Annotated in this window: 48 protein-coding genes and 1 tRNA gene; 22 read left to right on the top strand and 27 right to left on the bottom strand. The window is 38.2% G+C overall.

Annotated features, from left to right (window positions below; all coding sequences use genetic code 11):
* The first annotated feature begins 93 nt into the window (after window positions 1-93).
* The 3 genes from ychF (at window position 94) to pheT (ending at window position 5,267) form a co-directional block, all read left to right on the top strand.
* Window positions 94-1,188: a redox-regulated ATPase YchF gene (ychF, locus tag IQ215_RS11030; RefSeq protein ID WP_193801369.1), complete on the top strand. Its 1,095-nt coding sequence runs from the start codon at window positions 94-96 to the stop codon at window positions 1,186-1,188.
* A gap of 960 nt (window positions 1,189-2,148) precedes the next feature.
* Window positions 2,149-2,454 carry a hypothetical protein gene (locus tag IQ215_RS11025; protein WP_193801368.1) on the top strand — a complete coding sequence of 102 codons (306 nt, stop codon included), beginning with the start codon at window positions 2,149-2,151 and terminating at the stop codon, window positions 2,452-2,454.
* A gap of 380 nt (window positions 2,455-2,834) precedes the next feature.
* Window positions 2,835-5,267, top strand: a complete 2,433-nt coding sequence (pheT, locus tag IQ215_RS11020; protein WP_193801367.1) for a phenylalanine--tRNA ligase subunit beta — start codon at window positions 2,835-2,837, stop codon at window positions 5,265-5,267.
* A 287-nt stretch (window positions 5,268-5,554) separates the two neighbouring features.
* Here pheT and bchI read toward each other — a convergent pair whose 3' ends face one another.
* Window positions 5,555-6,628: a magnesium chelatase ATPase subunit I gene (gene bchI, locus IQ215_RS11015; RefSeq protein ID WP_193801366.1), complete on the bottom strand. Its 1,074-nt coding sequence runs from the start codon at window positions 6,626-6,628 to the stop codon at window positions 5,555-5,557.
* 277 nt (window positions 6,629-6,905) lie between these two features.
* On the opposite strand from bchI, the gene psbV reads away from it, so the two are divergent.
* The gene (gene psbV / locus IQ215_RS11010) at window positions 6,906-7,394 is read left to right on the top strand and encodes a photosystem II cytochrome c-550 (RefSeq protein ID WP_193801365.1); all 489 of its coding nucleotides are present in this window, start codon (window positions 6,906-6,908) and stop codon (window positions 7,392-7,394) included.
* A gap of 100 nt (window positions 7,395-7,494) precedes the next feature.
* Here psbV and ilvC read toward each other — a convergent pair whose 3' ends face one another.
* From ilvC to IQ215_RS10995, 3 genes are all read right to left on the bottom strand, one after another.
* Window positions 7,495-8,487, bottom strand: coding sequence for a ketol-acid reductoisomerase (gene ilvC / locus IQ215_RS11005; protein WP_193801364.1), 993 nt, complete (start codon window positions 8,485-8,487; stop codon window positions 7,495-7,497).
* A gap of 77 nt (window positions 8,488-8,564) precedes the next feature.
* A complete protein-coding gene (locus IQ215_RS11000) occupies window positions 8,565-9,521 on the bottom strand; it encodes a PRC-barrel domain-containing protein (RefSeq protein ID WP_193801363.1) in 957 nt (318 codons plus the stop codon).
* Window positions 9,522-9,708: 187 nt separating this feature from the next.
* A complete protein-coding gene (locus IQ215_RS10995) occupies window positions 9,709-11,058 on the bottom strand; it encodes a cation:proton antiporter (protein WP_193801362.1) in 1,350 nt (449 codons plus the stop codon).
* A 184-nt stretch (window positions 11,059-11,242) separates the two neighbouring features.
* Between IQ215_RS10995 and IQ215_RS10990 the strand changes: the two genes are divergently transcribed.
* The gene (locus tag IQ215_RS10990; protein ID WP_193801361.1) at window positions 11,243-11,650 is read left to right on the top strand and encodes a hypothetical protein; all 408 of its coding nucleotides are present in this window, start codon (window positions 11,243-11,245) and stop codon (window positions 11,648-11,650) included.
* An 11-nt stretch (window positions 11,651-11,661) separates the two neighbouring features.
* On the opposite strand, the gene IQ215_RS10985 is transcribed toward IQ215_RS10990, so the two are convergent.
* The gene (locus IQ215_RS10985) at window positions 11,662-11,940 is read right to left on the bottom strand and encodes a 4a-hydroxytetrahydrobiopterin dehydratase (protein ID WP_193801360.1); all 279 of its coding nucleotides are present in this window, start codon (window positions 11,938-11,940) and stop codon (window positions 11,662-11,664) included.
* Between the two features lie 205 nt (window positions 11,941-12,145).
* On the opposite strand from IQ215_RS10985, the gene IQ215_RS10980 reads away from it, so the two are divergent.
* Entirely contained in the window at window positions 12,146-12,322 is a 177-nt protein-coding gene (locus IQ215_RS10980) for a hypothetical protein (protein ID WP_193801359.1), read from the top strand.
* Window positions 12,323-12,599: 277 nt separating this feature from the next.
* Window positions 12,600-13,658, top strand: a complete 1,059-nt coding sequence (locus tag IQ215_RS10975) for a DUF3326 domain-containing protein (RefSeq protein WP_193801358.1) — start codon at window positions 12,600-12,602, stop codon at window positions 13,656-13,658.
* 296 nt (window positions 13,659-13,954) lie between these two features.
* Here IQ215_RS10975 and IQ215_RS10970 read toward each other — a convergent pair whose 3' ends face one another.
* Window positions 13,955-14,191 carry a NifU family protein gene (locus tag IQ215_RS10970; RefSeq protein WP_193801357.1) on the bottom strand — a complete coding sequence of 79 codons (237 nt, stop codon included), beginning with the start codon at window positions 14,189-14,191 and terminating at the stop codon, window positions 13,955-13,957.
* Window positions 14,192-14,287: 96 nt separating this feature from the next.
* Window positions 14,288-14,374: transfer RNA gene (locus IQ215_RS10965), tRNA-Ser, on the bottom strand.
* 168 nt (window positions 14,375-14,542) lie between these two features.
* Here IQ215_RS10965 and IQ215_RS10960 point away from each other — a divergent pair.
* Window positions 14,543-15,814, top strand: coding sequence for a serpin family protein (locus IQ215_RS10960; protein ID WP_193801356.1), 1,272 nt, complete (start codon window positions 14,543-14,545; stop codon window positions 15,812-15,814).
* Here IQ215_RS10960 and wecB read toward each other — a convergent pair whose 3' ends face one another.
* On the bottom strand, window positions 15,815-16,930 hold the full coding sequence (wecB, locus tag IQ215_RS10955) for a non-hydrolyzing UDP-N-acetylglucosamine 2-epimerase (RefSeq protein ID WP_193801355.1): 1,116 nt from the start codon (window positions 16,928-16,930) through the stop codon (window positions 15,815-15,817).
* A 367-nt stretch (window positions 16,931-17,297) separates the two neighbouring features.
* On the bottom strand, window positions 17,298-20,117 hold the full coding sequence (gene secA / locus IQ215_RS10950) for a preprotein translocase subunit SecA (protein WP_193801354.1): 2,820 nt from the start codon (window positions 20,115-20,117) through the stop codon (window positions 17,298-17,300).
* 210 nt (window positions 20,118-20,327) lie between these two features.
* Between secA and sixA the strand changes: the two genes are divergently transcribed.
* The 4 genes from sixA (at window position 20,328) to IQ215_RS10930 (ending at window position 23,277) form a co-directional block, all read left to right on the top strand.
* On the top strand, window positions 20,328-20,834 hold the full coding sequence (sixA, locus tag IQ215_RS10945; RefSeq protein ID WP_193801353.1) for a phosphohistidine phosphatase SixA: 507 nt from the start codon (window positions 20,328-20,330) through the stop codon (window positions 20,832-20,834).
* A 133-nt stretch (window positions 20,835-20,967) separates the two neighbouring features.
* Window positions 20,968-22,113, top strand: a complete 1,146-nt coding sequence (locus IQ215_RS10940) for a citrate synthase (protein ID WP_193801352.1) — start codon at window positions 20,968-20,970, stop codon at window positions 22,111-22,113.
* A gap of 498 nt (window positions 22,114-22,611) precedes the next feature.
* The gene (locus tag IQ215_RS10935; RefSeq protein WP_193801351.1) at window positions 22,612-23,007 is read left to right on the top strand and encodes a Fur family transcriptional regulator; all 396 of its coding nucleotides are present in this window, start codon (window positions 22,612-22,614) and stop codon (window positions 23,005-23,007) included.
* A 99-nt stretch (window positions 23,008-23,106) separates the two neighbouring features.
* Complete coding sequence (locus IQ215_RS10930; RefSeq protein WP_193801350.1) at window positions 23,107-23,277, top strand: metallothionein; 171 nt, start codon at window positions 23,107-23,109, stop codon at window positions 23,275-23,277.
* 241 nt (window positions 23,278-23,518) lie between these two features.
* On the opposite strand, the gene purU is transcribed toward IQ215_RS10930, so the two are convergent.
* Window positions 23,519-24,385 (bottom strand): formyltetrahydrofolate deformylase, encoded by an 867-nt coding sequence (purU, locus tag IQ215_RS10925; RefSeq protein WP_193801349.1) that lies wholly within the window; start codon window positions 24,383-24,385, stop codon window positions 23,519-23,521.
* A gap of 241 nt (window positions 24,386-24,626) precedes the next feature.
* Here purU and IQ215_RS10920 point away from each other — a divergent pair, with 241 nt between their 5' ends.
* Entirely contained in the window at window positions 24,627-24,992 is a 366-nt protein-coding gene (locus IQ215_RS10920) for a hypothetical protein (RefSeq protein ID WP_193801348.1), read from the top strand.
* Between the two features lie 15 nt (window positions 24,993-25,007).
* Here the strand turns inward: IQ215_RS10920 and IQ215_RS10915 are convergent, their stop codons facing one another.
* The 6 genes from IQ215_RS10915 to IQ215_RS10890 all read right to left on the bottom strand — a co-directional run bounded on the left by IQ215_RS10915 (window position 25,008) and on the right by IQ215_RS10890 (window position 31,184).
* Window positions 25,008-25,742: a DevA family ABC transporter ATP-binding protein gene (locus tag IQ215_RS10915; RefSeq protein ID WP_193801347.1), complete on the bottom strand. Its 735-nt coding sequence runs from the start codon at window positions 25,740-25,742 to the stop codon at window positions 25,008-25,010.
* A 129-nt stretch (window positions 25,743-25,871) separates the two neighbouring features.
* Window positions 25,872-27,023 carry an ABC transporter permease DevC gene (gene devC, locus IQ215_RS10910; RefSeq protein ID WP_193801346.1) on the bottom strand — a complete coding sequence of 384 codons (1,152 nt, stop codon included), beginning with the start codon at window positions 27,021-27,023 and terminating at the stop codon, window positions 25,872-25,874.
* Window positions 27,020-28,321, bottom strand: a complete 1,302-nt coding sequence (locus IQ215_RS10905; RefSeq protein WP_193801345.1) for an HlyD family efflux transporter periplasmic adaptor subunit — start codon at window positions 28,319-28,321, stop codon at window positions 27,020-27,022. The genes devC and IQ215_RS10905 overlap by 4 nt, the downstream gene beginning before the upstream one ends.
* A gap of 44 nt (window positions 28,322-28,365) precedes the next feature.
* Window positions 28,366-28,644, bottom strand: coding sequence for a hypothetical protein (locus IQ215_RS10900; protein ID WP_193801344.1), 279 nt, complete (start codon window positions 28,642-28,644; stop codon window positions 28,366-28,368).
* A gap of 76 nt (window positions 28,645-28,720) precedes the next feature.
* Window positions 28,721-29,644, bottom strand: coding sequence for an Hpt domain-containing protein (locus IQ215_RS10895; RefSeq protein ID WP_193801343.1), 924 nt, complete (start codon window positions 29,642-29,644; stop codon window positions 28,721-28,723).
* Window positions 29,645-29,663: 19 nt separating this feature from the next.
* A complete protein-coding gene (locus IQ215_RS10890) occupies window positions 29,664-31,184 on the bottom strand; it encodes a hypothetical protein (RefSeq protein ID WP_193801342.1) in 1,521 nt (506 codons plus the stop codon).
* Window positions 31,185-31,259: 75 nt separating this feature from the next.
* On the opposite strand from IQ215_RS10890, the gene IQ215_RS10885 reads away from it, so the two are divergent.
* From IQ215_RS10885 to bchM, 3 genes are all read left to right on the top strand, one after another.
* Window positions 31,260-31,439 (top strand): hypothetical protein, encoded by a 180-nt coding sequence (locus IQ215_RS10885; protein ID WP_193801341.1) that lies wholly within the window; start codon window positions 31,260-31,262, stop codon window positions 31,437-31,439.
* Window positions 31,436-33,511: an AAA family ATPase gene (locus IQ215_RS10880; protein WP_193801340.1), complete on the top strand. Its 2,076-nt coding sequence runs from the start codon at window positions 31,436-31,438 to the stop codon at window positions 33,509-33,511. Before IQ215_RS10885 ends, IQ215_RS10880 begins: the two co-directional genes overlap by 4 nt.
* Before the next feature lie 89 nt (window positions 33,512-33,600).
* Complete coding sequence (bchM, locus tag IQ215_RS10875; RefSeq protein WP_193801339.1) at window positions 33,601-34,299, top strand: magnesium protoporphyrin IX methyltransferase; 699 nt, start codon at window positions 33,601-33,603, stop codon at window positions 34,297-34,299.
* Between the two features lie 307 nt (window positions 34,300-34,606).
* On the opposite strand, the gene IQ215_RS10870 is transcribed toward bchM, so the two are convergent.
* The 3 genes from IQ215_RS10870 to IQ215_RS10860 form a co-directional block, all read right to left on the bottom strand.
* Entirely contained in the window at window positions 34,607-35,074 is a 468-nt protein-coding gene (locus tag IQ215_RS10870) for a phosphoribosyltransferase (RefSeq protein WP_193801338.1), read from the bottom strand.
* A 3-nt stretch (window positions 35,075-35,077) separates the two neighbouring features.
* Window positions 35,078-37,087, bottom strand: a complete 2,010-nt coding sequence (locus IQ215_RS10865; protein WP_193801337.1) for an RNB domain-containing ribonuclease — start codon at window positions 37,085-37,087, stop codon at window positions 35,078-35,080.
* 101 nt (window positions 37,088-37,188) lie between these two features.
* Window positions 37,189-38,142: a PhoH family protein gene (locus IQ215_RS10860; protein ID WP_193801336.1), complete on the bottom strand. Its 954-nt coding sequence runs from the start codon at window positions 38,140-38,142 to the stop codon at window positions 37,189-37,191.
* A gap of 410 nt (window positions 38,143-38,552) precedes the next feature.
* On the opposite strand from IQ215_RS10860, the gene crtH reads away from it, so the two are divergent.
* Window positions 38,553-40,043, top strand: a complete 1,491-nt coding sequence (gene crtH / locus IQ215_RS10855) for a carotenoid isomerase (RefSeq protein ID WP_193801335.1) — start codon at window positions 38,553-38,555, stop codon at window positions 40,041-40,043.
* Window positions 40,044-40,164: 121 nt separating this feature from the next.
* Here crtH and IQ215_RS10850 read toward each other — a convergent pair whose 3' ends face one another.
* The 3 genes from IQ215_RS10850 to IQ215_RS10840 form a co-directional block, all read right to left on the bottom strand.
* Window positions 40,165-40,665 carry a DUF427 domain-containing protein gene (locus tag IQ215_RS10850; RefSeq protein WP_193801334.1) on the bottom strand — a complete coding sequence of 167 codons (501 nt, stop codon included), beginning with the start codon at window positions 40,663-40,665 and terminating at the stop codon, window positions 40,165-40,167.
* Window positions 40,666-40,736: 71 nt separating this feature from the next.
* Window positions 40,737-41,060 carry a phasin family protein gene (locus tag IQ215_RS10845; RefSeq protein ID WP_193801333.1) on the bottom strand — a complete coding sequence of 108 codons (324 nt, stop codon included), beginning with the start codon at window positions 41,058-41,060 and terminating at the stop codon, window positions 40,737-40,739.
* A gap of 135 nt (window positions 41,061-41,195) precedes the next feature.
* Complete coding sequence (locus tag IQ215_RS10840) at window positions 41,196-41,621, bottom strand: thiol-disulfide oxidoreductase DCC family protein (protein ID WP_193801332.1); 426 nt, start codon at window positions 41,619-41,621, stop codon at window positions 41,196-41,198.
* 72 nt (window positions 41,622-41,693) lie between these two features.
* Here IQ215_RS10840 and IQ215_RS10835 point away from each other — a divergent pair, with 72 nt between their 5' ends.
* From IQ215_RS10835 to IQ215_RS10815, 5 genes are all read left to right on the top strand, one after another.
* Window positions 41,694-42,389, top strand: a complete 696-nt coding sequence (locus IQ215_RS10835) for a GDSL-type esterase/lipase family protein (RefSeq protein ID WP_193801331.1) — start codon at window positions 41,694-41,696, stop codon at window positions 42,387-42,389.
* Between the two features lie 105 nt (window positions 42,390-42,494).
* The gene (locus IQ215_RS10830) at window positions 42,495-43,571 is read left to right on the top strand and encodes a Gfo/Idh/MocA family protein (protein WP_193801330.1); all 1,077 of its coding nucleotides are present in this window, start codon (window positions 42,495-42,497) and stop codon (window positions 43,569-43,571) included.
* A 493-nt stretch (window positions 43,572-44,064) separates the two neighbouring features.
* Window positions 44,065-44,412 carry a phage holin family protein gene (locus IQ215_RS10825; RefSeq protein ID WP_193801329.1) on the top strand — a complete coding sequence of 116 codons (348 nt, stop codon included), beginning with the start codon at window positions 44,065-44,067 and terminating at the stop codon, window positions 44,410-44,412.
* Between the two features lie 214 nt (window positions 44,413-44,626).
* Window positions 44,627-46,327, top strand: coding sequence for an AarF/UbiB family protein (locus IQ215_RS10820; protein WP_193801328.1), 1,701 nt, complete (start codon window positions 44,627-44,629; stop codon window positions 46,325-46,327).
* A 244-nt stretch (window positions 46,328-46,571) separates the two neighbouring features.
* Window positions 46,572-47,990 carry a DUF2808 domain-containing protein gene (locus IQ215_RS10815; RefSeq protein ID WP_193801327.1) on the top strand — a complete coding sequence of 473 codons (1,419 nt, stop codon included), beginning with the start codon at window positions 46,572-46,574 and terminating at the stop codon, window positions 47,988-47,990.
* A gap of 337 nt (window positions 47,991-48,327) precedes the next feature.
* Here the strand turns inward: IQ215_RS10815 and tyrS are convergent, their stop codons facing one another.
* The 5 genes from tyrS to mazG form a co-directional block, all read right to left on the bottom strand.
* Window positions 48,328-49,542, bottom strand: coding sequence for a tyrosine--tRNA ligase (gene tyrS, locus IQ215_RS10810; protein ID WP_193801326.1), 1,215 nt, complete (start codon window positions 49,540-49,542; stop codon window positions 48,328-48,330).
* Window positions 49,543-49,633: 91 nt separating this feature from the next.
* Complete coding sequence (locus IQ215_RS10805) at window positions 49,634-50,509, bottom strand: M56 family metallopeptidase (RefSeq protein ID WP_193801325.1); 876 nt, start codon at window positions 50,507-50,509, stop codon at window positions 49,634-49,636.
* Window positions 50,510-50,935 (bottom strand): BlaI/MecI/CopY family transcriptional regulator, encoded by a 426-nt coding sequence (locus IQ215_RS10800; RefSeq protein ID WP_193801324.1) that lies wholly within the window; start codon window positions 50,933-50,935, stop codon window positions 50,510-50,512.
* A 62-nt stretch (window positions 50,936-50,997) separates the two neighbouring features.
* Window positions 50,998-52,077, bottom strand: a complete 1,080-nt coding sequence (gene rseP / locus IQ215_RS10795; RefSeq protein WP_193801323.1) for an RIP metalloprotease RseP — start codon at window positions 52,075-52,077, stop codon at window positions 50,998-51,000.
* 41 nt (window positions 52,078-52,118) lie between these two features.
* Window positions 52,119-52,925 carry a nucleoside triphosphate pyrophosphohydrolase gene (gene mazG, locus IQ215_RS10790; RefSeq protein ID WP_193801322.1) on the bottom strand — a complete coding sequence of 269 codons (807 nt, stop codon included), beginning with the start codon at window positions 52,923-52,925 and terminating at the stop codon, window positions 52,119-52,121.
* Window positions 52,926-53,000 lie beyond the last annotated feature (75 nt).

Raw genomic sequence — 53,000 nt, 5'->3', positions numbered from 1 at the left:
CCCCATCACCCTCACTCCCCATCACCCCATTTAGTTGATTTATTCATCGCCCTTAGCAGATAATGAAGTATTGACCAGTAAAAGAAAAAATATATGTTAAGAGCAGGAATCGTCGGACTCCCCAACGTAGGAAAATCCACCTTATTTAATGCCGTAGTAGCCAATGCCAAAGCCGATGCGGCAAACTTCCCCTTTTGTACCATTGAGCCCAATGTGGGGGTTGTAGCCGTGCCTGATGAGCGTTTGGAGGTATTGGCAAAAATATCTAATTCCGCTAAAGTTGTACCTACTCGTATCGAATTTGTGGACATTGCAGGATTAGTTAAGGGCGCTAGTAAAGGAGAGGGGTTAGGAAATCAATTCCTTGCTAATATTAGGGAAGTAGATGCCATTATCCACGTAGTCAGATGTTTTGACAGTGATGATATTATCCATGTTTCTGGGTCAGTAGATCCAGTGCGTGATATGGAGGTTATCAATTTAGAATTATCCCTAGCTGATTTAACTCAAGTCGAGCGCCGTGTGGAAAGACTTAAAAAACAAGCCAAAAGCAACAATAAAGAAGCTGTGGCGGAAATGGAAGTTTTAGAAAAAATATTACCCATCCTCAATGAAGGTAAAGCCGTTAGGGAAGTAGATTTAACTCCCGAAGATGAAGAAATTATCAAGCCCCTAGGTTTATTAACCTCAAAACCCGTTATCTATGCCGCTAATGTTAGTGATGAAGATTTAGCCACGGGTAACCAATGGGTAGAGGGTGTAAAAGCAGAAGCTACCAAACAAAATGCGATGGTTGTCATCGTTTCTGCGCAAGTTGAATCGGAATTAGTGGAGTTAGGGGCAGAAGAAAAGGCAGAATTTTTAGAATCCTTAGGCGTAGAGGAAGGCGGTTTACAGTCTTTGATTAGAGCTACTTATGAATTGTTAGGATTACGCACTTATCTCACCACTGGGGAAACGGAAACTAGGGCATGGACTATTATTGCTGGTATGAAAGCCCCCCAAGCGGCAGGGGTAATCCATTCTGACTTTGAAAGGGGTTTTATTCGTGCGGAAACCGTTGCTTATAATGATTTGGTGAGTTGTGGTAGTATGGGCGCTGCAAAGGAAAAGGGTTTGGTTAGGGCTGAGGGTAAGGAGTATGTAGTTCAAGAGGGGGATGTTTTATTGTTCCGTTTTAATGTTTAATTTTCTCTGTTAATCGATTTTTTTCAGATCTTTAAATATTATATTTTTGGATTATTAATAAGTTTTTTTGGATAATTAATAAGGGCGCTGTCATAGGGATATGTAAAAAACACGTCCTTATTTTTATACTATTTATACTGTTAGTAATAATAATTGTTTTGTTAGTCATACTAAATCTGATTGACCAGGATTACAATTATAAGGTATCCAATGACTTTAATGGCTAATATTTAATCGTTATATTAACAATGCAATTTTTACTTTTTTTTACTAATCTGCTATTAATTATTATTTTTTAATACTCGATAGTTGTTTTTTATTTTATATTTTTTGCTTCTTATTTTTATTTCTTTATAAGTCAATATTATTAATAAATAATTCTAACTTTTTCTTTTTGACTAACATAATGGTGCTAATCTATTTTTACAATAATATATATCTGCTTTAGTTGAATTTTAGATACATTCAATATTTTATCAATTACCTAATGTCTGATCATCTAAGACTTTATAATCAAGTTTATTACTAAAACATTGTTTTATTGTTAAAATAAATAAGTGCCAAGAGAAATACATCTTTTATTATAATTTTTAATATTTTTTACTGACTGTTGAAAATAAGTTTGATCATAAATTGTTGAGGAAAAAATACCGAAAACCAATAAAATAGTATAAGTTATTTCTTGTTCTATCTTTTTAACACATCAAATTATTTTTTTAGTAAAGTATATTATAATCTTTTAAAAGCTAAAATTATTACTTTATCGTCATCTATTTATTTTAGAACAGAAACAAAACGTTCAGAGTAGCCCTACTAATATAAAAAAAACTTATTTAAGGCGTAAATAATAAATAAACCTAATGCTATCTCCAAAAAATAAAAATTAATCTCTAACATATTGATAATTAAAAATATATAAGTCATAATATCTTTTACAACATTAAGACTAGGTTAAGAATTATGAAAAACAATCGTCTTTGGACATTATTAATGATTTTATTATTAGGTGGAACTTCTTTATCTCTTACCGCCTGCGGTGGTGAAGCAGAAGTTACTCCCCCTGTAGAGGAAGAAACCATCGAAGAAGGTACTGGAGTAGAGGAAGAAACCATCGAAGAAGGTACTGAAGTAGAGGAAGAAACCATCGAAGAAGGTACTGAAGTAGAGGAAGAAACCACCGAAGAAGGTACTGAAGTAGAAGGAGAAACCACCGAAGAAGGTACTGAAGTAGAGGGAGAAACCACCGAAGAAGGTGGACAACAATAATAATATCTGACGTATCAACTATAGATTAACGTCTAATTTTTGGTGTCAGGAGTTAGGGTAGAAGGAAAAGTTTATTACAGCAAGATAAATTTAATTACCTTTTACCCAAACTTTTTTGTAATAGTCAATCTTATTTTATTTAATAACTTACTAATTGTGGCGTAGTCGAATCATTCCCTATTTCCCACTTCCATGGGAAATTATATCTAAAATCAGCAATGCTGTCATCTTCATTTCAAAGACATACCATTCAAGAAGGATTTTAGTCATAAGTATTGTTCATTACTAATTTTTTCCCCTTTGCAGACAACTTGTTTAACACCTCCAAAGTAGTTAATAATAGGAGATTAGGTTATTACAAAAAATTTATATTTTAAACAATGCGCATATCCTTTAAGTGGTTACAAGAATTCGTCGATATTAATATTTCTCCCCAAGAGTTAGCCAAAACCCTTACTATTGCTGGATTTGAAGTAGAAGATATAGAAGATAGACGCACTTGGGCTGATGGTGTGGTTGTCGGTAGAGTTTTAGAGTGCGATCGCCACCCAAACGCTGATAAACTGAGTCTATGTAAAATCGACATTGGCGAAGAAACCCCCTCCCAAATCGTCTGCGGTGCGCCCAACATCAGAAAAGATATATTTGTACCCATTGCCACCCTTGGTACATATTTACCCAACGTAGATTTAAAAATCAAACCAGCCAAACTCAGAGGCGTAGAAAGCAAAGGCATGGTTTGCTCATTAGCCGAACTCGGATTAAGCAAAGAAAGCGAAGGAATCAAAATCCTCGAAGGAGACTTAAGCATCGGGCAAGACGTGCGCCCCCTTTTGGGCTTAGATGATGTCATCCTCGATATTACCGCCACCGCCAACCGTGCCGATGCCCTCAGTATGGTAGGCATTGCCAGAGAAGTAGCCGCCCTCACAGGAGGAGAGTTAAAACTACCCACCACCGAAATTATTACCCCCAACAATCAAACTGATAACCTCACCCTAGACATCAAAGAAACCTCCGCCTGTCCTGCCTATATTGGTACAATTATCGAAAACGTTAAAATTGCCCCTTCTCCCCAATGGTTGCAATGGAGACTAGAAGCATCGGGAGTGCGCCCCATCAACAACGTAGTTGACGTAACTAACTACATCCTCCTTGAATGGGGGCAACCCTTACACGCCTTTGACAGGAAAAAACTAACTCAGATAACCAACAGCCAAACCCTAAATATTGGGGTGCGCTTTGCCCAAGAAAACGAAACCCTCACCACCCTAGACGGGCAAGAAAGACAACTAAAAGAGCAAAATCTACTCATCACCGCCAACAATCATCCCATCGCCCTAGGGGGAGTCATGGGGGGAGAAGAAAGCGAAGTAGATGATAATACCCAGAATATCATCCTAGAAGCCGCCCTTTTTGAACCTGTGCCAATCCGTAGAAGTGCCAGAAGTCAATCCATCCGCACCGAAGCCTCCACCCGTTACGAAAGGGGAGTTAACCAAGTGCAACTAGAAAAAGCCCTTAACCATGCCGTAACCCTTATTACTGATTTAGCCCAAGGTAACGTTACCGCCCAAGTTACTGCGGATAATCGTCGGGGAGAATTTACCAACACAATCCAACTCAGACTCAACCGTTTACACCAAGTATTAGGGAAAGTGATTGATGGGGAAGGATTAACCGATGTTGCCCCCCAAGACGTGGAAAGAATTTTAACCGACTTAGGTTGTCAGTTGAAAGTAGAAACAGAAAACCCTTTAACTTGGGTTGTCACCGTGCCACCTTACCGATACCGTGACTTGGAAAGGGAAATCGATTTAATTGAAGAAGTTGCCAGATTATATGGTTATGATCGTTTTACCGATACCTTACCCCCCCAATCTCAAGTGGGTTACTTATCCTCCGAGGTAACCATTCAGCGTCAAATTAGTTCGGCATTGCGTGGTTTAGGCTTAACGGAATTGGTGCAATATTCCCTCGTTAGCCCTGAAAAAGCCCAAATCAAAATCGCTAATCCTCTTTTCAGTGAATATTCTGCTCTCCGTAGCAATTTAATTGATGGTTTAATCAATGCCTTTGAATACAACCAAGCCCAAGGAAATGGTCATTTAAATGGTTTTGAAATTGGACGAGTTTTTTGGCTAGAAGGTGATAAAAGATGTGAAGGTGATGCCCTAGGGGGTATCCTCGGTGGTGATTTATATAGGGATGGTATTTGGGTAAATAGTGGTAAACCGCAACCCATGTCATGGTATGAAGCCAAGGGCGTTTTAGAGAGTTTATTTAGCAGTCTCAAAGCACCGATTACCTATCAGGCAGAATCCGATGATGAGCGTTTGCACCCAGGGCGCACCGCAGGTTTATGGTTACATAAAACTAAAATTGGGGTATTTGGGCAACTTCATCCCCAGTTAAGGCAGGAAAGAGATTTGCCTGAGAGTGTTTATGTGTTTGAGTTGAAACTTGCTCCTTTGATGGATTATATCAGCCAAAGATATTTACAGATTCCCACTTTCAAGGCTTATTCTACTTATCCCAATGTAGAGCGTGATTTGGCTTTCTTTGCACCCATGGATTTAACGGTGGCGGAAATTACCAACGCTATGCGCAAGGCGGGGGGTAAAACCTTAGTGGATGTGAAGTTATTTGATGAGTATAAAGGGGAAAATGTACCTGATGGTAAGCGTAGTTTGGCTTTTAGTTTAATTTATAATTCCCCTGATGGTACTTTGAAGGATACGGATGTTGATCCTATTCATAACAAAGTTAGAGATAAGTTAGCGAAGCAATTTCCTGTGGAGTTACGCAGTTAGTTTTCTTTTGAGAAGGAAAGTCATATCAAGTCCGCCAAATTAGCAGATTAATATCTTAGTTCAATTTATTGAACGAACTACCATTAGCCGTGTAATGAATTACACGGTGGGGCAACTGCTAAAATACAATCTATTTACAAGGAATTTTCCGAACTTGATGTCATTGGTTTCGTTGCTTTAATTTTCCCCAAAAATTTAAGGTGGGCATTGCCCACCCTACCAATTATTCATTATTGAAAATGATTTTTTGTCTCCTCCATGGAAAGTTGAGGAGATTTTTTTATGGTTTATTCCACATCTAAACCGAAAACACGATCAACGGCTTTTTCTACCTTATAGCCTGAATCAATGGATTCTAAGGGATCTTTACGTAAACGGTGACGCAGACACAGGGGCATTACTCGGCGGATGTCATCCACGGTTACTTCGGTACGTCCTTCAAAAGCCGCGATCGCCTTTGCCGCCCTATTAGTAACAATGTCTCCCCGTAAACCATCTACATCTAAATCAGAACAAATTTCCGATACTTTTACCCGAATTTCATAATCAATGGTGATTTGAGGTAATAAATTTTGAGCATCAACCAACTTTTGTTGTAAAGCCTTTTGTTGCTCATCATAGTTTGCCAAAAAGCCTTGAGGGTCTTGATCAAATTCTGCTCTTTGTTCTACAATTTGCACACGGAGATCAGGATCTTTGACGGTACGAATTTCGGCGTGCATCCCAAAACGATCTAATAATTGGGGACGTAATTCCCCTTCTTCGGGATTTCCAGAACCTACCAACACAAAACGGGCAGGGTGACGAATGGAAATACCTTCCCTTTCTACGGTATTCCAACCACTAGCGGCGGAGTCAAGCAACACATCCACAAGGTGATCATCGAGTAGGTTTACCTCATCTACGTAGAGAATACCACGGTTAGCTTTAGCTAAGAGTCCTGGTTCAAAGGCTTTTACCCCTTCAGAAAGAGCTTTTTCAATGTCAATAGTACCACAGACACGATCTTCGGTTGCTCCTAGGGGTAAGTCAATCATGGGAACTTTTTTTTGAACGGTGTCAATGTGTTCATTATTTTCCACTTTTTCCCTCAATTCTTCCCCCATCATTTCCATATCATTAGGATCTGAGTTGAAGGGATCTCCTGCTACCACAGAGATTTCAGGTAAAAGGTCGGCTAATGCCCTGATGGTGGTGGATTTGCCTGTACCCCGATCGCCCATAATCATGACCCCACCAATTTTAGGATCGATAACATTGAGCAATAAAGCCAATTTCATCTGCTCTTGTCCAACAATGGCAGTAAAAGGAAATACTAATCTACGATTTTTTTTAGGGGGGGCTTGTAAGGTGGTTGTCATAGGTGTTTAAATTTATTGAGATATTCTAATTTTTTATGTATGTAATTAAGGATAACCTTTTTATAGTATGTGTTTCTTAGATCACCGTCAAGAAAATAACAATTAAGATCAAAAAATTTGCCCCTTGAAAGCAACGGTTGTTAAAAACTAGAAAAAACCTATATATTAACAAAAGTTTACAATAAAGGGCAAAATAAGAACCTATTTTAAGGGAAAATAGGTAACGTATAATCTTTTAAATCCCAAGAAAATACAAAAAAATATTAGTTTGCCAATTATGAAAAGATTTTTTTTAATAATTCTAGCTGGGATGTTTTTAATGTGGCAGTCTTTCACTGGCACGGCAAATGCACTCAGTTTAAGCGAAGAACTTCGCACCGTTCCTTTAAATGATCAAGGAGATTTTATTACCCTCAGTAACCAAGAAGCCCAATTAGGTTCTAAATTATTTGTAGCCAGTTGTACTCAGTGTCATATTCAAGGTAAAACCAAAACTAACCCCAACGTTGGTTTAAGCATCGAAGCTCTTTCCAATGCTATTCCTGCTAGGGATAACGTTTTAGCCCTTGTGGACTACATGAAATATCCCACCACCTATGACGGTGAAGATGATCTTTCCCTCTTACACATGAATACCGAAAGATCTGATATTTGGTCAGAAATGAGAAACTATACCGATGACGACCTAGAGGCGATCGCAGGTTACATCTTAATTCAAACCCAAGCAGATCCAAAATGGGGTAAACGTACCTTAATCGAACCGTAATTCTCCCATCAGTTTTACTCTTTTAGGCTTTCCAGGGGCTATGTGCCCCCTTTTTTATCAAAAAAAATCCCCTCACCTATCAGGAGAGGGGGAAGATTAATTATTTTTTCAACCAACTAAACATAGCTCGTAAATCCTTACCAACTTCTTCGATAGGTTGTTCGGCTTCCTGACGACGCATCGCCGTAAATCCTGGTTTACCGGCCTGATTCTCCAATACAAACTCACGGGCAAACTGTCCAGATTGAATCTCACTAAGAATTTTTTTCATTTCCGCACGGGTTGCATCAGTCACCACACGAGGACCACGGGTATAATCTCCATACTCAGCAGTATTAGAAATACTACTACGCATAGAAGCCAAACCACCCTCCACAATTAAATCAACAATTAACTTAACTTCGTGTAAACACTCAAAATAAGCAATTTCAGGTTGATAACCCGCCGAAACCAAAGTTTCAAAACCTGCCTTGATTAACTCAGACAAACCACCACATAAAACCGCCTGTTCACCGAATAAATCAGTTTCAGTTTCTTCCCTGAAGCTAGTTTCCAAAATACCCGCACGAGTGCCACCAATTCCCTTCGCATAGGCCATGGCTAAATCACGAGCCTTACCACTAGCATCCTGATATACCGCAAACAAAGCCGGTACTCCCTGACCTTGTTCATAGGTACGTCTGACAAGGTGTCCAGGACCTTTAGGCGCAATCATTACCACATCCACATCCGCAGGGGGAACAATTTGACCAAAATGGATATTAAAACCATGGGCAAAAGAAAGAACATTACCCGCACTTAAATTAGGCGCGATTTCATTTTCGTATATGGTGCGCTGGACCTCATCAGGCAACAAAATCATGATCCAATCCGCCATCGAAGAAGCCTCAGCAACGCTATAAACCTTTAAACCTTCCGCCTCAGCTTTAGCAGTGGATTTACTACCTTCATATAAGCCCACAACAACATTAACACCACTTTCCTTTAAATTAAGAGCGTGGGCATGACCCTGAGAACCATAACCGATAATAGCAACAGTTTTATTAGCAAATAAATCTAAGTTAGCATCATTATCATAATACATTTGAGCCATTATAGAAGTACCTCAATATAAAATTAAAATTTAGTAAGCAATCTTATATCATAGCCTATTAACTGCGATTTATTGATTTAATACTCCTCCTCATATTCAGGCATCTTCTGTTTTTGAGGAATATTAACCTTTTGGGGACGATAATCATCCTCATCATCCCAAACATCCTCCTCCATCAACTCAGCATTATAACTATCCACCTGACTCGTAGAAGGTTCATAACGACTAGGGGAAGGTCTTTCTAATCTATCTTCTCCCCAATTATCCCCTTCAAACTCCTCCTCATATAAAGGGGCAGAACGTTGACGACGCACGGGAGGATTTACAGGGGCAACTTCTTCCCACTTATCATCTTCCCAATTATCTTCGCGTACAGGAGGTTGACTTTTAATGGGAGGAGCTACAGGCCGCACAGGCATTCCCGTTGGTAACTGATTTTCTGGGGGAGTAGTAGGGGCATAATACATATCATCATCATCCTTTTCCCAAGGAGGACGACCAATACCCAAACGTTCTAAAACTCCTACGGTAATTTGTGTAATACGTTCTTCCGCCCCTTCAAAAACAATAATACGATTAGGCCCACTACTAACTATTTCATCAACGGATAATTCATAGGTGCTAATTAATTGATCAGGAATTTGGGGATAACCTAAAGTAGCTATAGTTAAAGAGTCAACCTCCCCCGTTTCTTGGTTAAACTGAAAATCTCGCACTTTTCCTAACGGTTCACCAGTTTCCGTTACTACCTCACAGTTAATTAGAGGACTATAAAGTTCTATATCAATATCTTCGATCGCATCTTCACTCTCTACCAACACCACATCTCCCGTTTGAGAGACACTATCAATATACATATACTTAGGAATGCCAGATAATGCCAACATATTATCCCGCAAACCAAAAGCAACCACCTCACGGCGATCAACATCTACTAAAACTTCCTTGATTACTCCTAGTCTTTTACCCGTGCTTCGAGTAATTACCTGAGTATTTAAAAACTCATTGCGTAAACGACTTTGTTCACTTGCCATAATAATTTATATATAGAATACGAACTAAATTTATCTTAAAAACCCTTACTCACTGCTAGTGCTATGATAATAACTCAAAATTAACAAAATAGCAGAAAACAAAAGATAAAAGAAACTTAGGGCAGTTTTGAGGCTAAAAATTAACCATCCTTCCCTAAGTAACCTTATCTTTATATTGTAAAAGATCTTAATTCGCTTCTGATTCTATAACCTTTTCAGGTTCATCCTTAAATACCGCCTTGAGTAGAGGAGGAGCAACAAAAGTAGTAGCAATTACCATCACAATAATAGCCGCCTCAGTGGCAGGAGACAAAGCACCACTAGCAGAACCTACCCCCGCAAACACTAAACCCACTTCTCCCCTAGGTACCATACCTACCCCAATAGCAAGTTTATTAATCTCCGGTTTACCCCACACCGTAAAACCAGTAATCACCTTACCGACAATGGCAACAATGATCAAAAATGAAGCGATAATTAAACCCTCACGATTACTAGGAATAGCAGGATTTAAAACCCCCAAATCAGTTCTTGCACCCACACACACAAAGAAAATTGGTACAAACAAATCCGCCACGGGAATAATTTGTTCCTCTAATTCCTTTCTCTTTTCTGTCTCAGCCAATACTAACCCCGCAGCAAAAGCGCCTAAAATTCCTTCTAATTGAATGATATTTGCCACATAGGCCAAGACAAAGGCGAAAATTATCCCCGTAACTAAAACCTGTCCTCTAGTTTTCATTTGATTAACCAAACTCACTAGGAAAGGAGAAATTAATCTACCAATTAAAATAGTGCCGATAAGAAAAGCACCAGCACTAACAATAAGGATAATAATTTGACTAACTTGAACTTCCCCAGTTTTAACCAGACTACCCACCACCGCTAAAACGATAATGCCCAAAATATCATCTAACACTGCCGCACCAATGATAATTTGTCCTTCGGTGGAACTTAATTTACCCAACTCGGCTAATACCTTCGCTGTAATCCCAATACTCGTGGCAGTCAGGGCAGCCCCTGCAAATACTGAAGGAATTACGGGTAAACCAAAAAGAAACACTAAACCAGCCGTTCCCATCACAAAGGGAGCAACTACCCCCACCACAGCAACAATGGCGGCCGAAGGGCCTACTCTAATTAATTCTTTTAAATCTGATTCCAAGCCGATTTCAAATAAGAGAATGATTACCCCTAGTTCTGCTAAAACAGAGATAACTTCACTCATGCTCTCAAATACTAATTCTGTTCCCCCGGGGGTTAAATTAGCGGTGGATTGAAGAAATTGAATAATCAGAGAATCGGTGGCTTCCATGCCTCCTTCGGGAAAGACGAGAAATTTGAGGGCGGAAATCCCAATGACAACCCCTCCCACTAATTCTCCTAGTACGGCGGGAAGATTTATTCTCGAACAAATTTCGCCACCTACTTTACTAGCAAAATAGATGATGACTAAACTTAGTAAAACTCCTGCTAAAACCAAGGATGGTTCTGCGGTTTCTGTTTCTGTTGCAAAAATAGGATAAAACCAAGACATAAATTTTTATACTTTCACCCGCAAAAATTTTTACTTTATATTCTCTTTAGAATATCACAAGGAGTTTCCATTTATTTTTATCTATGGGTGTTTAATATTTCTAATATGTCATATATACTAAGGTTTTTAATTCAATTTTTACTAAATCAATTATGATTAATTATGACACTTATTATCTGTTGCAATGAAATATTTTAGTTTATTAATCACTTCATTTTTGTTGATTTTTCCTTCTGCTTCGGTGAGGGCAAATGAGGATGTAACCACTACTATCAATGCTGAAGATGTAGGTTATTTGATGGGGGGTTATATGTGTAAGTCTTTGTTGACTACGGGAAGTATGGATGATCCTGAAATGTTGGAACAGTTTGCCCTAGAGGCGACGGAAAAATATGATGGGGAGGAGTCCGAGGAGTTTTTATCTTTGATGGTGGGTTTAATGTTGACGGAGAATATTGGGGATGATGCCGACAGTTTGGAGTTGATGAGGGGGGCTTTTAAGCATATCATTAATGATGATGATTGTTTTCAGGCTTTTTTAAGGCAGTCTGAGGGCATCGGAGGGGAAGAAGATTCTGAATTGACGGAGTAATTGAAAGTCTCTTAGGTGAATATTTGGTTGATTTTTTGGGCTAGGTCAAAGTCTTTCTCTGTGATACCCCCTTGGTCATGGCTGGTAAGGTTTATGGTGACTTTGTTATAGGATATTGATATATCTGGATGGTGTCCTGCGGATTCTGCGGGGGCTACTAATTGGTTGACAAAGTCGATCGCCTTTAGAAAGTCATCAAATTGGAAAGTTTTGACTAAGTTTTTTCCTTCTACGTTCCAATCTTGGAAATTCTCTAGTTTTTGTTGGATTTGTTGTTGGTTCAATAACATATTGTTTTCTAGTGTTTTGTTTGTTTGATCTTAGCTCATTTTTTTTTGCTTTCTTTTCGGTAATTCCCCCAAGGTGATGGGATTGCTCATGGAAGATGTTATTTTTATAAGATAAGCTAAAGCCTTTTAGACTAAAGATTTTTGGGTAGAATTTGGTTAATATAATGCTATGGTTAGACTAGAAAATTTACCTATTTAATAGATTATGACTACTCATTTTATTACTGCAGAAGTTGATTTAAAAGAGAATCCTTTGACCTTTAAAAAGGAGGTAGAGACAAAGTTAAATGAGGAGGGCAATCCGTTACGTTGGGCGGTGACTAAAGTGGATAAGGAAGGGGAAAAAGCCCATGTGGAAGCCATTGTCACTAAAGGGAAATAAAAATTAAATGGTGGCAGAGGTGTTAGGGTTAAACCATTGATAACTAAGGTTTGCTGAATAGGCAATAAACATGAAAAAGCCCTAATTAGTTATTTTGGCGTTGCTGATTTGTTATTTAAGGGAACAGGGAACGGGGAATAGGCAACAGTGATAATGTTTTGGTAAATGTTTAGTGTAATTCAATTATATTTCATACCATAACCCGTGCAATGCCGTAATTTTGTTTGTTATTTCTTTTCTTTTTATTGAATTTTAATCAATTTTTGATACTGGTTATATGCTCTACAAGAAACCTTATTGTGCTGTGTTAATTGTACCCACGGGGGTGGGTGCTTCCATTGGTGGTTATGCGGGGGATGCTTTACCTGTGGCGAGGGCTATGGGAGAAGTGTGCGATCGCCTCATCACCCATCCTAATGTGATGAATGGAGCAAGTTTATATTGGGCAAAGGAAAATATTGATTATGTGGAAGGTTATGCCCTTGATAAGTTTGCTGGGGGGGAATGGGGTTTAAAATCGGTGCATCAAAATAAAATTGGTGTAATTTTTGATCAAAATATCGAACCGGAGTTATATTATCGTCATCTCCAAGCCATGGATGGCTTACGGGCAACGGTGGGGGTTAATGTCAGAGATTATATCGTCACCGATGCCCCCCTGAATGTGCAGTTAAGAATCGCTGATAGTGGAGCTAGTTGGGGTACTATTGGTAATCCTGATAGTTTATTGAGGGCAGGACAAAAATTAGTGGCACAGGGCATAAGTGCGATCGCCGTGGTAGCCAGATTTCCTGATGATAGTGATTCCCAAGCCCTCAACGATTATCGTCATGGTAGCGGTGTAGATGCGCTCGCTGGGGCTGAAGCTGTTATTTCCCATTTGTTGGTGAGGGAATTTCAAATCCCTTGCGCCCATGCCCCCGCCCTTTCTCCTTTACCTTTAGATACCAATATTTCACCACGGGCTGCCGCCGAAGAATTGGGATATACTTTTTTACCCTGTGTTTTAGTGGGTTTAAACAAAGCACCCCAATTTACTCAAGATAGAAATAGCCACAGTTTATGGGCCGATGACATAGATGCTTTAATAATTCCCCACCATGCCTGTGGGGGTAGTGCTACCCTAAGTTTTGCCCATTCCCATACCAAAATCATCGTCGTCGAAGATAACGAAACCATCATAAAAGTACCGCCCGAACCCCTTGCTATCAAACCTATTCGGGTTAAATCATACCTGGAGGCGATCGGTGTTATGGTTGCCCACAAAGCAGGAATTCACTTTCAAGGATTAACCTCCGATACCGCTCATAATTGGTGTTATATCGAGTCCCTTTGATCACTTACAAATTAGAGTGAGGTTTCAGGTGCTAGGGACGTAGCATGGTACACCAGTACAGGTTGCAGGAGATGGGGAGTATGGGAGATGAGGAGTATGGGGGATGGGGAGTAAGAGTAAAATAGTTCAATTATTCATTGTCAATTGTCAATTGTCAATTATTCACGCCTTTACAAGACTATAAATCTTATCCCAAACTTAGATTATTTATAACAAATTTTCCGAACCTGAAATTATAAATAACCAAAAGAAAAATACTCTCATCCACTAAGACAAGAGTACGAAAATGAGTAAAACTATAAAACTTGTTCCACTTCGGCTATTTCAGGAATGTATTCCCTTAAACGACGTTCAATACCCATTCTTAAAGTCATGGCAGAGCTAGGGCAAGAACCACAAGCCCCTTGTAGTCTTAGTTTTACCGTTGGACCATCAATTTCTACCAACTCAACATTACCACCATCGGCCATTAAGTAGGGACGTAAATCATCTAAAACTTGTTCGACATTTTCATTGGTCAAAGCTAAAGCCATAAATATCTCCTTTGATAAAATTAGAGCCAATACATATCATGATAACCAATTTACCAATGGCGGACTTAATCCAAAGTCTATTGAGCCATAAACAAACGGAGAGGGGGGGATTCGAACCCCCGAAGGGTGTTACCCCTTAACAATTTTCGAGACTGTCGCATTCAACCACTCTGCCACCTCTCCATGTCCAATGGTCAATTATAACAAATACTGTGGTTATTGGGAACTAAATCTATAATTAATTAGTCTAAGTTAAAGTGGTTATTATAGGATCTAATTAGATTATTAAAATTATTTTAGTTTTCAACTATTAACCCCTATTATAAATAATAATTGACTACAAAAAATCAAATGCTAAATAATAATCAAAGCAAAATATTCTTGGCAACTCTTTTACTATTAACAGCTAGTTTTGTTGCTATTAATCCTAGTTTAGATAAAATTTTTACCACTAACAATGCGGTATATGCCGAAAAAGATAATTCTGAGATGAGTAATTCTGAAACTAATTTGTTAGATGAGAGAATAGTTAATGCTAATCGTGACTTTGCTTTTAAGTTATTTTCTGCGGTGAGGATGGAAGACGAAGATGAGAATATTTTTATTTCTGCCCCTAGTGTTTCTATTGCTTTAAATTTGTTAAATAATGGTGCAAATGCTGAAACCAGAGAGGAAATCAGACGAGTTTTAGAGTTAGAAAATATTATTCTTCCTGAAATTAATAGACAGTATAAAACTTTACAAGATTTATTACAAAATAACCAAGAAAGTACCCTTTCTATTAACAATTCTCTTTGGATTCGTGAGGGTTTTCCCATTAAACCCAATTTTTTGAGCCAAAATAGGGAATATTATCAAAGTGAAGTATCAGCCTTAGATTTTGATAGCCCTGATGCGGTGGATATTATTAATAAATGGGTGAGTGATGCCACTGAGGAAAAAATTACTACTATTGTCGATTCTATTTCCCCTGAAGATGTTTTATTTTTGATTAATGCTATTTATTTTAAGGGTGAATGGCAACAAGCCTTTAATCCCGAATTAACCCAAGAGATGAATTTTACCCAGTCTAATGGGGAGGTTATCCAACATCCTTTGATGAGTCGGGAGGGTAGTTTTGCTTATTTGGAAAATGATGATGTAGAAATGATTCGTTTGCCCTATGGGGAGTCTGAAAAATTGGCTATGTATGTGGTTTTACCTCAAGAGGATTCTAGTTTGGATGGGGTGATGGAAAATTTAAACGGGGAAATATGGCAGGAATGGACTGCTAATTTGCGTCGTCAAGACGGTACGATTCGTTTGCCAAGATTTAGTATAGAATATGATATTTCTTTAAATAATGTTTTACAGAAGTTGGGTATCAATAAGGCTTTTACTAATCAGGCTGATTTTAGTAATTTAACTGATGAACCTATATTAATTGATCAAGTAAAACATAAAACTTTTATTGATGTTAATGAGGAAGGCACGGAAGCAGCCGCAGTTACTTCTATTGGTATTCGGGTTACTTCTTTACCTCTTGATAATTTTGAAATGGTGGTAAATCGTCCTTTCTTTTATGCAATTCAGGATGAGGAAACAGGCACTATTTTATTTATGGGTAATGTCAACAGTCTATAGTTAGACAATTCCTAAGTAATTTTTGACTATGTTTAAGATGCGATCGCACGCCTTCCCATCCCCAAAAGGATTAATAGCCCCTGCCATCTCATCATAACTACTTTGATTGGTCAATAATTCTTGGGCAGATTGAAAAATTATTTCTGCATCAGTGCCGATTAATTTTGCCGTTCCTGCAGTAATAGCCTCTGGTCTTTCCGTTGTTTCTCGTAAAACTAAGATAGGTTTTCCTAAACTGGGAGCTTCTTCTTGTAAACCTCCAGAATCAGTTAAAAGGAAAAAACTGCGCTTAATTGCTCCTACTAATTCTTGGTAATCTAAAGGCTCGGTTAAAAATACCCTTTCATGGTTATCAAAAGCCTGTTTGATGGGATTTCTTACCGTGGGATTACGATGGAGGGGAAGCAGGATCGCCACATCAGGAAATTGATCTAAAATTAACTGCATCCCTTTAATAATGTCCTGTAAAGGTTCACCCCAATTTTCTCGGCGATGGACAGTCATTAACAATACCCTATATTGATCCCAGTTTAGCCCCTCCACATCACAGGGAGGATTTTTGTCAGCCACCGATAACAAAGCATCTATTACCGTGTTACCTGTGTGGTGAATTTCCCCCGTTACCCCCGAATTTTTTAAGTTTTCCACCGCTAGGGTAGTGGGTGCAAAATGGAGTTGGGTAATTTGAGAAATTAGACGACGATTGGCTTCTTCAGGAAAAGGATTATAAATATTATTGGTGCGTAATCCGGCTTCCACATGGCCCACAGGAATTTGTTGATAAAATGAAGCAAGGGCAGCCGCAAAGGCGGTGGTAGTATCCCCTTGGGCGATAACTAATTGAGGTTTAATTTTTTGAAATATTTTTTCTAACCCTTGTAAACTACGACAGGTAATATCGCTGAGGGTTTGATTAGGTTGCATGATGTCTAAGTCTTCATCGGCGGTTAAACCAAAAATGTCCATTACCTGAGCAACCATTTCCCGATGTTGCCCTGTCAAAATCACTTTGGTATCAAATTCTGGGCTATTTTGAAAGGTTTGAATAACGGGTGCGAGTTTGATGGCTTCTGGGCGTGTGCCAAGGGTGATACAAATAGTTTTTTGGGCGGACATTTTAATATCTTATTTTTATCTTTCCAGTAAAATCATATTATATTCAGTTTGAGTCATCCCTAGTTACAAATTATTCAATCAGTTATGGCAAATTTATCTTTATCCACCGTGTAATGAATTACACGGCTAAGGGTTTATCGTTCAATAAATTGAACTAAGGTATATTTTGACTCAGGAATTTCATACAAAGTACAGTTTTTGTAAATTCTGATACCTAACACCTGATAGCTAACACCTTGACAAAATTATTAATTTTATCCTGAACTCAAGTTAGGAATTATATCTGGTGTATCACCCTATAAATTCGGTTTTACCCCTAAATCCCCCAATAATGGGGGACTTTTATCAAGAAATTAGGGCAAAGCCATTATACTGCTTGGGGTTGGGCTTGGGGTTGGAACTGGAAGAGAGAATAAACGACATTACGGCGAATATCGATCATCATTTCCAAGAACATTTCGTAACCCTCTTGTTTGTATTCAATGAGGGGATCTTTTTGTCCATAACCCCGTAAGCCAACGGCTTCGCGTAATCCATCCATGTTTTGTAGGTGTTCACGCCAGAGGGTGTCGATTTGTTGGAGGATAAAGAATCTTTCGGCTTGACGCATTAACCCCGGTTGGAGTTTTTCGATCTGATTTTCTTTGATGTCGTAGGCTTTATGAACTTCTTCTCTTAAAAAGGTTTTCATCTCGGTGGATGTCATATCTTCTAAGTCTTTGACGGTGACATCTTGGAGGAGGTAGATAAACTCTTTGGCTTTGTCCACGAGCGCCTCCAGGTTCCATTCATCGGGGGGTAAGTCGGGATTGACGTAGGCATCAACAATTTCATCCATGGTTTTCTCGGCATACTGGATAACTTGATCTTTCAAATCTTCTCCTTCTAAAACTCGACGACGTTCAGCATAAATCGCCCGTCTTTGGTTGTTCATCACTTCGTCATACTCAAAAACGCTCTTACGGGCATCGTAATAGAAGGTTTCCACCTTTTTCTGGGCGCCTTCAAGGGAACGGGTGAGCATTCCAGACTCGATGGGCATATCTTCCTCTACCCTAAAGGCATTCATGAGTCCAGCCACGCGATCGCCCCCAAAAATCCGCAATAAATTGTCCTCTAAGCTCAAAAAGAAGCGAGTAGAACCGGGATCTCCTTGTCTTCCTGCCCTTCCTCTCAATTGGTTATCGATACGGCGGGATTCGTGTCTTTCTGTACCAATTACGTGTAAACCTCCTGCTTCGATTACCTCGTCATGTTCTTTGCCTGTAAGGTTTTCATATTCACCACGGATGCTATTATATACTTCCCGTAGTTGGATTAAAACGGGATCTTCAATGGGTGCTTTTTCCGCCGCGATCGCAATTTTTTCTTCAGCATCCAATTCTGACAATCCTTGGAAACCGTAACTATCCACCGCCAACTTCACCACTTCTTTTAACTGCGTTTCGGTTTCAGAAGATAACTCACAGGGGAAAATATCAGAAGTGGCCTTCCAAGTTTTGGGTTTTTTACCATTGCCATTGCCGTTAAAACCTTGCCCTTTGGCTTTTTTACCCATATCAATCCCCGCCACACTAAATTTTAATTGATCATCTTCAGGACGAACAATTTGGGGCATGAAATACTCCCGAATTTTCAGCCTTGCCATGTAGTCAGAGTTACCACCGAGGATAATATCTGTACCACGCCCCGCCATGTTGGTGGCAATGGTTACAGCCCCTTTTCTTCCTGCCTGAGCCACAATTTCCGATTCCCTTTCCACGTTTTCAGGACGGGCATTAAGCAGGTTATGGGGAATCTTTTTCTCCGCCAAAAGGGTTGATAATAATTCCGATTTCTCTACGCTAGTAGTACCGACTAATACAGGGCGCCCCGTTTCGTGCATCTCCGCACATTCTTCTGCTACCGCTTTCCATTTAGCGATTTCGTTTTTATACACCACATCGGGCAAATCATTACGATCATTAGGGCGGTTGGTGGGTACGATGGTTACTTGTAGGTTATAAACTTTCTCAAATTCTGTCTCCTCGGTTTTGGCTGTACCCGTCATCCCCGATAGTTTTTCGTACAACAAAAAGAAATTTTGATAGGTAATACTGGCGAGGGTTTGGGTTTCCCGTTGAATTTCTACTTTTTCCTTGGCTTCCACGGCTTGGTGTAAACCATCGCTCCATCTCCTTCCTGCCAATACCCTACCTGTAAATTCATCCACGATTACCACCTCATCGTTACGCACCATGTAGTTAACATCACGGGTGAATAATTCTTTGGCTTTGATGGCATTGAAAACGTAGTGCGCCCAAGGATTTTCTTGATCATACAAGTCTGTTACTCCCAAAAGTTCCTCTGCCTGGGCAAAACCTTCATCGGTTAGTAACACATTACGGGCTTTTTCGTCCACTTCGTAATGGCCGCCATCTCCTTCTTCCTCTTGTTTCGTAAGCATCTGGGCTATCTGGGCAGCCTGTTGATATTTTTCTATGGGGCGATCAACTTGTCCTGAAATGATTAGCGGTGTACGGGCTTCATCCACTAAAATCGAATCTACCTCGTCAATGATACAGTAATGGGGCGATCGTTGTACCACTTCTTCAATGGAAGTCGCCATGTTATCCCGCAAATAATCAAAACCCAATTCGCTATTAGTAGCATAGGTAATATCTGCCAAATAATTTTTGCGGCGCTCCACCGAAGTCATACCGCTTTGAATTAAACCTACTTCTAAACCCAAAAAGCGGTGAATTTGCCCCATCCATTCGGCATCACGACGAGCCAAATAGTCGTTAACCGTCACCACATGAACCCCTTTCCCCGTCAATCCATTAAGATAAGCCGGTAAAGTCGCCACTAGGGTTTTACCTTCCCCTGTTTTCATCTCAGCAATTTGCCCAGTGTGTAAGACAATACCCCCTAAAAGTTGCACATCATAATGGCGCATACCCAAAACCCTTACCCCAGCTTCTCTTACTAGGGCAAAGGCTTCCACCAAAATCTCATCCAATATATCATCTCTTTCTTCCTTAGTTTTTGTCTTGGCAAACATCTCTTTAAAAGATGCCGTTTTTGCCCTCATTTCATCATCAGATAATTTTTTAAAATCTTCCTCTAATAGATTAATCTCGGCAATCAGAGGTTGTAACTTTTTTAGTTTTCTTGCGTTAGGATCACCAAATAACTTTTTAAACATAGTCTAATTTATATAATTGCTTTTATCTATTTAATATATTTTTTAATCATATCATTTTGAGGAAAAGAACCCATGTACCTTAATTAGGGTTTGCAGCAAAAAGTGAAGGCGGGTAATAGACAATGGGCAGTTAACAAACTATCACCTGCAACCTGAAATCCGAAACCTGAAACCTAACCATATTGACAACCATTATCCAAAACTAAGGTTATGAAAATATATTTTGTTCGCCATGGTATCGCCCAAGAAAGAATCGCAGGGGAAGATAATCCCGAAAGGGCATTAACCCCCAAAGGCATCGCCAAAACCCACCAAGTAGCCCAAAAATTGAAACAAGTTGAAAACTGCTGTAACCTGATTATTACTAGCCCCTATGTTCGAGCTAAACAAACCGCCGAAATTCTCTATGAACATAAAATTGCTCCAAAAATAGAAGAACGTAACTATCTAATGCCCGATGGAGACATTCAACCATGGCTTCATAGCCTACAAAACTCAAGCTATAGTAAAGATGATAAATTAATCCTGGTAGGTCATCAACCAGATCTCGGAAACTGGGCAGAAACACTGATATGGGGAAAAAGTGCAAAAAAAATCACCTTGAAAAAAGCAGGAATAATCGGTATCAATATTTTCGATATTTATAATCCTCTTGGTAATGGTGAAATATTTTTACTCATTTCCCCCAAGTGGTTGTTAACAACAATTGACAGTTGACAGGGGAAGGTTAACAATGGAATTTAATGAAAGTCCCAGATACTCTAACAGTCGTTTAGTATCTCCTATGACTTATAAGAAACTAAAAATCAGTTATTTTCACTTAATATATTTATTTGTATAAGGTATAAAAATGGCACAACCAGCTTGTGAGTATAAACCAGGTTTAGAAGGAGTACCCGTAGCCCAATCTAGTATCAGTTACGTTGATGGGAAGGAAGGTATCTTAAAGTATAGAGGCATCAATATTGAAGAATTAGCCACTAAAAGTACCTTTTTGGAAACGGCATTTTTATTAATTTGGGGCAGACTACCTAGTAAACAGGAATTAGATGATTTTCAAGAGGATATAAATAACCACCGTAGAATTAAATATCATATTCGAGATATGATGAAGTGTTTTCCTGAAAGTGGTCATCCCATGGATGCTCTACAAACTTCGGCGGCAGCCCTTGGGCTTTTTTATTCTCGTCGAGCTTTGGATAAGGAGGAATATATTAGAGATGCGGTGGTAAGAATTTTGGCAAAAATTCCCACTATGGTGGCGGCTTTTTCTCAAATGCGTCGGGGGAATGATTCTGTTAAGCCTAATGATGATCTTAATTATTCTGCCAATTTCCTTTATATGCTCACGGAAAAAGAGCCAGAACCGTTAGAAGCTCGTATTTTTGATGTGTGTTTAATGCTTCATGCAGAACATACGATGAATGCTTCTACTTTCTCTGCTATGGTAACAGCTTCTACTTTAACTGATCCTTATGCGGTGGTGGCTTCTGCTGTGGGTACTTTGGCCGGTCCTCTCCATGGGGGGGCGAATGAGGAGGTATTGACCATGTTAGAGGAAATTGGTTCTATCGAAAATGTACGACCCTACATTGAAGATTGTATTGAAAACAAAAAGAAAATTATGGGCTTTGGTCATCGAGTCTATAAGGTGAAAGATCCCCGTGCTAGAATTCTACAACAGTTAGCGGAAAGACTTTTTGAGCTTACGGGTCATGATGAATATTATGATATTGCCCTAGAGGTTGAAAGGGTTGTGGCGGAAAAGCTAGGACACAAGGGTATTTATGCAAATGTGGACTTTTATTCTGGTTTGGTATATCGCAAGTTGGGCATTAAACCTGATTTGTTTACTCCAATGTTTGCCATTTCCCGTGTGGCTGGTTGGTTGGCTCACTGGCGCGAACAGTTGGCTGTCAATCGCATTTTCCGACCTACTCAAATTTATGTAGGACAAAAAGATGGGGTTTATGTTCCTATAGAAGAGCGCTCATAAAATAATCAATCAAAAAGCCCTCGGATATTCCAAGGGCTTTTTAAGTTAGGGATTCCCTATAGGGTTTCACTGTAACTGCTGGATGAAACTTTTAAATAACTCTCGTAAATGTACCAATGACCAAATCAGAATTATATTTTAAAGAATAGCTCCAGAACTCAGATCAGTTTGCCCAGCTAGAGAACCCAAAGTTTTACTACTATCAACCATGGGCATCACCTCCTTTCTTCCTGAACGGTTAAACTCTAAAAGGTTTATTTGTTAATAATCTAACATAGGGATTTTTATTATGTCAAGTTTTTTTGCTTTATAATTTTGCGGGGACGGGATAAGAAGATTTTTTAAGGGCGATCGCACCAAATATCATTAAAAGATCTAAAGTTGTTGTACCATTGCCATAGATTGTGGATGTATCATCGATTCATTCTATCCATTGTCTTGATAAAATAAGATATATAATCCTTTATCATCAATTATCATTAATTTTCCCTCCATATAATGCGACCAACTAAAAATCAACAACTTATCCTCGATTTACTTCAAAAAATAAAAGGAGAAATTAGCGCCCAACAAATACACTTCAAATTAAGGGAAAAAGGCTCTAGCACTGGTTTAGCAACGGTATATCGTAGCCTAAAAGCTCTACATCAAGATGGCTTAATTCAAGAGCGAATCTCCTCCACTGGTGAATCTCTCTACAGCGTTATCAAACGTGAACATCATCCCCATCATCTTAACTGTGTTTCCTGCGGTGAGTCCATTCCCTTAGATGATTGCCCTGTGGATGAACAACTACATCAATGGTGTGCTTCACAAAAATTTACAGTTTATTATCATACCTTAGAGTTTTTTGGTCTTTGTAATGAGTGTCAACAACAATATACCGAAAAATAAAATCATTATTAATTTTTTTATAATCAATACCTGAACACCTGTTCATGTGTTAACATATAAACATAAATCAAATTCTAACTGTATTTAGGAGAAAAAAATATGACTACCGTAACGCAAATGAAGTGTGCTTGTCCCTCTTGTTTATGTATCGTTAATTTGAGTGATGCAGTGCAAAAAAATGATCACTATTATTGTTGTCAGGCTTGTGCTGATGGTCATCCTAGTGGTAGTAGTGGTTGTGGACATACTGGGTGTGGATGTCATAAATAACCTGGAGTTTGGGATAAAATTTATAGTCTTGTAAAGGGGTGAATAATTGACAATTGACAATTGACAATGAATAATTGAACTATTTTACTCTTACTCCCCATTTCCCATACTCCCCATCCCCTGTAACCTGTACGGACGTGCCATGGTACGTCCCCTACCATACTGGCAAATCCCGAACTGAGGTCAAAAATAATAATTGAAAATGGATAATTCTTCGTAATATTCTCAATATCCTTGACTTCTATCCGAAAACCACGGTTTTGTTACCATATACTAATACCCTTTGTTGGAGATGTAACCTGACGGCACGGGAAAGGACTATTTTTTCTAAGTCTTTTCCTTTTCTAATTAAATCAGGAACGGTGTCACGGTGACTAATTCTTACCACGTCTTGTTCGATGATAGGCCCTGCGTCTAAATCTTGGGTCACATAATGCCCTGTGGCACCGATAATTTTAACTCCCCTAGAGTATGCTTGGTGATAGGGTTTTGCCCCTACGAAGGCAGGTAAAAAGGAATGGTGAATATTGATAATATTGGGTATTTGTTGGATAAACTGGGGGCTTAATACTTGCATATATTTTGCCAATATCACTAAGTCGATATGGGCTTTTTTGAGTATTTCAATTTCTTTGGCTTCTTGTTCGGTTTTATTTTCTTTAGTGATGGGAATATAGTGATAGGGGATGTCGAATTGTTGGGCTACGGGGGCTAAGTCTTGATGGTTACTAATGATTAATCCTACCTCGGCTTTTAGTTCTTTGGCTTTGATGCGCCATAATAGGTCATAGAGACAATGATCTTGTTTGCTTACCCAAATGGCAAGGCGAGGAATGTTTTCGGAAAAGTGTAGTTGCCATGTGGCTTTGAGGGGAAGGGCGATCGCACCAAAGGCGGCATCAATTAAATCCTTAGGTAAATTAAAACCCTCCAATTGCCATTCAATGCGAGAGAGAAATAAACCCGCTTCTAAATCCGTGTGGTGATCTGCATGAATAATATTACCACCATTAGAATATATAAAGTTAGCTATCTTTGCTACTAAACCCTGTTGATCTGGGCAAGATACTAATAATGTTGCGGTTTCTTTGCTCGGAGATTTCCCCATAGTTAATAGTTTCTTTTCTGTTTGTTAAGTATTAAGATGGTTATTGTTAAACAAGTTTATAAGTCTTTACACTAAAAATGTGTTTATGTCAAGATATTTAATCTTATTTTAAGATTCTTGTCAATTTGGTGAAATTTATAGTTTGAGGGCTTAACCTAAAAATAGTAATTTAAATAGCAATAATTTTACTATTGTAAATTATCCATTAACCATTCACCGACTCCATCAGGAGTGATAGATTATGAATATGTGGTTATCTTTCTTTTTCTCTTTATTACTAACCAGTTTAGTGAGTTTTGCCACTCCCATCATTGTATGCGTATTAATTTTAGTATTCTTTTACCTCATGGCATATATCCCAGCCCTTGGGTTTTTGGCAGAAAAAGGTTATGAACATACTTGGAACTTTTTTACCATTTTTGGTGATGGCTCTGGTAGTATGGGTATTCTTACCATTGGTGCTACCTGTGCGGTGGTAGGGTTTTTATTTGAGGCCCTTAATTTTTATCGTTATCAAACTTTAGTACATCAACCCCTCCCCTCATGGTTATTACCTCAAAATGTTCCTGATTTTCTTTCCCATAAGGGCATGAAAGGAAAACGTTAATTAAAAAGTTTCTAACTAATCCTTAATGTCCAAAACTCCGTCTTCTAGCTCAATAATTCTTTCAGCCACATCTAAGATGCGATCGTCATGGGTTACTATTAAAATAGTACAACCTTGTTCTTTCGCTAACTTTTGCATAATTTCCACCACATCACGGCCAGATTTACTGTCAAGGGCTGCCGTGGGTTCGTCTGCTAATACCATTTTGGGGTGAGATACTAATGCCCTGGCAATGGCTACCCTCTGCTTTTGCCCCCCTGATAAATTTTCAGGATAATAGTCAATGTGAGAACCTAAACCCACTGCTTCTAACATTTCAATGGATTTTTTTTTGCCTTCTTCGGAAGAGAATTGAGGGTGTAAATCCATAGACATTTGTACATTTTGCCTAGCAGTTAAAGACTTTAATAAGTTATGGGCTTGGAAAATATAACCGATGTTTTTTCTAGTTTCAATTAAAAGATTATCCCCCGCACCGACTAACTCTTTGCCAAATACTTTTAGGCTACCATGGGTAGCACTACGCAAAGCACCCATTAAGGTTAAAAGGGTGGTTTTTCCTGAACCAGAAGGCCCTTTCATAATTACAACTTCCCCTTTTTCGAGGGTCAAATTAATATCAAAAAGAATTTGTTTAGTTAATTTATTATTTGTATAATAAAAGTCTAGATTTTTAATTTCGACTACTTTATTATCTTCCTGATTTTTTATTTTTTTTTCGGTGTTTAATTCGGCTTTTGAAGTTAACATATTTTTATTTTTGTTTCATAGAATAAGATTTTTTATGCTTAATAGTAAAAAACTTGGGCTTTGAGAAGCCATTATATTCACAACAAGTCTAATTAAGAATCATTATTTTATTTCCTATCTTTTTTAATCTTAAAATATATCCGCAGGATCAGCTGACTTTAACTTATTAACGGCGATCGCCCCTGACACAAAACACATACCCAATGTTAGAATATAAACCTGAGAAGCAAGGGAAACCGTCATGTAAATAGGTAAACCCGTTGCCCCTGCTGCCGCATTGTAAAGAAGGGCAGAAACCCCAATCCCGGGGATAAAACCCACACAAGCAAGGATAAAAGCCTGTTGAAACACCAGACGCAACAAATAATTATTAGTGTAACCCATGGCCTTAAGGGTAGCATATTCAGGAAGATGATCCGCCACATCAGTATATAAAATTTGATAAACAATAACGATACCCACAATCAAACCCATCAGCGCCCCAAGGTTGAAAATAAAGCCAATGGCGGTGCTATTTTCCCAGTATTCTCTTTCATAGGCGACAAATTCTTCACGGGATAAAACTACCACATCCCCTTGATCAAACTTTTGTTTTAAAGTGTTAATTACAGCCTGATAATTTACTCCTTCTTCTAAGCGAATTACCCCCATATCAATTAAATTTTTATCTCGATCAGGAAAAATTCTTAAGAAGTTTAAATCACTGGTAATTAAATTACCATCCGCACCAAAACTAGAACCAATGGAAAACAACCCCCCAACAGAAACTTCCCTTTCATTTATTTCGGTGGTGACACTTTTTCCCTCATTAAACCATTGGGGAATAGGTCCAAATTCTGGTCTTGATTTATCATCAAATAAAACCACATCAGATAATTTTAATTGATTTAAATTTTCTTGTACTTCAGGGAGTTTAAAAAGCTGTTCTTTAGGATTAAAACCGATTACCATTATTTGTCTTGTGGATTGATTTTGAGGATTTTTCCAGATACCAAAACCAATATTTACATAGTTAATAGATTTTACTCCTTCCAATCCTAGGGCTTGTTGTAGCCTACGGGAAGAAAAACTTTTCATAGAAATTAGGGCATCTGATTGAGGACTTAATAAAAAAACATCTCCCTCTATTTGTTCATGGACAGTAACTGCACTTTTTAACAAAGCACTTTTAAAACCTAACTGCATAAACATCAAAAGATCTGCAAAACTAATACCTGCGATCGCAATTAATAATCTAATAGTTTCCCTACTTAATTGTAACCAAGCTAGAGGTATTTTCATAATAAAATTTGTACAAATACTTGTGAATAAATAAGACCATTTATAATATCATTATATTCAGGATTAACCGCTATTTTTACTTCCACAACCCTCGCATCAATACTGGCAGCCGGATCAGTTTCCAAGACATCTTTCTTGCCAATTTTGCTACTAATTTCCACCACATTTCCCCTGATAGTGTCAGTAAAAGTATTATTTTCACTTTCAATAGTTGCTTCTTGCCCCAACTTTACCCTGGTAATATCAGTTTCATAAACCTCCGCCACCACCAACATTTGTTCAGTGTTAGCCATTTCTACCACCCCCTGGGCATTGTCAATGTTTTCTCCCTCCCTCGCCTTTATCTCAATGATTTGTCCATTGATGGGGGCTTTGATTTGGGTTAACTCTAGCTCAATTTCCGCCTGATTAACCCCCGCAAGGGCGCGGTTAACCTCCGCCTCAGAGGCCGCCACATCTACCCCTCTAACTTCCCTAATTTCCTCTAGTCGGGCTTGGGCTTCGTTTATCTGTTGAGTTAGGGTGCGAATATTTTGGGTTGCCACCGCTTCTAATTCACTAATTTGAGCATTGAGGGTATCAACGGTTTTTTGGTAAGTAGCTTCCGATTCTTGAAAACGTTTTTGGGCAGCTTGAAAAGTTAATTCCCTAGTTTCAAATTCCGATTGAGAAACCACCCCATCCCTAACTAAATCTTGATAGCGCCGTAATTCGTTTTGGGCATTATTTAACTCCGCCTCGAGTCTTTCCACCGTAGCTTGTCTTTCTACTCTCTCGGAGGTAATTTGCGCCCTCAGACGACTAATACGGGCGTTATCTACCTCCCTTTGGGTAGCAATTTGGGCTTGTAATCTTTCGATGGTTGCTTTTTGGGCGTTAATTTCTCCTTCCTTTGCCCCTGCCCTAACGATGGCAAGATTTGCCCTGGCTACTTCTAAATCTTTTCTTGCCCTTTCCAATTCCGCCTGTTTAGTATCGTAGTCGGTGGTGGTGGCGATAACCTCTCCCCTGCCCACAAAATCTCCTTGGGATACCAATAGGGTTCTAACTTTCGCTCCAGCCATGCTAGGAGAGGCTGCAACGGTGATAACTTCCCCTTCGGGTTCAATTCGCCCCAAAGCACTCACTGCCTCAATGGTAGCCGTGGGAGGGGGTGTAGATTCTTGCCCTTGGGTTTGAGAGTTTGTCCTTTGCATGACATAAATGGCACTCCCCCCTAGGGTTATTACTCCTAGGATGGCGGATAGGATTATCCATTTTTTACCATTATCGGCGAAGACTGAGGTGCGATCGCTCATTATTTTTTGTCAGTAATGATTAATGTATGTAACATATCTTCATCTTACCAGTTTTCCTCAACCCTAAAATCAGGACAATCCCTCGCTAACTCCGTATTAGCAATATTAGGTTGAATAGTACACTTTAAGCGATAATCATTGGTAAAATACTGACAATGGGTGCAAGGAATTTCGTGCATTTCCCGACTACGCTTCACTGCCTCCCTTAGCCCTCGAAAAATACTACCACCCAATAAAAATATAAACACCCAAGCCCCCACAAAATATAGGGGCTTCAAATAGATATAGTAATCTTCCAAAAAACGGGTAATAATTGGTAACATAAGCTCCATTGAAATTTATTCATTAACCAGAAAACGATTTTATTTCGAGCTTCTTACCCACAAAAGATACTTTCCATTAGCCGGTGGTTTGTAACAAATTGACTAAACGGGAAATTTGCTCCCGATTAAACACCTGAGAAAGAGTATCTGCCGCAGTTTCTGGATCTAATGTTAGCAAAATCTGGGGCATTTTGGATTGGGCAAGTTGCTCTAAACCTTGAGATGGTGCAATTTCTGAGCCTTTTCCTACCTCCAAACAATCCCCCGCCAACTTAATTTCCTTAATCACCACAGGTGCAAGAAGACGATAGGAATGTTTGGGATTACCAATGGCTTTTTGAGCCGATTTTAAAAGATTTTTCCAGCCATTCTCCTCAGGGGCAAGGTTAATCAACTTATCACAAATCCCCTCTAACTGTTGACGATTATCTGGGGTTGACTCCTGCTTAAAAATTACTAACATTCTTTGTAACAACTGTCTTACTTCACCAACAATGTCATCTTTAGGCACAGCAATCAAGGAAGGAGTAGAAGCCCTAACCGATTCGGAGGTAACTTTAGGCGCTTTAGGAATATCCCCATCTACTAATTGTAAGAGATAATTTTGCAATTCCACAAAATGGGGTTCGGCCGCTTGTAAAATTCCCTCCCCTTCTTCATCTTTTAAGCCAAAGGGCCCTTGCAACCGTTCTAGTAAATCTTGTAGAATATCGTATGCTTTCAGGAAAAGACTTTCTAAGGTTTGATCAGGTTCAACGGTTTTATCTTTAATTACTTTAAAAGCATCTTCAAGACGGTGGGCGGTGGTTTGAATACTGGTAAAACCTAACATTGCTGCCCCCCCTTTAATGGAGTGTGCCGCCCTAAATAATTCGTTAACGCTTTCCTCATCTTCGATAACTGAGGATAAATCTAAAATCCCTTTTTCTATGGTTTCTAAATGTTCTTTAGCTTCTTCGATAAAGTAGCCGACGATTTTATCGTTATTACCACCATCCACAGCGTTCTACCTCACAATATCAACTAGGATCTTCATCTACAATCATAGCTAATTCTGAACTTTTTTCTATACTAGGTAGCTTTAATAATATACCAATGGTTAGCCAGTAATAAATATTAACAGGATCTACAACTAGGGGATAATAATATGGATTATAACTGATAAATAAAATAAATATCCATAAACATAGAGCTGCTTTTTTGATGTTTTTCTCCTCTATTTTTTCATAGGCTCTATAGGTGAAAATAACAATGATTGTCACGAAGGTATAAAAAGATATGAGTCCTAAAAATCCTGTTTCATAAAGCAATTGAGCTGGAAATATTTCTATTAATTTGATACTGCCAAATCTTCTACTTGCACTGAGGGTAACTCCTACTCCGTTACCAAAAATGCTATTTTGATTTTCCAAAACAGTGGCAAAGGTATCAATAAAAAAGTTGGTGGGGGGGGATACTCTCCAGCGCCCCATAAAATTATTAATGGCACTTTGGACAAAACCTAGATTTAAACTTAATATAATTATTGATGTAATTATTCCTATTTTAGTTAATATTTTTTTTCTTTTATTTTCGATAATTAGTTGTAAAATTATTAAAAATAAAGGTACTAATAGTAAAGCTATTCTTTGTCCTGAAATAATACTAACAATTATTAATAAAAAACAAGTAAACCAACTAAGATAATTCCAAACTTTTTCCTCTAAAATGATAGTCGCCACGGTGGCAAAAAAGATGCTTGAAATTAAAAACCAACCCCATTGCCAAGGGGCAACGAATGTGCCTGGCAAACGAATTAAATTCCAATCGGGGTAATACAGTAAAGCACCTCCAATTAAACATCTTGCTTGTAAACTGGTGCGATTAAAGGTGGGGGCGGGTAAATCGACACTGCCGATACAAAGTCCTGCGGTGAGGGCATAATATTGGAATAGGGTTAAAAGACAGCAGATGATAATTAAAATTATTTGTAGTTGAATTATTTTACGAAGATGAATTTTGCTTTTAATTAGATAATATCCACATAGGATTAAGGGTATATATCCTAACCATATTTTTAAGCCAATAATACCCACTAATATGGGGTTTCCTTGTTCTCCTTGTAAGTGATTAGGTACATTGATAAAGAGGAAGTGTAATAGTGTGACTAAGCAAAAGGCTATCGTTGCCCAAATTATGGCACGATATTTTTGATAGTTTTCTTGATAATCTTCTTTTTTGTAGCTTAAGATAATGGCTATCAGGGCGGGGAGATAAAATACGTCGATGATAACTTGCAGGATGGCATATTGAGAGGTGAAGCGGATATAGGCACCATCAATGGTATAGGTATTGGGGATTAAGTAGGTTATGGTGCCTCCGAAACATAGATATATTAATAGTAGAGATAGACTAGTTTGAGGGTATTTGTAGAGGTATGCCCCTGTTGCTACTAAGAGGATTCCTGCCATTAAACCTTTTATTCCTGATAATACATATAATAATAGGGGAAAGGCGATCGCACTTAGACCTAAAATAACGAAAGGAAGATATTTTTTCATAACATATTACTTTTATTGTTAATAATATATTTAACGATAATTTCTTTGTATAAAGGCAATATATAATATAACATTATGCTCGAAAGTAACCTTATTAACTTAGAACAAATTAATCAACCAATTCAAGAAGCTAAACCAGAAGTTCAAAAAATCATTGAACAGGTTTTAGTTTTAGAAAGAGAAAGATTATACAATAAAAATAAACACCATATTAATGATGATATAGTAAAAATAATCAAGCAAAATATTCAATGAAATTAATATCCTTACAACTTAATAACTTTAGACAGTTTTATGGAGAAACCCCCATAATTAACTTTAGTGGAGGAGAAAAACACACTACCATTATTCATGGTAATAACGGAGCTGGTAAAACAACTTTATTAAATGCTTTTACATGGGTATTGTATGATAAATTCACCCCCGCTTTTTCCTCACCACAGTTATTAATAAATAAAAGGGCAATTAATGAAGTAAGTAAGGGCGTAAATGTAGAATGTTCAGTAATAATAGTCTTTGATCATAATTATGTCTCCTATCAAGTAAAAAGAAGATGTTTTGCTTGTTTAAATAGTCAGAATAAAATTGAAAATAGTCCATCTACTCTATCAATGATGATTAGGGGTGATGACGGTACATGGAAATATCCCCACGAAAAACCAGAAGATATTATCGAGAATATTTTACCCAGTAGTTTACATCAATATTTCTTTTTTGATGGAGAACAAATAGAACATATTTTTCGTTCTGGAGAAAGAAAAAAAATAGCCGAAGATACGAAGGAATTAATTGGAGTAAAACTTTTAGAAAGAGCTATTGTTCATCTAAAAAATGCCAGAAAAACCCTACAAAGTGAACTTTCATTGTTAGGAGATATAGAAGTAAAAACAAATATTATTAAAAAAAATAAATTAGAACAAGAAATAGAAGATAAAGAAAAGCAAAATAACTTAATTATTTATCGTTTAAAAAAACTAGAAGAGGATAAACAAAAAATTTCCCAACAACTATTGGAAATGAGTGGGATAAAAAACTTAGAAACATTAAGAAATCAATTATTAAAAGACGCTAAAGATTATCGTCATCAATTAATAAATCATCGTCAAAAAATCAAAAAGATTCTTTCTCGTCAAGGTTATTTAATTTATCTTCTAGGGGCGATCGCACCCTTCCATGATATAGTAGATAAACTAAGGGAAAAAGGACAACTTCCCAGCGGAATTAAAAAAGAATTCGTTAACCATCTATTAGAACAAAAACGCTGTATTTGTGGCACAGAATTAATGGAAGGAAATCAACCCCATGAACAAGTAAAAACATGGATGAATAAAGCAGGGGTTGCCAAAATAGAAGAAGAAGCCATTCGCTTAGATGCCCAAATAAAAGCCATTGAATCTCAGCCAGACAAAATATACCAAGAAATAGACCAATATCAATATCAAATTGCCCAATATCGAGAAAAACTAAGCCACATAGAAAATGAAATCGATAAAATAAACCAACAACTAAGAGAATATCCCGACAAAAATATTCAATCAGCCCAACAAGAATTAGACAACATAGAACAACATATCCGAAAACTAACCCTCAATCAAGGAGAAACAAACCTACAAATAGAAACCATCACCGAAGAAATTAAAAACCTCGAAAAAACTATCAAAAAACAAGAAATCAAAGCCCAAAAATATCAACTAACCCAACAAAGAATCAACGCCACCGAAGAATCAATCCAATGTCTAGAAGAAGTAAAAATCAGACTAGAAAATCAATTTCGCCTCGCCCTCCAAAAAAGACTACAACAAATATTTAACTCCATCTCCTTCACCCCTTACCAACCACAACTCAACCAAAACTATGAATTAAACCTCATCGAAAACACCTCAGGCATCCCCCTTGACGTAGCCGCCTCCACAGGAGAAAATCAAATCCTAAGTCTTTCCTTTATCGGTGCTATCATCGACATGGTAAAACAATGGTCAAAAGAAAATAGTATCGTCAAACCCTCAGCCCATCAATTTCCCATTATCATGGATTCCCCCTTCGGTAGCCTAGACGAAATCTACCGCACCCAAGTAGCTAAAGCCATTCCCCAATTAGCTAATCAACTGGTGGTATTAGTCACCAAAACCCAATGGAGAATAGAAGTAGAAAAACAGATGGATAAATATATTAACCGTCAATACGTATTAGTATATCGTTCACCCAAACAAGATAGCCAAGAAGACTATATCACCATTAATGGAAAATCATATCCCCTAGTTACCCAAAGTGACAATCAATTTGAATATACCGAAATCATCGAAGTATTACCCACCGTGACAACTTAAAGAAAATTCTGGTAAATTAAAGGATTGTATCCGCAATCATGACGATTAAAAACAATCCCTAGGGAAAATAACAAAACTCAGAAATTACCATGACAACCACCATAAAAAACAAAATTGACGATAAAAAAGTTGTCAAAGAATACTTTAACGCCACAGGATTTGAGCGTTGGCGCAACATCTATGGCAATGGTACAGTAAATAAAGTACAATTAGACATTCGCCAAGGACATCAACAAACCATTGATAAAGTAGTAAAGTGGTTACAAGATGATGGCAATCTATCCCAAATATCTATCTGTGATGCAGGATGTGGAGTTGGTAGTTTAACCATTCCCCTTGCCCAAGAAGGTGCCACCGTCTTCGCCAGTGATATATCTGGAAAAATGGTAGGGGAAGCTGCTGAAAAAATCAAACAGGTGATGACAAATCCCCGTAACGTTAGATTAGCAGTGCAGGATTTAGAATCTATTCGAGGGGAATATGATACTGTTATTTGTTTAGATGTCTTAATTCACTATCCCACCGAAGATGCCGCCCAAATGATTAGTCACCTTGCCTCTTTGGCAAAATCTCGACTAATTTTGAGTTTTGCACCTAAAACCCCCTTTTTAACTATCTTAAAGAAAATTGGTGAGTTTTTTCCAGGCCCTAGTAAAACCACAAGGGCTTATCAACATAAGGAAGAAGATATTATTAAAATTCTTGGGGATAATGGTTTTAAAATTAAGCGTCAAGAAATGACTAGCACCAGTTTTTATTATTCTCGTCTTTTAGAAGCCGTCAGGTAATTTAGGTATTAAGTGTTAGGTTTTGTAATGAGACAAAATTGATAATCGAGAATTAATCTTCAATTTTTCAACAAAAGTAAACCCGAATATCTTATTTTCCGTTGCTTTTTCTTGATAAGTTTAGTGTTAACAACTCCACTGCCTACACTGTTAACCTTATAATATTAAGTCCCCTTGATTATTTGCAAATTAGAGTGAGGTTGCAGGTGGCAGGTTAGAGTTTATTAATTGTCAATTGTCCATTTTTTACACGGTGAGGCAACTACGAAGATACAATCTATCTATAACGAATTATCGGAACTTGATATTAACTCTCGTTTTCAAAAGGTTGCACAATCCAAAAATCCGCAGGAGTAACGCTATGATAATAATCAGGTTTAAACCTAGCGTGGGATTTTTGCCAAATTACTGCCGTATCTACTTCTACCCTATGTTCTTTAATTAGCTTGTGTTTAATGGTTTCCATGGTAATACCACTATCGACCAAATCATCCACTAACAAAATTTTACCACAGGGTTTTTGCACCCAGGAAAACTCCCCCATGGTTAAGGTTTCCTGAGCATTATCATCAGAATAACTCTTAGCCACAATCACCCCCAAAGGTAAGTGAAGACGACGGGAAAGATAATCTCCTAGATAATATCCCCCTCGTATAATGGCGATCGCCTGAGTATAATCTTGATTACGCTCCATGATAGCTTGAGCCACTGTTTCACAATAACCCCAAAACTCTGACCAAGAGCAAACTAATTGTTGAGCCTGATTAGTTTCCATAATTTATGTGGGGATAACAACCTCCCTAAAGCGGATTTCGTCTCGATGGGGATCGCAATAAGCCACTTCTAACATGAAAGTTTCCCCTAGTTTTATGGGGCGATCGCACTTATAAGGAAACTCTAAACCTATATCCTCAAAAAGAATCAGAGCCAAACGATCATCTTCCCGTAACCAGCGTAACATCAAAACCTCCCACATCTCATCAGAATGTTGCTTCAAATATTGTAAAGTCCAATAACGGTTAGTTTGTCTCTCCACCAACACCGCCTCGGAAGAAGTAGAAGTAACATTGAACAAAATCGATTGCATTTCATCCCTCCCAAAAGGTAACTCATCCCCCCGTAAATGAGCCTTAATCTGAAAATGAGCCAACAAATCCGTATAACGACGAATGGGAGATGTTACCTGAGTATAAGCACTCAAACCCAAACTAGCATGACGAATGGGAGATAAACCCGTTTCACTTTTGGGCATACAACGACGGATAGCAGACGAGCGCACCGGGCCTGCGGGAAGCAAGATTAACTCCTCTTGGGGTGGTAACTCAGGCTGGGGTTGTCCACGAAAAGGCACAGGAATATTATGCTCCTGACAAAAACGCCCGGCCACTTCCCCTGTGAGAATCATCATTTCTGCCACCAAGGAACGAGAATAAGAATCATCTAGTAACTCAATACTAACATCCTCCTCCCCCTTAACCTTAATCACTGCCTCAGGCATGGAAATCATTACCGAACCATTATCCTTGCGCCATTGCGATCGCAACTTAGAAGCATGGGCCAACTGTTTAACCTCTGGTTCAGCTTGTATATCCAGATGTAACATTTCATCCACATCATGATAAGTTAAGCGGTAAGTAGGCTTGATATAGGTAGAATGTATTTCATAGTCCTGAATGCCCCCTTGCTCATCAAGAGTCACCCCAAAACTAAGAGCCGGGCAAATTTGACCCTGAACTAAACTCATGGGGCCTGTGGCCAACACAGGGGGAAACATCGGAATCATTCCCGTGGGTAAATATAAACTGGTACTACGTTTACGGGCTTCTAAATCCAACTCATCATGGGGGGTAATTAAACGGGTGGGATCGGCAATATGAATCCAATAACGTAAACTACCATCATCAAGGGTTTCCACACTCAAACCATCATCAATTTCCTTGGTACTTTCATCATCGATGGTATATACCTTGTGATGGGTTAAATCTAAACGAGGTTGGGGATCGGGAATTTCTATTCCTTTAGAAAGGTTATAGATAATCGATTGAGCCATTTCTGCTACCTCTAAAGGAAAATTATTTGGATAGGAGCTGCGGCGCAAAAATAAGTTTTCATGCTCACTCCACAATTTCAAATCAATCAATAACTGCCATGCTTCTTGGACAGTTTTAGAGCGACCAATATTTTCTAAAATTTCTTGGACTTGTTTGGGGGGGTTATCGGGTTGTAATACCCATCTTTCTACAAAATCTAGTTTAACTAAGTCATTATCTGTCCAGCTTATCTCCTCCCCTGCTAGGGCTTGGTTTAACCGTGTAAAAAATTCTTCTTTTTCTTTTCTTTTTTGGGTTTCAATGTCAATTTGATGCTTTATTTCTTCTACCTGAGTAGCTGAACGAGGTTCATAAATATCCCCTTTCTTTTTAAAATATATTTTATCTTCCGATAGTAATAAGTAAGATGCGTAACAAAGGAGGGGAGTTTCTTCGGAAAAAATTAACCCCGCTAATTCTGCAGGGGTGATGGGGGTTGATTCTTCCATTAACAATTCCCATGCTATCTCAAGGCTAGAAGGATCTAAGTATTTTTCTACTTCTTGACTAAATTTTTCTATGTCTGATGATTTGAAGGTTTCTCCTTCTACAAGATAATCAATTTTTTGAGGTCTAATCTTATGATTTGTTCCATTTTTATCTATGGCAATCCAATCTTTTTTTCCTTCTGGTTTTTCGATTACTGCTAAGCGGCGATCGCCATTAACCTTGAATTCTACTAGCGTTCCTTTTTCCACCCTGAACCCTTCTTACTATGATTTGATAAGCAACATAATCAAGTTTAAGATTATTACGCCCATGTGTAAAGTCAACAAATATTGGCGTTGCTGATTTTCTTCTAAAAATGTCTTTCATAGGCCGCCACAATTTTTTGAACCAAGGGATGACGAATTACATCGGCTTGGGTAAGGTTACAAAAACCAATTCCTTCCACATCTTGCAAAATTTTAGAAGCGACAATTAACCCAGACTGTTGTTGATTCGGTAAATCAGTTTGAGTTATATCCCCCGTTACCACCATTTTAGACCCAAAACCAAGGCGAGTTAAGACCATTTTTAACTGGGCTGGGGTGGTGTTTTGTGCCTCATCCACAATTACAAAGGCATTACTTAAGGTTCTACCCCTCATGTAAGCGATGGGGGCTACTTCTATTTTTCCTTTTTCAATTAATTCAGGAATTTTGATCGGCTCAATGAATTGATATAAAGCATCATACAAAGGACGTAAAAAAGGGTCAACTTTTTGTTGTAAATCCCCCGGCAAAAAGCCCAATTTCTCCCCTGCTTCCACCGCAGGACGAGTTAAGATTAATCTTTCACATTCATCATTTAATAGGGCTTGGACGGCTAAAACTGCCGCTAAAAATGTTTTTCCTGTACCCGCAGGCCCAATACCAAAGGTAATATCATATTTTTGGATAGTTTGAATATATTGTCTTTGTTTAAAGGTTTTGGCACGAATTGACTCACCGCTTCTGGTACGGGCTAATACTTCTTTTTGGATTCGCTCATATTCTTCCATTTTGTGAGTATCCAGGGCATGGAATACTACTAATATGTCTGATTCGGTGATCGGTTTTGCCTCTAACCACAAGGCTTCTAGGGCTTTTACAATTTCTATACTTCTAGCTACGGGTTTGGCTTTTCCGTAAATGGCTACGTCTTGCCCCTGCAATGATAGGTTTGCCCCCGTCATTTTAGCTATGTATTTTAGGTTTTCTTCTTGTTTACCCGCAAGGGCGATCGCACTTTCAACACTAGGAAGGGAAATAGTTTGAGAATCTTCTGACATTGAATAATGAATAATTGATTAAGAATTTATTACACTTTAACATCTCATTTTACTATTATTCTTTATTCCCCCACTCCCCCATAACCCAAAGAAACTTTTAAACATAAAAAATCTTGGACTACATCTATTTTTTTATTTTTATGGGATCATTTTATGACATACTTATTAGATAATAGAAATCTGTGAATTTTTAGGCATAAACAAAAAGATTTGCATTATATTATATTACTTTGAATCTTCTCCCATAAAAGGCAAAAAGTCAAGAAAAAAAAGAAAATTTACCAATAATTTGTAACACCTTGTTCATCAGACAGTAATAATGAGGTGAAAAAATCAGTATGGACAGTTTAGAATTGATAATGTAACAAAAATGTAAAAATTAACTGTCAACTGTCAGCTAAAATCGGAATATGAGTAAATACGATGTCATAGTAATCGGCTCAGGTATTGGTGGCCTAGTAACCGCTACTCAATTAGCCGCCAAAGGAATAAAAGTATTAGTTTTAGAACGTTACCTTATCCCGGGGGGCAGTGCAGGGTATTTTGAAAGGGAAGGTTATCGCTTTGATGTGGGTGCTTCAATGATTTTTGGTTTCGGTACAGAAGGTACTACCAATCTGTTAACCCGTGCCTTGGATGCAGTGGATATGAAGATGGAAACCTATGCAGATCCAGTACAAATACACTATCATCTACCCGATAACTTAGATCTCAAAGTTCACCGAGACTATGACAAGTATTTACAAGAATTATACGCCCGTTTTCCCGATGAGGAAGAGGGCATCAAAAAGTTTTATGATGAATGTTGGAAGGTGTTTAATTGTCTTAACACCATGGAGTTATTATCCCTTGAAGAAGTACGTTATTTAACGAGGGTATTTTTCCAGCATCCTCTTGCTTGTTTGGGTTTGGTAAAATATTTACCCCTTAATGTGGGCGATATTGCCCGTAAATATATCAAAAATCCTGAGTTGTTGAAGTTTATTGATATGGAGTGTTATTGTTGGTCGGTAGTACCTGCTGATAAAACTCCCATGATTAATGCTGGGATGGTATTTTCTGATCGTCATTATGGTGGTATTAATTATCCTAAAGGGGGAGTGGGACAAATTGCCCTCAAATTAGTGGAAGGTTTAGAAAATCATGGGGGCGAAATTCATTACGGGGCAAGAGTTACAGAGATTGTCACCCAAGGCAACTGTGCGATCGCCGTTAGACTAGCCGACGGTACCGAATATCAAGCCGATAGAATAGTATCCAATGCCACCCGTTGGGATACCTTTGAAAAATTAATAGAAAAAGAAAAACCAGCCAAAGAAAAAAGATGGGAAAACAACTATAAACAATCCCCCAGTTTCCTCAGTCTCCATTTAGGGGTTGATGCTAAAGTGTTGCCCCCCAACACAGAATGCCATCATATCATCCTCGAAAATTGGTCAAACCTAGAAGCCGAACAAGGTACAATATTTGTATCCATTCCCACCCTTCTCGATCCCAGTTTAGCCCCCGAAGGTTATCATATTATTCATACCTTTACCCCCAGTTACATCGACTACTGGAAAGGGTTATCAGGGCAACAATATGAGTACAAAAAAGAGGAAGCAGCAGGAAGATTAATTGAGCGTTTAGAAAAAATATTCCCAGGTTTAGACGTAGGTTTAGATTATATGGAAATAGGTACTCCTCGTACCCATCGACGCTTCTTAAATCGAGATAATGGCACCTATGGCCCTATTCCCCGTCGCAAACTAAAAGGTTTATTATCCATGCCCTTTAACCGCACAGCCGTTAAAAATTTATATTGTGTGGGGGATAGTACATTCCCCGGGCAGGGTTTAAATGCGGTAGCTTTTTCTGGGTTTAGTTGCGCCCACCGCATTGCCGTTGATTTAGGCTATTAAAAAAGGCTGTGGTTTTCCCCAAATCCCATAATTTTTGGGAATTATACTATTTATTTTTTGTGGGAAAAAGGTGGGCAATGTCCACCTAAATAATTATCCATTCTCAATTATCAATTAATAACTACCATCCCCAACTACCTGACTCACCCTTAAAAGGACCGACAATATTAGAGGTAATCCAACCACCGTAAAAGTTACCAGGTTGGGGGGTAACTTTTTCTCCGTCAACATAACATCCATCCATGGGAAAGGCATAAAAAGCCACATAATTGGCTATTTCCTTAAATGCTTCCGTGGGCTGGGAATAATACCATGCCACTTTTGGTAATATTTTATCTTCTACTTCGAGGGTGTAATATTGTGCTACGCCTTTCCATTCACAAAAAGACTGCCCAGAGGCGGGGATTAAATATTCCATTTTAATGTCAGCGGGGGGCAGATAATAAACGGGGGGATGGCTAGTTTCTAAAACACGGTAAGCGCTTTTGGTATCGGCAATTTTGACACCATTGCATATTATTTGTATGGGGGATTTAACGGCTTCTAGTTTTGGGGGGCGAGGATAATCCCATACGGATTCTTGCCCGGGTTGAGGGGTTATTTTCTCTATTTTTTTAAACATATTTATTGATTGTTTGAAGAAAATTTGTCATCTTGCTTTTAACAAAGATGATTCAAATTTAATAAGATTATTTAGCGCCAAGATTTATTTTCTAAATCTCTAATTTGACGCTCAAGACGATCAATTCTTCCTCTTAATTCATCCATTTCAGACTGCCTAGGTACGCCTAAATCTTGTAACATATTACGTAATTGACGCTCCATTTGAGATTGAAAATTGCCTGATTCTGACTGCATTTGTTGCATTAAATCATCGACAATACCCTTAGCTTGATCAGAGTTTATCTTACCATCCTTGACCCATTGATCGCTTACTTCTTTGATTTTTTCTGCGGCCAAAGAAGTTGTGCCAACACCAATCATCAGTAGTTGTTTTAGCCAATCGTTATTATCCATAGTTTTAAGTAACAGTTAGGTTTATTATTCTTCAATTATTACATTTAGACGGTAGCCATTAAATATTGGGGAGATGGGGAGATAAAAATTAAGTATTCATTAATCTTTTTTCTCCTGTTTTTGCTTCAATTTTAATTATTTTGTAGCGCAAAAGGCTTTTTCTTTTTCCTGAATGACTTTGGCTAAGTTAGGGCGCCCTGATAATTGAAGGCGATATTTTGCCCAGATGCCATAAATTTGGTCTGCAAACCAACCGATAACAGGTATTTTTGTAATAGCATATATCCAACCCATGCCTAATATTTCATAAACCCTGCGAAATACTTCCACATTGGTAATTATAGTACCGTCAGCCATGATGGCGTGGATTTTGCCCATGGCGGTGGCATAATCGATATTTTCATTGTCAGCGGGGCAGTAATCGGGGGAAGAAATATCCACAAAAGCGACTTTACCTCTATTATTGTCTTTTTTTTTGAGAAAATTTACCTCCTTAAGACAAAAAGGGCATTCTCCATCGTAGAGAAGTTTGATTTCGTAGGAAGGATTATTATTTGACATGGTTCGATAAAGTTATTAAGATTTGTTAATTAGTTGTAAAATCATGGTAACTAAAAAAAAATCAGATTATCAATGCAAACATTCGGTACTCGTCCCACTATCAAATTTAAGCCTCAGCCCTTGAAGGTGATTGCCATTGGTGATAGTTTAATTTACGGTTATGGAGATAAAGAAGGGGGAGGATGGGTTGAGCGTTTGAAGCGTCGTTGGATGTATGGTGAAAATGAACATGTATTGTATAATTTAGGTATTAGGGGCGATCGCACCTCCCAAGTAAAACAAAGACTAGCCCTAGAATATAAATACCGTGGAGAATTAAGAAATCGCTACCCTGACAGAATAATTATCTCCGTAGGTGTAAACGACTCTCCAAGATTAGGACGTAAAGCAGGAAAAAACCTCACCGATTACAAACAATTTTGTCAAGAAATAGAAGAATTATTAAACCAAGCCCAACAACTTTGCCCAGTTTTTTTCATCGGCATGATACCCGTCAACGAAGAAAAAATGCCTTTCCTAGACTGTTTTTATTATAACCGTAGAGATCAATATCGCTACAAAGAAGCCACAAAACAAGCCTGTGAAACATTGAATATTCCCTACCTAGATACCTTTGACTTATGGATAAGTAGGGGAGAAAATTGGATAAAAAATCATCTTTGTGAAGACGGATTACACCCCAACATACAAGGCTATCAATCCCTATACCAAGACATTAGCCAATGGCAACCCCTACAATTAATGATAGAAAAATATAGTAACCCATAACCCCCATCAAAAAAATATTCAAAAAAATAAAGGTTACTATGATAGTATCTGAGATAAATTCATAAAAAAATACATTTAAAAAATCTGGTGTTGAGGAGTAACAACATGAAATATCAAAGACTAGAAAATATTCCTAGCCCTCGCCAACATAATAATCCCTTAAAAATTGGTGTAATTGGGGTAGGTAATATGGGGCAACATCATACCCGTGTCTTAAGTCTCCTCAAAGATGTCGAATTAGTCGGTATCGCCGATGTCAACGTAGAGAGAGGATTAGACATTGCCAGTAAATATCGAGCCCGTTTCTTTGATAATTACCTCGAAATGTTACCCCATGTAGATGCCGTTTGTATCGCCGCCCCCACCAGACTACATCACCAAGTCGGCTTAGACTGCTTTAAAGCAGGAGTCCATGTATTAATGGAAAAACCCATCGCCGCCAGTATAGAAGAAGCAGAATCCCTAGTTAATGCAGCAGCTGAAGCTAATTGTATTCTCCAAGTAGGGCATATTGAGCGTTTTAACCCCGCCTTCCAAGAATTAAGTAAAATCCTCAAAACAGAAAATCTCCTTGCCCTAGAAGCCCATCGCATGAGCCCCTATTCAGACAGGGCAAATGATGTTTCCGTGGTGCTTGACTTGATGATTCATGATTTAGATTTATTTCTCGAATTAGCAGGGGCGCCCGTTACCAAATTAAGTGCCACCGGTAGCCGCGCCGCCGAATCTCAATATTTAGACTACGTTACCGCTACCCTCAACTTTGCCAATGGTATTGTCGCCACCGTCACAGCTAGTAAAGTTACCCACCGTAAAATACGTCGCATTACCGCCCATTGTCGTAATAGTCTTACCGAAGCAGATTTTCTCAACAACGAAATTTTAATCCATCGTCAAACCACCGCTAACTATACCACTGATTATGGACAAATTCTTTATCGCCAGGATGGCTTAATTGAAAAAGTCTATACCAGCAATATTGAGCCTCTCCATGCTGAATTAGAGCATTTTGCCAGTTGTGTGAGGGGGGGTAACCAACCCTCCGTAGGAGGCGAACAAGCCCTCAAAGCCTTGCGTTTAGCTAGTTATATTGAGCAGTTAGCCCTTGATGGTAAAGTATGGCAAGATTTTTCTATTAACCTCGAAGAAATTAACGGTGGAGTAGCGATTACCCCCCACTAAATTTTGATGGGAAAAATGTTTTTTATTTTAGCTTCACCATGTAATGAATTATATCAAGTTACGATAATTAGTCATGGATAGATTGTATTTTGGTAGTTGCCCCACTCTGTAATGAATTACACGGCTAATGGTAGTCCGTTGAATCAATTGAACTAAGATATTGCTAATTTATGAGTGATTAAGTGGACTTAATATTAAACCTAGTAAATAATCAATTTTAACTATACTTGATTGATAAAGTCATATCTAAAAAAAGATTATTTTTATTACTACTAATATCTATTAATTATTGAGAATTTTTGATTAAAACAAATTGTTTTATAACTTAATTACTATGATTTTAGCAAACTTTAATTATAAAAATTAACATAAACTTGATATTACCAAAAAGTTTTATTGCTCATCACTTCTTAGCTCTTACTTATTAATAAATCTTTAATCCTTCATTAGCCCTTGATATTATAATAGAGAAAAATAATAAAAAGAAAATATTATGCCCCAGTTTATAATCACCCTAGTAGTAACGGCTGTATCAATGCTCGTTGCTGAAATATTATTACCTGGCATATCCATTGATACGACCTTAGCAGCCCTCATTGGTGCGGCGGTTTTTGGTATTATTAATGCGATTATCCGACCAATTTTGATCCTGTTTACCCTACCTTTTACCATTCTTACCCTTGGTTTATTCTTATTTATTATCAATGCCATTTGCTTTTCTTTAGTGGGTTATTTCACCCCCGGATTTAGTGTAAATGGTTTTTTTGATGCCCTATTTGGATCGATTATTGTATCTTTTGTTAGCGGGTTTTTGGGTACTTTTTTTGATAAAGAAGATTAGCTTAAAAAGAGTTTGAATAAATTAATATATCTATTGTGATTAGATAATAAAACTAAAAATTTTAAGGATGAGGAATAGACAAAGTTTCTTGGTTTTCATTGTTTATAGTTAATTATCTATGGATTAATAACCCCTCTCCTTTTTTTTGATAGGTATATTTTCTCTGTATAATAGGTAACAACTATAAAAAAAATTAATAAAAATATCAGCACCTGTGACATATTCATCATTTATCGCCTCCCAACGGGAGCTAGAATCTGATTCAATTCTAAAATATGACCCAAGGGCGATCGCACGTTATTATAATAATCGTCCTTGGCTAGGAATATTCCGTAGCCTAAAAATCATCACCCTGTTTGGAATCTTCGTCATCCAACTATACCTAGACAAACTTTTCAAACAAGAAGAAAAAAACAAATTAAAAAGAGCCGAAAGACTAAGAAAAATCCTCACCTCCTTAGGCGCTACCTTCATCAAAGTAGGACAAGCCCTATCCACCCGCCCCGACTTAATTAAACCAGATTTTCTCGAAGAATTAATCAAACTACAAGACCAACTACCTCCCTTCGATAACGAAACAGCCTTTGATATAATCGAAAGGGAACTTGATATGCCCGTAAATCAAGCCTACAAAGAAATTTCCCCCAATCCCGTCGCCGCCGCCAGTTTAGGGCAAGTATATCGAGCCACCCTACACACAGGGGAAGCCGTTGCCGTAAAAGTACAACGCCCACAACTACTACCCGTTATTACCTTAGACTTATATCTATTAAGGTTAGGTTCAAAATGGGTAGCCCCCTTTTTACCCCTCAATCTTGGTCATGATTTAACCCTCATTGTCGATGAATTTGGGATTAAACTATTTGAAGAAATCGACTACGTCAACGAAGGCAGAAACGCCGAAAAATTTGCCGCTAACTTCCGAGATGATGACGATGTGAAAGTACCTCACATTTATTGGCGCTACACCAGCCACAAAGTTTTAACCCTAGAATGGATTAATGGCTGTAAACTTAACGATTTTGAGAGTATCCGCGCCGCCGGATTAGATCCTAATGATGTGATTAAAGTTGGTGTTACCTCTGGTTTAAGGCAACTATTAGAACATGGGTTCTTCCATGCCGATCCCCATCCGGGTAATCTTTTCGCCATGCCCGATGGTAGAATGGCGTATATTGATTTTGGCATGATGGATCAATTGGATGAATATACCAAAGAAACCATCGCTTCCTCCGTGGTACAGTTGATTAACGGCGACTATGAAGCCCTTGCCAGAGATTTTGTAGAGTTAGGGTTTCTCACCCCTGAAACCGATATTACCCCCATTATCCCAGCCTTAGAGAAGGTTTTAGGAAATGCAGTGGGGCAGAGTGTGGGTAACTTCAACTTTAAAACCATCACCGATGACTTTTCTGAGTTGATGTATGAATATCCTTTCCGTGTACCAGCAAAATTTGCCCTCATTATTCGCTCTTTAGTTACTCAAGAAGGTTTAGCCCTCAGTCTTAATCCTGATTTTAAAATTGTGGAAGTGTCTTTCCCCTACATTTCCCGCCGTTTGTTAACGGAAGAATCCCCTGCCATGCGTCGTCGTCTCTTAGAAGTGTTATTTAAGGACGATAAATTTCAGTGGCAAAGATTAGAAAATATGATTCAAATTGCTAAATCTGATCATAAATTTGATCTTTTACCCACGGCAGGTTTAGGGTTTCAATATTTGGTATCGGAGGAGGGGGATTTTTTACGCCGTCAAATCATTTCTGCTTTGGTGGAAGATGATAGATTACATACCCAGGAAGTACAACGGTTGTGGCAGTTGGTACAAGCAGATTTGAAGCCTCGTAAATTGTTTGATGTGGCTGTCAATGCGGTGAAAAATTTTTCCTTTGATTTAGCCAAAACTGGTTCTAGTTAATTTTTTCCATCACAAGGGATTTATATAGTTACTTCAATTGTGTTTGAGACACTTTGCTTTTTTGAAAGCCTTATCATATAAATATTGTGGTATTTGATGGCGTTTCATTCCAATTTTGATTAACTATACCCCTTTGTTTGTCATTGGTATATTTTATTATCCGCTTCTTAAAAAAAATATACAGTCGCCTTTTAATCAGAAAAAATGAGCTAAGATATTGGGCAAAAGCGGTGGAATAAATACCATGGTTAAATTACAGTATGGCTTTTTGTCCATAGGAGTATCCGTTGCGATCGCCCTTTTAGCCCCTTTATCTTCAATCAAAGCAGAATCAATTATCCTAGAAGGTCAAACCATTGATAGGGGAAAGCAACCATTAGATTATATCCTAAGCCAAAGACAGGAACAAGAAAAAAGAATTGCCTTAATAATCGGTAACGCAGAATATCAAAATGCAGGGGCATTGCAAAACCCCCTTAATGATGCCCGTGATATGGCTCAAAAATTAACCGACTTAAACTTTGAAGTTATTTTAGTAACCGACAGCAGTTTAAGAGCCATGAATGAAGCCCTAGAAACATTTTATAATCAACTTGAACAGGGATCTACAGGTTTATTTTATTATGCAGGTCATGGCATACAATACAATGGGGAAAATTACTTAATTCCCGTGGATGCCAACCTAACAAGAGCCAGTGAAATTGAGTACGAAACCTTAGCTTTAGGAAGGGTTTTAGCAACCATGGAGGAAGCTAAAAGTGATGTTAATATCGTTATCCTCGATGCTTGTCGTGACAACCCCTTTGCCCGTAATTTCCGCTCTGTGGTTTCCCGAGGCCTCGCACCTATCCAAACTAGCCCAGCGGGGCTTTTTATCGCTTTTGCCACCGGCCCTGGTAATGTGGCGGAGGATGGTTTTGGGCGTAATGGCACTTTTACCAAGGCGGTGTTAAACAATTTAAGTAATGAAAACCAACCTTTGGAGACAATGTTTAGTCAGGTGCGCCTAGAAGTCTCTCAAGAAACTAATAGTCGCCAAGTGCCGTGGACAACTTCTTCTCTGGTGGGTAATTTTTATTTTAATGCTGATGGTAATGTCTCGGTGGCAACCACTAATAATAATGATTATGGGATAAATCAGAGAGATGAAAATCAAGTTAGTCAACCCCGTCAAAATAATCCCTCTAATCAATCTCAAGCAAGGTTAGGAAATGTTAATCGTTTTACTCAGTCTCCCCCTCGCCTATTAGATTTTAGCACCCCCCATAATATTATTCGTCATCCTAGCCCTACTTATTATCTTACTTTGGACATTCCCCCTAATTCTTTCCCTGCTTTGGGTAAGGTAACCATTGAGCAACAACCGGGGGTGGAGGATATTCGATTTGATTTAAGTCGCACGGAGGCTTTTTTTGGTACTAGGGGCGATCGCCAAGAGTCCATTCCCATTACCATAAGGCAAGAGGAAAACTCTAATTTAATTGAAGTATCTTTTGATGCTCCCATCGGGGCTAATCGTCAAGTTACCATTGCCTTAAAACCCCATCGTAATCCTAGTTTTGCTGGAATATTTCAATTTACCACCCATGTTTTTCCCGTGGGTAATGACACCATCGGCATGAATTTGGGTTTAGGTAGGTTACATTTTTATCGCCGTAATTAAGTTTTGCGTAAAAAAAGGCACAAGCCACCCCTCCCCGACCGCTACGGGTCAAGAAAAGGTGGCTATTTTTCAGATACCTCAATTATAACATAACTAAACTTAAATGGCAAGTTTTTTCGGAATATTTTCTACGTAAAAAAATAAAATATGATAAGTAGTAAAAAATAGTAAATAAAGATTAAAAATATCTAACCTAGACATAGTTATTTTTGTCTAAATAATAGTATTAATCCGATTTAGAAAATATATGATCACTTGCCTTGCAATAAATTACAAGGCTAAGAGTTGATCGTTCAATAAATTGAACTAAAAAATATTTTGATTAACAGATTTAGTATTAGTTAACTAAACGGATAAACTTTTTCTTGCCCACTTGTAAAATTTTATTATCTAAATCTTGGCTATTCTCAAAGGTTAAATTAGGGTCAGAAATACGATCGCCCTCTAGCCGTACACTACCCCCCTGAATTTGTCTTCTACCCTCACCACTACTATTAACCAAACCAGAAGCATTGAGAATATAAAACAACTTAGCAGGAAATTCCACCGAACCAAGGAAAAACTCAGGCACAGCCTCCGCATTCGCCATATTTTGTTGTTTTACCAAATCCATCGCCGTTTTTTGAGCAGTTAAAGCCGACTCCCTACCATGATATTGAGCCACCACTTCCACCGCCAACATTTTTTGAGCCTCCCGAGGATTTTCGGGAATATCAGTTAAATTTATATCCGTAAGTAACTCAAAATAATTTTCTAACAAAGAATCAGGGGTTTTTTCCAACTTAGAATACATCGATAAAGCATCCTCTTTTAAACCCACATAATTATTTAAAGATTTCGACATCTTTTGCTCCCCATCCGTACCAATTAAGATGGGTAAAAGTAAGCCGAATTGAGGTTTTTTACCAAAATACTTTTGTAAATCGCGCCCCACCGCAATGTTAAACTTTTGATCCGTACCACCCAATTCTACATCCGCATCCACCGCCACAGAATCATAACCCTGCATCAAAGGATATAAAAACTCATGAAGATAAATAGGGGTTTCCTGAGCATAACGATTATTAAAACCCTCCTTCGCCAACATTTGTTGCACTGTCATGGTGGCCAAAAGTTCTTGGATTTTGCCTAAATCTAGCCCTGATAGCCATTCTGAGTTATAACGAATCTCCAAGCGCCCGGGGGTGTCAAAATCGAGGATAGGGCGTAATTGATTAAGGTAAGTTTCCGCATTTTCCTTTACCTGTTGCGCCGTCAACTGTTTTCTTACCTTATCTTTCCCCGTAGGATCGCCAATTTGGGCGGTAAAATCACCTATAATCACCACCGCAGTATGTCCTTGATCTTGAAATGCTCTTAGTTTACGGAAAGGGATACTATGTCCTAAGTGTAGATCAGTTCCCGTAGGATCAATGCCTAATTTTATCCGTAAGGGGCGATCGCACTTTAAGCATAACTGTTCTAAATTATCATCTATCGAATCGGAATCGGGCTGATTAGGAAAAACATCACTAACCCCCCGATGTAACCAAGAGAAATTGTCAGTCGCCATTATAAATATCTTTTTTTCTATTAATTGCCTATACTTCAAGCAATTATCTTATCAAACTTATGGGAAGATATTGGCAAGAAACCCCCATTGACTATTGATGGAAAGGAATGGTTAGAAAAGGAATAAAAACCAACAAAATCCAAGTCAACTGATACCAACGAAAACTATTAACCCGATGGCCATCATTAATCAATGCATCTATCCTTTCATTAAGCCGAAAATTAATAAATGGACACACCATATTATTATCCATGGGATTAACTTCCTTCATCGCTTCTTGGGTAACCATCAATAAAGATTCAGCTAACAATAAAAAGTCCACCGATTGAGAAGCGGTGTTATCTGCCCTCAACTCTCTTAACAAGACTAAATTCTGCCAAAGATTATCGTTATTAGGTAACCAAAAAGTAATTCTTTTACAATAGGATAAACAGAAAAAAATTAAGGGATCATGGTGTTTTTGATGGGATTTTTCATGGGCGATAACAGCTTCTAAATGTTCTGGAGATAATAAGTTTATTAATCCTCGACTTAACACCAAATAGGATTCATTTAAAAACATAAATAAACCCTTTTTTTGACTTTCAAAACCAATCAAACCAGCGTAGGGAAAAGAGCTTTCTAAAATTTTGACCCTCTCTCCCAAAACTTCCTCTTCTTTAAAACCTGCTATTTTTTGGGAAATAAGTTTAATTTCTACGGCATAAACAATTAAATTTATCACGGCAAAACCTAAACAAAACCAAGCTAGAATATAGCTAATAATAGTGGCTTGAAAACCCCACATTTGTCCTTCATAACCCATGGTCACAATGGCGATACTACTCATTAAAATAAGTAATACAGGGGCAATGAAAAAGAATAAGGAATAGTTCCAATTTCGTTGTTTTTGAAAATAATCAATCTGACTAAGATAACGAATTACATAGGCGCAGACAATAGCAAGTAAAATAACGATAAAGTGCATTTACTTTTCCTCCTGTTCCCTTTTTTTGCGAATTTGTTCAAGGCGAGAGGCGATCGCCCTTATTTGCTCCACACTAGCAGTGTCAAGACTATCAGCAAAAGAAGCCACCAAATCGGGGTTACTCACCGCCAAAAAATTCTGTAATTGCTCATAGGATTGGATGGCCTGGGCTTGAGAGCGAGAAATTAAAGGAGTCCAACAAAAAGCCCTACCCTTTTTCTCATACTTAAGCCATCCCTTTTTAGTTAAACGATGTAATACAGTCGTAACAGAAGCATAAGCCAATTCACGATCTGGATCAGCTAAAATGCGATCGTGGATTTCTTTAACCGTTGCTGTACCTAAATCCCACAAAATTTCTAAGATTTCTTCCTCCAAAAATCCTAAAGAAAGTTTCTGGGGACGATATTTTGGCAAAAAAGACATAATTACTGGTTATAAATCAATGGTGAATAAAGCCCAACACCCACCAACCAATGAAAATCCCATTAATTAAGAAAAGCAAGATTAAGGGTATCTCGAAGAATCAAAAATATACCCAAACCCAACAATAACACTAACCCAGTTTGCATAATTCCCTCCTGAAGTCGATTAGGTAAAGGTTTACCCAAAATACCCTCCACCGCCAAAAAGGCTAATTGTCCACCATCTAGGGCAGGGAGGGGTAAAATATTGATTACCGCCAAGTTAATACTAATTAACGCCCCAAACTGAAATAAATTACCCAAATCACTTTTTGCCAATTGAGCGCCCACCGCCACAATAGCAACAGGGCCAGCTACTTGGTTAGCATTTTCTTGGAAATTAGTAATCAACTGTCCAAATCCTTGTACCGTAAGTTTTGTATAACGTTCAAATTGTTTTGCTCCAAAAGTAAAAGCCTCGATGATATTATCAGGCTTACGACGGGTAAATTCTCCATTAGGGGCTAACATAACGCCGATTTTCCCTTTGCCATTGTCTCCTAGCTCGGGAATAATGGGAACATCAAAGGTTTCTTGATTCCGTTGAATGGTAAATTGTAAACTTTGATTGGGAGATTCTTGAATTCTATCCCGTAAAATGGCGATCGCCTCCTCAGAAGAAGGTAGAGTAAGATTTTCAATTTTTAAAATTACATCGCCACTTTCTAACCCTGCTTTTTGGGCGGGGGATTCCCCTTCGTTGAGAATTTCGGGAATTAATACCCCTGGTTGAAAATTAACATCTTGTACTCCCACGGTTATGGATTGACCCACCAACAAGAAATATGCAAAAATAAGATTAGCAATGACCCCAGCACTAATGACGATCGCACGGTCAAAAATAGGACGATTACGCAATAAATCGGGATCATCTAAGGGTATATCACTTTCAGGATCATCATCAGGAAAACCAACATAACCCCCCAAAGGAAAAGCCCTGAGGGCGTATTCAGTTTCTTTACCATCATATTTCGCTAAAACCGGGCCAAAACCGATGGAAAATTTATTCACTCTTATTCCTTGTAATCTCGCCGCTCCAAAGTGTCCGAGTTCATGGACTACGATTAAAATTGCTAAAACTGCGATCGCCGCTAGTACTGACATATTAATTTATATGATTATTTATATGGACATACTTTTCTAGTTTACCCGTTCAATTGCTTTTTTGCCTTTTGCCAAAGGGTTTCTAACTCTTCAATTGAATATGTTGAGAGGGGTTTTTCGGCATAATTTTCCATCAGTTGCAGTCGTTGAATAAATCTTTGATTTGTTCCTCGCAAGGCCATGGATACATCTAATTTATACCATCGAGCAAGATTAACCACCGTAAAAAGTAAATCCCCTAATTCCTCTTGGGCATGAACCAAATTTTGAGAATCTAGGGCTTCTTTAAATTCTCCTAACTCTTCCTCGAATTTTTCCCATACTCCCTCCACATTTTCCCACTCAAACCCGGCTTTTGCGGCTTTCTTCGATATTTTTTCACTGGCCATCAGGGGCGGTAGGCTACGATGATATTTACTCAATTTTTGGCTTAAAAGAGGAGTTGAGGGATTTTCTTGCTCTTTTATTTTTTCCCAGTTGTGATGTACTTGCTCACTATTGCTAATTTCTACATCGCCAAAAACATGGGGATGACGACGGATTAATTTTTGGGTAATATTTTCGGCTACTTGTTGGAGGTTAAAATCACCGTTATCTTGGGCTACTTGCGCTTGTAATACTACTTGTAACAATAAATCTCCCAATTCATCGGCAATGGCTTCTTGATTACCCGATTCAATGGCATCTACCACTTCGTAGGCTTCTTCAATGATGTAGGGTATTAGCGATGTTTGGGTTTGCTCCAAATCCCATGGACATCCCCCCTGGGGCGATCGCAACTTAGCCACCACTTGAATTAAGTTATCAAGGGCCATCAGAATTTTTTGATTAGTCTGAAAAATATTCATTTTTTGATTTCATTTTGACACCACAATATAAACTATGATTTCTCATTTCACTCAAAACAGGACAAAAATTTATTC

The sequence above is a fragment of the Cyanobacterium stanieri LEGE 03274 genome (assembly GCF_015207825.1).
GTDB lineage: Bacteria > Cyanobacteriota > Cyanobacteriia > Cyanobacteriales > Cyanobacteriaceae > Cyanobacterium > Cyanobacterium stanieri_B.
The sequence above is the reverse complement of the archived record's forward strand: the minus strand, read 5'-3'. Positions and strand labels throughout refer to the sequence as shown.

Bases quoted from the DNA above. Each gene is read 5' to 3' on its own strand.
- psbV (WP_193801365.1), top strand. From the start codon at position 6,906: ATGAAAAGATTTTTTTTAATAATTCTAGCTGGGATGTTTTTAATGTGG.
- IQ215_RS10900 (WP_193801344.1), bottom strand. From the start codon at position 28,644: ATGTTACCAATTATTACCCGTTTTTTGGAAGATTACTATATCTATTTG.
- sixA (WP_193801353.1), top strand. From the start codon at position 20,328: ATGAAAATATATTTTGTTCGCCATGGTATCGCCCAAGAAAGAATCGCA.
- purU (WP_193801349.1), bottom strand. From the start codon at position 24,385: ATGGGGAAATCTCCGAGCAAAGAAACCGCAACATTATTAGTATCTTGC.
- bchI (WP_193801366.1), bottom strand. From the start codon at position 6,628: ATGACAACCACCTTACAAGCCCCCCCTAAAAAAAATCGTAGATTAGTA.
- IQ215_RS10920 (WP_193801348.1), top strand. From the start codon at position 24,627: ATGAATATGTGGTTATCTTTCTTTTTCTCTTTATTACTAACCAGTTTA.
- IQ215_RS10930 (WP_193801350.1), top strand. From the start codon at position 23,107: ATGACTACCGTAACGCAAATGAAGTGTGCTTGTCCCTCTTGTTTATGT.
- IQ215_RS10890 (WP_193801342.1), bottom strand. From the start codon at position 31,184: ATGAAAAAATATCTTCCTTTCGTTATTTTAGGTCTAAGTGCGATCGCC.
- crtH (WP_193801335.1), top strand. From the start codon at position 38,553: ATGAGTAAATACGATGTCATAGTAATCGGCTCAGGTATTGGTGGCCTA.
- IQ215_RS10825 (WP_193801329.1), top strand. From the start codon at position 44,065: ATGCCCCAGTTTATAATCACCCTAGTAGTAACGGCTGTATCAATGCTC.
- IQ215_RS11000 (WP_193801363.1), bottom strand. From the start codon at position 9,521: ATGGCAAGTGAACAAAGTCGTTTACGCAATGAGTTTTTAAATACTCAG.
- IQ215_RS10845 (WP_193801333.1), bottom strand. From the start codon at position 41,060: ATGGATAATAACGATTGGCTAAAACAACTACTGATGATTGGTGTTGGC.
- IQ215_RS10960 (WP_193801356.1), top strand. From the start codon at position 14,543: ATGCTAAATAATAATCAAAGCAAAATATTCTTGGCAACTCTTTTACTA.
- ychF (WP_193801369.1), top strand. From the start codon at position 94: ATGTTAAGAGCAGGAATCGTCGGACTCCCCAACGTAGGAAAATCCACC.
- IQ215_RS10870 (WP_193801338.1), bottom strand. From the start codon at position 35,074: ATGGAAACTAATCAGGCTCAACAATTAGTTTGCTCTTGGTCAGAGTTT.
- rseP (WP_193801323.1), bottom strand. From the start codon at position 52,077: ATGTCAGTACTAGCGGCGATCGCAGTTTTAGCAATTTTAATCGTAGTC.
- IQ215_RS11025 (WP_193801368.1), top strand. From the start codon at position 2,149: ATGAAAAACAATCGTCTTTGGACATTATTAATGATTTTATTATTAGGT.
- IQ215_RS10905 (WP_193801345.1), bottom strand. From the start codon at position 28,321: ATGAGCGATCGCACCTCAGTCTTCGCCGATAATGGTAAAAAATGGATA.
- IQ215_RS10970 (WP_193801357.1), bottom strand. From the start codon at position 14,191: ATGGCTTTAGCTTTGACCAATGAAAATGTCGAACAAGTTTTAGATGAT.
- mazG (WP_193801322.1), bottom strand. From the start codon at position 52,925: ATGAATATTTTTCAGACTAATCAAAAAATTCTGATGGCCCTTGATAAC.
- IQ215_RS10800 (WP_193801324.1), bottom strand. From the start codon at position 50,935: ATGTCTTTTTTGCCAAAATATCGTCCCCAGAAACTTTCTTTAGGATTT.
- IQ215_RS10860 (WP_193801336.1), bottom strand. From the start codon at position 38,142: ATGTCAGAAGATTCTCAAACTATTTCCCTTCCTAGTGTTGAAAGTGCG.
- tyrS (WP_193801326.1), bottom strand. From the start codon at position 49,542: ATGGCGACTGACAATTTCTCTTGGTTACATCGGGGGGTTAGTGATGTT.
- IQ215_RS10805 (WP_193801325.1), bottom strand. From the start codon at position 50,509: ATGCACTTTATCGTTATTTTACTTGCTATTGTCTGCGCCTATGTAATT.
- secA (WP_193801354.1), bottom strand. From the start codon at position 20,117: ATGTTTAAAAAGTTATTTGGTGATCCTAACGCAAGAAAACTAAAAAAG.
- IQ215_RS10940 (WP_193801352.1), top strand. From the start codon at position 20,968: ATGGCACAACCAGCTTGTGAGTATAAACCAGGTTTAGAAGGAGTACCC.
- IQ215_RS10935 (WP_193801351.1), top strand. From the start codon at position 22,612: ATGCGACCAACTAAAAATCAACAACTTATCCTCGATTTACTTCAAAAA.
- IQ215_RS10980 (WP_193801359.1), top strand. From the start codon at position 12,146: ATGACTACTCATTTTATTACTGCAGAAGTTGATTTAAAAGAGAATCCT.
- bchM (WP_193801339.1), top strand. From the start codon at position 33,601: ATGACAACCACCATAAAAAACAAAATTGACGATAAAAAAGTTGTCAAA.
- IQ215_RS10985 (WP_193801360.1), bottom strand. From the start codon at position 11,940: ATGTTATTGAACCAACAACAAATCCAACAAAAACTAGAGAATTTCCAA.
- IQ215_RS10830 (WP_193801330.1), top strand. From the start codon at position 42,495: ATGAAATATCAAAGACTAGAAAATATTCCTAGCCCTCGCCAACATAAT.
- IQ215_RS10995 (WP_193801362.1), bottom strand. From the start codon at position 11,058: ATGTCTTGGTTTTATCCTATTTTTGCAACAGAAACAGAAACCGCAGAA.
- wecB (WP_193801355.1), bottom strand. From the start codon at position 16,930: ATGTCCGCCCAAAAAACTATTTGTATCACCCTTGGCACACGCCCAGAA.
- IQ215_RS10915 (WP_193801347.1), bottom strand. From the start codon at position 25,742: ATGTTAACTTCAAAAGCCGAATTAAACACCGAAAAAAAAATAAAAAAT.
- IQ215_RS10885 (WP_193801341.1), top strand. From the start codon at position 31,260: ATGCTCGAAAGTAACCTTATTAACTTAGAACAAATTAATCAACCAATT.
- ilvC (WP_193801364.1), bottom strand. From the start codon at position 8,487: ATGGCTCAAATGTATTATGATAATGATGCTAACTTAGATTTATTTGCT.
- IQ215_RS10880 (WP_193801340.1), top strand. From the start codon at position 31,436: ATGAAATTAATATCCTTACAACTTAATAACTTTAGACAGTTTTATGGA.
- IQ215_RS10840 (WP_193801332.1), bottom strand. From the start codon at position 41,621: ATGTCAAATAATAATCCTTCCTACGAAATCAAACTTCTCTACGATGGA.
- IQ215_RS10975 (WP_193801358.1), top strand. From the start codon at position 12,600: ATGCTCTACAAGAAACCTTATTGTGCTGTGTTAATTGTACCCACGGGG.
- devC (WP_193801346.1), bottom strand. From the start codon at position 27,023: ATGAAAATACCTCTAGCTTGGTTACAATTAAGTAGGGAAACTATTAGA.
- pheT (WP_193801367.1), top strand. From the start codon at position 2,835: ATGCGCATATCCTTTAAGTGGTTACAAGAATTCGTCGATATTAATATT.
- IQ215_RS10990 (WP_193801361.1), top strand. From the start codon at position 11,243: ATGAAATATTTTAGTTTATTAATCACTTCATTTTTGTTGATTTTTCCT.
- IQ215_RS10850 (WP_193801334.1), bottom strand. From the start codon at position 40,665: ATGTTTAAAAAAATAGAGAAAATAACCCCTCAACCCGGGCAAGAATCC.
- IQ215_RS10815 (WP_193801327.1), top strand. From the start codon at position 46,572: ATGGTTAAATTACAGTATGGCTTTTTGTCCATAGGAGTATCCGTTGCG.
- IQ215_RS10835 (WP_193801331.1), top strand. From the start codon at position 41,694: ATGCAAACATTCGGTACTCGTCCCACTATCAAATTTAAGCCTCAGCCC.